The following is a 57,671-nucleotide window of genomic DNA, read 5'->3' as shown; positions in this document are numbered from 1 at the left end:
TGCTTTTAGATGAGACTGTGAGTTTGTCTTTTTCTGAGTTTAAGGCATTCTACGCAGCTCGAAGGGCTGCGCTAAAAATTAGGTTGCAAGATAGGGTCTTTATGACTGATGTATTAAGCCTAGAAAGTATTGATGATGATCTTGATGAAGAAGTCGTTGATGAGGAAGTAGCATGACATCTAGAATTTCTGTTGCGCTCAAGCGCCTGTTTGCTAAGCACAGAATTGTTTTTTGGTATGATGACAAGCAAGAGCTTCGTGCCGATTATGAATCCTTAGAGCTAGAAAATATTGAAAAAATTGAAATTGATAATAATGAATTTTCTATAAAACATAGACTGTTACGTGGTGCGCCGAAAACAAACTTTTTGTTGTACAAAGAGGGGAATCAACCTGAGCCGCTCAATAACTGGCTATATGACGTAGAGCTTGCAAATGTCACTTTTAGAACTGATCAAGTGGCTATTTGGCTAAGTGAGCTTGAGTTGCCGAGTGAGTTTTCCGAGTTGATAGAGAGCCATACGGCATTTTTCGAACCTCAAGGGAAAGAGCAAGACGCGCTTTCAGAAGCCGAATCAAGAAAGCAAACATTGAAGGGCTTACTTGAACCCGATGACACCCTTAGCCGTGCTAGGCTCAAAATGTTGGCGATTTCAGTCGGTTTGAAGCAAAAAGGTGATACTAGATTAGATGTCATTTTAGAGTTATTGATGGCTGATATGGCAGTTGGCAAACTATATTCGTTTATTGAACGTTGTAATCTTCAACAATTTTTATGGCAACAGGTAACTAATAGTTATGGTTATCAGACTGATAGTCCATCAGTTAAGGATTTTGTTCTTGAGTTATTTAAGTTTTGCTATTTAGCTGAACTTTCAACAGGGCTACAAGGAACGAGAATAGGTTCAGACGCTTCTCAAAAGCATAATATGACAAATAACGCTTTGGTGTTTTTCAAGCGTTGGAAGGATAGCCGGGCCCATCAGCGGACATTTGAATGGCTTTCTGAGCAGTGTTCCAACTTTATGGATATCGAGAGTGATTTACAACATAGATCGCTCAGGGAAGTTTTAGATTTAGATTATTTCAGTGTAATAGATAGAAAAGTTATTCATGAGCTTGTTCACGGGGTAGCCGAGCGAACTCTATCTCAAGGCGAGGTTGCCCTTTGGTGTCGCCAGCGACGACATGGGCATTGGTATAGCGAGTATAGACTGCTATACAGTGCGGTTGACGTTGCTAGCCAGTTTTTTGCGCTGTTGGATGTTGTTAAACTTGATATGCCAAGCGCGACTCAAGCCGTACACAGATATACGAGCCAGTGGTTTAAACTTGATCAGCTCTATCGCCAGTATGTTTACGCACTTAAGGTTTCGTCTCAGCACACCTTGCTTTGTATATTAACCGAGCAGATCGAAAACCTATATGTTAATAGCTTTGTACAGCCACTTACAAATGCATGGCAGCATCATGTTGATGCTATGGGCTCTTGGCAAGTGGCGGATGTGGCCCCTCAAAACAAGTTTTTCGAAAATTATGTAGTAGGTCAATATTTAGCAAAGAAGAAAAAAGTTTGCGTGATCATATCTGATGCCTTCCGCTATGAAGCTGGTGAAGAGATGGTTAGTAGGATAAGGCAGGAAGATCGCTATGAAGCGAGCCTTAACCATGCTTTATCCGCAATGCCAAGCTATACACAACTTGGAATGGCATCGCTACTACCTCAATCTAAAGATTACCCGCTACAGTTAGCTGACAATAAAACAGGTACTGTGTTGATGGGGGGGCTTTCTACACAAGGTAAAGATAGTAGAAATAAAATATTAAAAACTATTCACGGTGAAAGAGCGAGTGCAGTTCTAGCTAAAGACCTCATTGAAATGAATCAGGCTAATACAAGAGAATTAGTGAAAGCTAATGATGTTTTGTATGTTTATCATAATCGCATTGACCATACCGGTGACAAAATGCAGTCTGAAGGGGAAGCGTTTGAAGCTGCCGAGAAGACTTTTGATGATTTAACGAAGCTTGTTAAAAAGCTGACTAATGGTAATGCCAGTAATATTTTGATCACTGCGGATCATGGATTTATCTATCAAAATAGTACTCTAGATGAGAGTGACTATTTGGCCAAAGATATTGAAGGTGACATTTTATATAACGATAGACGATTTGTACTAGGTAAAGGCTTGTCATGCGGGAAGTCACTAAAAGTATTTAGTAGCAACGAACTGGGTGTAAGCGGTGATGTTCATGCTGTGGTACCAAAAGGTATACAGCGTTTGCGATTAAGTGGCTCAGGAAGTCGATTTGTGCATGGAGGAGCTTCACTCCAGGAAGTAATCGTTCCAGTTATTAGCATCAATAAGAAACGTTCGAGTGATACTAAAATGGTGGATGTTGATGTGCTTAGAAGTGGCTCTAGTGTTATTACCAGTGGTCAGATATCAGTTACGCTATATCAAGCAGAAGCCGTTACTGATAAGACTCATGCGAGAACATTACGTTTAGGCATCTATGCAGAATCAGGCACATTGATCTCAGATAGCCATACTGTTGAGCTAGACCTGACTTCTGAGCATCCACGTGAACGTGAGATGAAGTTACGCTTCTTACTCAACCAAGAAGCAGACTCTGCGAATAATGAAGAGGTTATATTAAAGCTAGTTGAGCCTGTGATTGGAACTAACCAGTTCCAAGATTACAAACAATTGCGCTATACCATTCGTCGATCTTTCACATCTGATTTTGATTTTTAATCTGATGAATATAGAAACGGAAAAAGCTGAAATGGACTTTGGCATACTTAACATATGGGTAAACAAATGAACGAACTCAATCAAAAAATTTGTAGTGAATTTGCTGGCCTTGTTGTAAGAAAGGATCTGGTTAAGACCGTAAAAGGCAATGCAATTGTTCCTTCATATGTTTTGGAATACTTACTTGGGCAGTATTGTGCAACTAGCGACGAAGCAAGTATTGAGTCCGGCATCCAAACAGTTAAGGAAATTTTAGCTAAACATTATGTTCACCGTAATGAAGCTGGGTTAATTCGTTCTACCATTCGTGAAAAGGGTCGTCATAAAGTCATTGATAAGGTAAGTGTCTCTTTAAATGACAAAAAAGATGTCTATGAAACAGAGTTCTCAAATCTTGGTATTAAAAAAGTTCTGATTGACTCTGGAACAGTAAAAAAGCATCCCAAGCTATTGGTCGGTGGTGTCTGGGTTATTGCAGACGTAGAGTATGATCATACTGAAGATAAAGATGCTAGCCCTTGGATTCTGAGCACCATCAAACCAATTCAAATGTCTCATTTGGATTATGACCGTTATATCGGCGCTCGTAGTAAGTTTAGTCTTGATGAGTGGATTGATGTACTGGTGCAGAGCATTGGCTTCAACCCAGAGTTTTTTGGTCGCAGAAGCAAACTGATGCAGTTAGTGCGCTTAATCCCTTTTTGTGAGCGTAATTTCAACTTAATAGAACTAGGCCCTAAAGGTACTGGTAAATCGCATATTTTCTCTGAGTTTTCGCCTCACGGTATTTTAATATCTGGTGGTGAAGTAACAGTTCCCAAACTATTCGTGAATAACTCTAGTGGGAAGTTAGGCTTAGTCGGTTACTGGGATACTGTTGCATTTGATGAATTTGCAGGAAAACAAAAGAAAGTAGATAAAGCTTTAGTCGATATCATGAAAAACTATATGGCGAACAAGTCTTTTTCTCGTGGTGTTGAAATGTTAGGTGCAGATGCGTCGATGGCATTTATTGGTAATACCGAACACAGCGTGCCCTATATGTTGAAGCACTCAGACCTATTCGACGCATTGCCTGAGAAATTCTATGATTCAGCCTTTTTAGATCGCCTTCATTTTTACATTCCGGGCTGGGAAATAGATATTATTCGTGGTGAAATGTTCTCAAGTAGCTATGGGTTTGTGGTTGATTACCTTGCTGAGGTGCTTCGTCATTTAAGGAACCAAGATTATTCCGATCACTATAGCGAATACTTTAAAATATCACCGCAGATATCGACTCGTGATAGGGATGCGATTCATAAAACCTTTTCAGGCTTAATGAAGATATTATTCCCGCAAGGGGGCGCTTCTGAAGAAGAAATTGAAGAGATCTTAAAGTTTTCGATGGAAGGTAGAAAGCGGGTAAAAGATCAGTTGTTTAGAATTGATAGCACTTATGCTGATGTTAACTTTGCTTACACTGATAAAGCAAACAAAGAGACACCTGTTCAAACTCTTGAAGAGCTGCAATACCCTAACTACTTCAACAAAACGGTAGGAGATGTAACAGATATAGGGATGCCAGAGCCTGAAGTTATCTCTTCACAAGAATCACCGAATAAAGCACAACCTAATACAGATGAGCCCTCAGCTACGGTTAATGATGAGGCAGCTTTAAAAGAGCAACATCTAACATTTTCAGAGAACCAACGAGGAGTTAGTTATGACTCCTTATTTGGGCCTTACTTGAAAGGTGCGAAGCTCATTACGATAACTGATCCCTATATTCGTATTTTCTATCAAGCAAAAAACTTGATGGAGTTGCTTGAGACTATCGTTAAGCAAAAAGCTGAGGAGGATGAGGTTGTTGTCAGTTTAGTTACTGTTGAGGATGAGTTTAAAGGCGAACAGCAACGAGAGCACTTTGATAAAATTCAAAGCTCTATGTTTGCAGTGGGTATCAAATTCGCGTACTCATTTGATACATCAGGTAGTCAACACGCTAGGCATATAATAACCGATACTGGTTGGAAGGTTTCCTTAGACCGTGGCTTAGACATTTTTCAGCAATATGATGTAAATGATGCTTTTAGCTTATCAACAAGATTACAGAAACACCGCTCTTGTAAGCAGTTTGAAGTTACGTTTATAAAAGTTGAATAGTAATGTTGCCTCCGAGTGATGAGTCGTTACAAAGCTATATCTTTAGGCGTGAATTTCTGAATGGTGGTACTAATTTTTCTTCACTTATTTCTAGGGATGGAATGTGGGTGACTCATGTAGAGTTAGACGACATTCAAAAAGATTACTTTGTTCATGATAAGGAAAAGCTATTGCTTTCAATGATCAAGAGTAATTATGCTGCGGTTGTGCAGTTAGATTTTTTTCATAACCCATTTTATTACCTTGAGCTGTTTAAGTATGTTTTTAAAAATCAAACTAATGCTAGCTCGATGCAGCAGTTTTCAAACTTTAAGCGTTGTTATAAAAAAGTCTCTTTTTGTAACCTCTGCATCGCTGAGAGTATTTTTTCATATGGCTTTGGGTGCTTTAAAGAAGAATGGAGTAATGGAGAGATGTGCAAAGTTCACAATGTGCCTATCTATTACCTACCTATGGCATCTGCTCGGAAAACTATTATTTCGATTAGTGAAATATTGCAAGGGAGAATTCCTAATACAGCGCTTCAATACCCAGCTAAGGATACTCTAAGGGGTAATAGTCTTCTGACGGGGATATTTCATAGGCCTATTTCACCTTGTTTGTTCCGACTTATACATCGAAAGCTATGCCATATTATTAAGGGTTACAATTCGAAGAGCCCCTTCTATGATGAAAAACTCGATAGATATATGTTTTCAGCATACAAGGAGCTATTTTATGCATCAAGAGCCTATAAAGAAGCTAATGCTTATGTAATCAATCGTATTATCAATAAGTTGTATAGGTTTAAGTACTTTCCTGTTATTGAGGCTCTTGATGAGTTATATGAGGAGTTGGAGGTATTTAATGGTGTTGAGCAAAGTGCTTCATGCTCCGAGTGGATGCTCGTTCCTAAAATAAGAAACTGCCTAACATGTACTCATTCGAATAAGGTGTGTGGCTTATCAGATAATATTGCGATGTTTTCTTCTATTTATCAATGTAGAGGCGATATAAAAAACTACTGTGATACAGCACAGGAAAACTCTACAGCATGGTATTTTGAGTCACCTAGCTTGATCTATTCAGGTGAGTACAGTGTTGTTGATGATTTTTGGAATTTAAAAGAGAGTTCATATAATTATGATCTGCATAGCCTTTAGGCATCTATCTTAGCTGCTGACAATGAGGACTGTTCTATAAATCTAATTTGCTTTTAATTGCTGACCAATCAGGAATGTCATCGCTTCCAAAGTGGAGAATTTCCCCTTTAAAAAATTCTTGCCCTTTCCCATGTGTGTAGTCGTCTATCAAGAAATCTCCTATTAACAGCTCTTTTCTTGGAGAAATAATTAACCTATTCACGTAGTCCATACCAAGGTATTGTTCCACCCAAGTTCGCTTTTCAGTATAGCAAAGAGGGTTCATTACTGATGGAGCTGTTAGGATAAACGGGTCGTAATTAATTGATTGCAAAAGAAGATTCATAACTTTTACTGCATTTGGTATTGGTAAAAGTTCATGAAAAAAGCCAGGTTCGCTTTGTGGGAACTTAATATGAGGCCTCAATCGTTTTGCAGATAGGTGAGCGCCAGAGTAATCACATAAAGTATCATCCATATCAATGTATATGACTTTCTTTGAAATATCGTCCAAGTTTACTTTCATTTTTAGTGTTTCAATGAGCTCTTTCTGCATATAGGAATAAATATCTTCGATGTCCAGATTGATTATTTTTGCTGTATATTTGTTTTGCGTGTAATGCTGGATGCGAAGTAGGTGTAGCGATTCCATCACATATATCCAGTCTGCTTGTTCAAGCATATCTTCAGTGCAGAGCTTTGATTTATGTTTGCTGCAATACTTCTTACTTAAACCTGCTGAGCCAATGCTGTGATAGGGATACTTTATTGAAAAGTAATGTTCGGCTGTTTTTGAACGGTTGATGTTTGAAGTACACAAAAATAATATATTCATATAATTAAAAACCTCGCGCGTAAATTGTTAGTGAGAGGCGGCTTCATTGTTAATGTTTACAATTTCTATAATACAACTTTCATTCGTAGCATTTTCTTCTAGTTTACGCCAAACAGATTTTGAAAATAAAGTTAGGGCCCCTTCTAAGCGAGGTTCTAAGACATAGGTGGATGTGTGCTGTGGCCAAACATAGTTTCCACATTCATCAATCGAGTAATCGATTTCATCAGAACCAGAGCTTAAACGCCATTTCTCCGGCTCGTGAAATGCACCGCACCAAGTCGCAAAAATCCTATAAGACTTTTCTTTTCTAGAGTTGGTTACTTTTACCGCAAGCCATCCACTATTCGGTTTGTGTGTTCGTTGCTTCATTTCAGCTACTCAATGTAACGACAAATAAGTTGCAAATTTAGTCTGTGAATGTTGATATGTCAAATTTGTTAACTGTTGATTTAAAGGGATAACTTGCGAATCGCAAGTGAGTGAATACTCTATTTTTGGATCGGAGAGAACAAGTAAAATGATGAACTATAACTGGCACATTTAAAAGGCTCTGGGAGGAAATAGCATAATCTATAATGCTGTAAAGATAGGTAAAGCACTAGAACAGAAGATATTTATATTAGTGCTATTTCAGGGACGGGGAACAGTTGATTAAATTAAGGTGAGTCATGGTGTATAGAACATTTAAAAAGCGGGTTTATTGTTTGAAGGTGAAACCGCTCTTTGTTGAAACGTATTATGGCATGTATCACGCGGGGCGTGTACAGCCGCTGTTTTGTCATTGTGCATTCCATGATGAATTAGTGTCTCAGGTGCTGAGCTTGAGGGAACGGTTGATTGAAGAGGGCTTTCATCAAATTACTCAATGCCTACCAGAGGCGCGTTGGTTTTATGAGTTAAGCCAACGCTATCATCACGAAGTGAAGAGCTTCATTAACGTGACTGAAAAGGCGGTGTTCCTTACAGGTTTTCTTCCGCCGTTTGATGAGCCTCACTTCCAAACAACTAAAATACTGATAGTGGAGTTGCTCTTAAATCCAGGCCAGTTCAAGCACGTTGATCCCGTGGTCGATGTTAGTCCGTCGGTAAAAAGTATCATTGCGGAAATAGAAGCTAAAGATGCTGAACTTGAGCGTCGGCTCGAACAATCTTATGCGCTTGATAGGCTTTCTAGATCAATTAGTGAATTAGATGAGGTGTCGGTGGTCATTAATGTTGATTTAGATACATATCTGGATTTACTCAGGAAAGAGGTCGACAGTTTCACCCTGGTTGTTGAACAACTAGAGCAAGAAATAGAGGCACTCAACATGAAGCTGCTTTACCAATGTTTGAAGGTACAAAGCGGAGACTGGGTGTCATCGGATGTGGCTACACGTGGTAAGAAGCTCCAGCTGGTGGTCGAGTCTGCAAGTTACTCTGATGGTTGGTTATCTATTCGCGGCAAGAACATCACTCAGAAGGGAGGAGTAGGAAAGCGAGTTGAAAGCTTCAGGTTAGAGGTATTGCAGCATGAATATTGAAAGCAAGCTGCAATACCTCAGAAAGGCGAGGAAGCTCAGAGCAATTCTTCCGTTTCACCGAAGGCAAGTTGGTGGCATCGACGTTTTAAAAGAACAGTATTCTGAGGTGCAAGTCTTTGTGAAAGCGCTGTTTAAGCAATTAAAAGCGCAGAAGTTCGATATTCAAGTGACTCATTGGGGCGAGATTTACCTTATTGAGCCAGTTAGTGTCATCCATATTCGTTTATCTATCAATTACAAAGTGAATGCCGATGATATTGAACAGATAAAGTTAGCGCTTAAGTCAAAAGATTACATAGCGGCAGAGGGGCTAGGTTTGGCTAGAGAGCAACTGTGCGTCTCTTTTTGTGCCTATCGACCTGGAACAAAGTGGCGGTACTACCCACTTGATTTAACCTCTCAGAAATATGATGAGCTAGTTGCTCATGTCATCGCCGCAATCAAGGTTAATGTGGCGCAGTTATCCACGACAGTTAGACATGAACTGAGCAAAGATATCCATCAAGTAAGATTGGACGATCTTATGGCCTTAATCTGTTACGGTGCTGCAAAGCTCGGGTCAGAATCTCAATTGGCTCACTTAAGTAATAATAAAGAGTTGAGATTTCCTATATGCTGCAAGCTCGTAGGCCATCAGTTGATATTTTTTGGTTATTATTGCAAACAACACGAGTTTTTCCTTTCTCCGTCGTCTATGAAAATCTTTAGGATGTTGCTTCCTGAGGTTGGTGAGAGTGAAGCTGAGTTTGTTTAATGGCTTGAATAATTAGAAATGTTGATGATATCGACATGTGGGTATGGTTATGTCGACATTTTGTGTTTTGTAATACTTGCCTGTGTAGCTATTTGTTCTAAGAGTTCTAATGCAAAACAGAGCTGGACGCGAATTGGATAACGTGGAGAGTTAGGCTTACACAAACTCACTGCACTAGATAATTTTATATTTAGTAAATTTAAACGACTATTGTTAATAGTGCAGAAGGTATTAATTTCATTAGCATAAGTATTTACTTCACTACTGACTCTACGCCATCGTGCTTGATATTGTATATTATTTAACTTTATCAATGAGAGGTCACTGTTAGTGTTCGGAGGCATGTTCCTTTAGATGTATTTTACTACTAGTGGGTATTGCTTCCTAAGTCTGGAGAGCTCTTTTTTACGCTCCATTTTAGTTAGTTCGGTCATAGATACATTTTAGTCAGCCTATTCAGGTCTGGTTAAAGTAGCACTTGATACTGAATCGCAACTTAACTGTCTGCCGTTCTATATTTTAAGTGATTCAGAGATTGAATTTTTTGTAATCGGCTTGAGGTCGATGCCTTAGTTTGTATACCTTGAGCACTTGTACTAATAGAGTTAACGTTTAGCCTGTTCCCTGTACTGTGAAATATGCTGGAAACCGCACCAGAGTATATTACTCGCCACTACGGGCAAACTTTATTGTCTCATTTCTTTCTTACGGGCCAACTCTATTGTCACTGCACAAACCCGTAAATATATTAGATTAGAAAGGCCTCCAATGTAAATTGGAGGCCTTTTTAGCTAGTGCATTAACACCAGTTTAGAAAGTATAGCCAATGTCTAGACTAAATGAGCGACCTGGCGCGGGGACTTTTCCTGCCGGCGATACATCTAATCCTCGGAAGAAGTACTCATTATCAAATAGGTTGTTGACTGATAAACCTAGCTTTAAACCACTATTATTTTGCTTAAAAAGCTCAGTACCAATATTGAAGTTAACCACGGTATATTCAGGTATTTCACCCGCGGTGCCAGAGATATTTTCGTCAACGCTATTGGCTAGATCTGCAAATGATTCGCTGTAGTAGAATGCCAACAATCCTAAATCTATATCCTTGATGCTATAGAGAGCACTGGCTGAAAGTTGATGCTTTGAAGCGAAAGGTAGTTGGTTGCCTGCATATTGCCCCTCGAGTTGTTCGGTATCCAAGTAGTTATATGCACCGGTTAATGTCAGGTCTGGCAAAGACATTGGCGAGTATGTGCCCTCTAGCTCAACACCTTGGTTTTGAGTTTTACCGATATTGACGAACATGCTGATATCTCTGCTGTACTCGGCTTTGTTTTTAAAGTCGATACGATAGACCGCTAAATTCAAGTTGCTGCGCTCAGTTGGAGTAAAGCGAACACCTGCCTCATAGTTCCACGATAACTCTGACTCCAATGTTTGCCCTTTTGGCCAAAGTTGAGAGATTTGTGGTGTGCGCAATGAACGCTGCGCATTAGCATAACCAAACCAACTATCAGTAAACTCATAGCCAACGGTGATACCCGGAAGCCATTCTTGCACATGGTTGTCTTGGCTATAGTCTTGGCCCACGTTAGTAAACGTCATGCGTACATCTTCAAAGCGGATCCCCGGTGTCACCGATAATCTATCGTCAAGGAAGCCTATTTTGTCGCTGATGTAATAGGCCATGGCATTGGTGTCCATCTGCCAGTCTCGGGGGCGAACAGCAACTTGAGTCGACTTGTCGATTTGATTCAACTGATAGCTAATGTCTTCGTTTACATAACGAACGCCAGCAATAATGTGCTGAGAAATATCGCCATCGAGCAGCAAGCTAGCCTTAGGTTCAATACCAAAAACTGCAAATTCACGCGGTGAGTTACGCAAATGCGTTGCTTCTTGGGTGGTATCAGCCCAATGTGAACCTAAGTTACCGTCAGTATCACTATTTTTGTTATAAAAATCCCACTGGAAGTTACGCTTACTTTTATTGCCAAATACGGTTAAATCTAGCTCACCGTAGTCAATGGTTTTAGAGTCATCAAGCACATGATTATAGTTAAGAGAGACTCGCTTAGTGTCGGCTTCAAATTCATCATTAGGCCGCAGCGATTGGCTACGATCCGCATCATAAGCCGCTGAGTTTAGCGCGCCGGGAAGCTCTGAGAAGGCATCGTAGTATTGCAGTGTGGCATCAAGGCTGTTCTGTTCATCGATATTCCACACTGTTTTTAGCATTACGTTGGTAACGTCAGTATCGGAGTGATCTCTAAAAGACTCGCCTTTGATAAAGTTGCCATCCAAGCGCATAGAGAAGTCATCATTAACGGCTCCACCGGTGCTGATATTGGTATCATACAAATTGCGGCTATCACCAAAAAATGTAATGCGTTCATTGAGGCTCGTTTCCCAATCGGTTGAGATAGGTTTTGAGACTAGGTTAATAACGCCACCGACATTATTAGGGCCATATTGAATAGAAGCGCCACCGCGAGCCACATCGATTCTATCAATCATAAATAGGGTTGCAGGGAACAGCGATTGACCTGTATGACCGTAGGGAGCGAGCGTCATTGGAATGCCATCGAGTAAGATCTGTGCATAGCCGCTACGGCTGCTATCTAAGCCACGCACTGAAATATTGGGTAGCACACCAGTGCCACTTTCATCTTTAACTTTTAGTCCTGGTACTTGCTGTAATGCAGTATCAATTGATCTCACCGCTGTGCGTTCTAATTGCTCAGAAGTAATAATAGAGCGGTTACCGGTATACGTTTTTAGATCCGCGACTTCAGAGTCACCAAGTAAACTACCCGTGACGATAATGATTTCTGGTTTTTGCTCTGTTTTAGGTGTTTCAGCAAAGACTGCTGAGCAGTAAAAACTGCTTGAAATCGCCACTGCAATCGTGCTCAAGTTGAATATTTTGTTGCGGTTTAACATATGTGTCCCTACGATTTATTTGGTATTTTTAAGTGCTTCGAGCTGTTGTTTAAAATGTTTAAAAATCATTCCCCGATCTTCGCCTAGCAAAAATGCCTGAGTGCCTTTTTGATGCCTGCTAACTTGCTGTTCAGGTGTTCTTGGAATTGCGCAGAAAGCGATATTATTGTCACGGCAAATTTGCGCCATTTTATGAATTTGTGCTTGAACGGTGGGGTGATTCACTTGAGTGCCATAGCCCAGCGATAGGCTCAGATCTAATGCGCCCTCCAGAATCATATCGACATGATCTAAAGCTACGATTTCAGGTAGTGATGCCATACCGGCTGCGTCTTCGATCATAAGGCAGACTAAGGTTTCATCGTTGGCCTGGTCGATATAGTTTTGTAACGCTAGCGTACCGAAACCCGTATTACGGCCACCCGTGATCCCACGTGTGCCAATGGGTGGGTATTTACTGGCTTTAATGGCATTTTTAGCCATCTCTAGGCTCGACACTCGTGATACCACAATGCCCGCTGCGCCAGCATCTAAGACTTTAGCGATAGTTAGTGGATCATCATCAGGAACTCTCACCAAAAGAGTCAGTCCAGAGCAGTCTGCTGCACGAATGCAATGTGCCAGTGTCTCATCCGAAATAAGTACGTGTTCGGTATCGATAACCGCAAAATCAAAACCCGCATAAGCAAACATTTCACAAATAACAGGAGAGGGGACTGAGTTTAAGATCCCATAGATAATATCTTGTTTCGCAAGCTTTGATTTCAGCGCATTGGAGAATGGCATTGTACTCCCCCTTAAACACAAATGAGGACGCTAATTGTTCTCATTTGGCGGTGGGGGTCAAGTTATTTGTTTATATGAACTAGATTTTTGATTTTTTATTATGATTCTTTACATTTTATATCTATGTAAATCAGTATTTTGCATGGTTATTTGTCTGGGTGTAAGTTATTTCCATCAAAACATTAAACTGTAGTGATAATTATTTACACTTGTTGTTTTAAGTGTTTCTATGTCGCGGTTATTGATTGAGCTATTTATTAGGAAAGGAAGGGATCGCTGAAACGCGGCTAACAATGGGCGGTAAGCCAAGCCCTTTTGGTATTGATGCCTGCGAGCTTGATACGGCTATTGCCATGATTAGAGATATACCCACACTAGCGGGTAAGCCGCAGGTGGATCTGATGGGCTTTCACTTTCATCTTATGTCTCATCAACTTGATGTTGAACGTTATCTTTCGTTAATGAAGTTGTGCTTTTCGATTGGTTTATCTTAGTGGGTGAGCCATCATTGAGGGGGATGGTATTTGGTCTAGTCTGGTGTCGACTATGCTTTAATCCCCGTTATTGCCCAGCTAAGTGACTTTAGCGCTACACTCTGTGATATATATCGGTGAGTTAGAGCGCTAATGCAGCGAATATTGAAAGGAGGAGTATAATAACGGGCGCGATCACTTACACCAATACTTGGCGTGTATTCGCAATGTAGTGATGGACCTGAGCCTCTGTTTCAGTATCAAGCATCTCTTCTGGTTTACGACCATTCGGGCAGGGCATATTCGATGTTGTGCCAAACACTCTGCAGATCAACGGTCGTTGCTTGTAAACTTTGCAACCTTTAGGGCCCAAATGTACGCAGTTCCACTCTTCTAATGCGGCGTCATGTTCAGCATCTGTTTTCACTGGCAGACACGACATCTCTTCCGAAGACGTCGTTACCGGTCCACAACAATCGTGACAACCTGGCACACATTCGAACGTTGGAATGCGCTCACGCAGACGGGTGACAATCTCTAGATTATTATTCATTCATGCCTAACTGTTGTGCATTTCTCCCTTATTATAGTCGTATACCTAAGTCACTAAAAGGTTAAGTTTGCAGCGCGTCATAGCGCCCTCTAATAAGTGCTGCATCAAGTCTTAATGGTTTAGGTGAGTTTCGCTATTTGTTAAGGCTGGCTAACTTGGCTTAGCCAATACTTGAACTGGCTGGGGAGTTGCCCTGTCCAGCGTTTAAATGAACGTCTAAAGTTATTGCCGTCGGCAAATTGTAGTTGCTTGGCAACGGTTAAATTATTCTCACCAGAAATTGCGAGTAGGAAGATAGCTTGTTGCATATTGGCCTGATCTTGCAGTTGTTGAAAACGAATGTCATACGCTTTGAGTCGGCGCTTTAACGTGGCTGGGCTGAGGCTTAATTGTTCCGCTATCTGTGGCAGTGTGTATGATCGAGTTTTTCGCCTTATGAGCAATAAACGGATGGCTGCGGGAAGTCCTATTCGATAATGGGCTGCTTGCTTCTGCTGTTTAACTTGTTGGCGGGCGAGTTTAAGCCCTTGTGAGTTTGCCAGTTCGAATGGATGTTGGTGTATGTCTGGGTCGTAGCTAATCACGCAGATAGGTTGATTAAATGACAAGTCTTCACCCAAATATTTGTAGTATTGATCTAATAACTTAGGCGCTGTATAAGGCAGTGAAAAGTGGCCTTGCCATGTGTTATGGCTCAGCTTTTTATAGGTTGATACTAAACTTGAAAGCGTCAATTCAATAAAAAAACGCTGCTGCCGCTGAGCACCAATATCCAATTGCAGTAGCAGGTGTTGTAAGTTTTCAGTGCGCCAATGCCACCCTTGCAGCCATGGTTGACTAGCCCAATGATATTGATGCCAAAAGTTCTGCATTTGCGCTAGGCCATCGCAGCAAAAAAGCCCATTGGTGAGTGAACCGCTTTGCACCGGTAGCCATTGCTGCCCGAGTAAAAATGCCAAGTCATCGCCTGGCCATAGGGCGAGTGCATTGTCGATTAAGCTCATGAGTTGCAAGGGGCTAATCTTGTGGTCGATGAGTTGTAAATCTTGCCTGAAAATACCTGTTCCTTTGAGCAAGCGGTTTACATCGAGCTGTCGATATTCAAATATCGCCACGATACTGGTGATCAGCAGTTGGCTATCAATACATTTGTCTTGAGCGTAGGCAATGGACTGCATCTAGACCGCCTTAGGCCAAGATCTTGCTTGTTTGACGCGTTCCATCTCTCTATTTATCTGACTGATCAAGTTCTCTGCATCGGCAGCGGCTGACTCTGTGTGTGGATCATAGTGAACATAGGCACTACTGGCTTGGCAACCAAACCGAGCGATTGCTAGTTGCAGCTCTGCTGCCATCGCTTGTGAGAAGGATGCTGAACAGTGAGGTAGTAAAATAATGAAACGGTCGCCAGCAAATCGGCAGACGAGGTCTTGGGAGCGCAGTTGGCAAGTGAGCATTTGGGCAATATTGGCGAGTAACTTATCACCTTGGTGGAAGCCGTCGCGTTGATTAATCTCAGAAAAATTGTCGATATCAATCATGATCAAGCTTATTGCGTTATTGCGGTTGAGTACTATTTGGTGACGTATTGCGCGGGCATCATAGATCTTAGTCACCCTATCTACGAGTTTGTGCTGACGAAAAAACTGCTCTCGAGTGCGTAGCTGCTCATTAATGGTGATCTGTTCTTCGCGCCACAGCCATAAGCCACCCGTTAGTGTAAGCAAGCCGATAGGGGTTGGTAGCTTTTCAAGAAAGGCGAACCAAAAGGGCAGACTGTGGTTAATAAAAAACTCATCGAGCAGATCCATATAACAGCCCAAGCTATAACCTAGTAAACCGAAGATTAGCAGTTGAGTGACTTTGCCTCCCGGACGAGCTTGCAACACTAGTGCAAGCCAACTTAACCCAAGCAGCAGCAAAGCACCCTCTGTCGCGACATCAAGCCAATCAATACTACCGCTAACTTTGGTATCGGCCTGTAACAGACAGAGGCTGAGCAATATGCCGCTAAGCAAGAGGATGCCTAGAGTAAACTTTGAGGTAACAAATTTATGCATGCTGTGTATGTTCGTGAGCTGAGTATTGCGTTTAACGTACTGCTATTTCATGACGACTTTATGATCCTTTTAGTCGTCAAATTGGCTCAATGGATGTTCAGCACTGGGGGAACTTTTTTAATATGGCGACTACTCGTAGGCAACTGTAGATGTACTAGTTTGAATGTATTTCATTTAGATACAGCGGTTTAAGTACAATGTTCTTGTTTTATTACTTGCCTCCTACTCGAGGTTCGCGACTGTAATTAGCAGTCAAATAAGCTCAGTTGCCGGTAAAGTAGTTCAAAAATCCTCCTTTTTGCCCTATTCAAATATCGACGTCACGCAATTGTCATCAGTCTATTTTAGATTTGCCTGCAAATAACCCATATAACGCAAACTAAAATAGGAATTTAACCACATGAAGCAGCTCGGTTCGCTATCACCGCTCTACCTTGCACTTTTTGCCGCCAGCTTAGCTTTTCCATCAACCTCATGGGCTGGAAAAGTCGAAGGTGCGATTACAGATGAAGCGACAAAAATGCCACTGGAGGGAGCGCTCATCAGTATTGAAGAGCTAAACCTCAAGCAGGAGTCGAGTCGTGATGGTCGCTTTTTTTTCCAAGAGGTACCCAAGGGACAATACACTTTAGTCGTGGAGTATTTGGGAGGAACCACTTACCGGTCGCAGATCCAAGTGGGTGAAGTTAGCCTGATCAATAAGCAAATTGAGCTGAAAGGTCAGGGGGTAGAGCATATTCAAGTTGTTGGTCAACGAGGTGCATTGAGTAAGTCTTTAAACCGCCAGCGAGCGGCTGACAACTTAGTCAGCGTATTGAGTGCGGATGCGCTGGGTAACTTTCCCGACACCAATATTAGCGAGGCTTTACAGCGAGTTCCTGGCGTCTCTATTGAGCGCGATCAGGGTGAAGGCCGCTTTGTTCGCATCCGCGGAATGGCACCAGATTATAATGCGGTATCGATGAATGGCACGCGCTTACCATCACCAGACAGTGACCGCCGCGCGGTGGCGCTGGATGTGGTGCCATCTGACTTGTTGCAATCTGTTGAGGTAACTAAAACCCTAACGCCTGATATGGACGCCGACTCTCTCGGTGGTGCCATTGAAGTGAAAAGCCTATCGGCTTTTGACCGTGACGATACCTACTTTAATGTGAGTGCTGAAGGCAGTTTTGATGAGATGACCGAAAGTGTTAATCCTAAACTTGCGGGCAGTTATAGCGACATTTTTCAAGAAAACCTCGGCGTTGCCATTGCTGCGAGTTGGTATAACCGCGACTTTGGCTCTGATAATGTTGAAACCGGTGGCAACTGGAGCTTTGATGACCCAGCAGTGTTAGAAGAGGTTGAGCAGCGAGATTATCAAATCAATCGCGAGCGAGTTGGGCTTGGCGCTAACCTTGATTTCAGACCCAATGATGACAATGACCTGTTTTTACGCACGTTGTATAGTGGCTTTGTCGATACCGAAACCCGTAATGCTAACGAGATAAAATGGGATGATGGCACCTTACCGGACAGTCCTAATACTGCAGAAGCGACCCGTTCGTTGAAATCACGAGAAGAAGATCAGTCGATCATTTCAATCGTGCTTGGGGGTGAGTCTAGGTTCGACACATGGACACTTAACTACCAGACGAGTTGGAGCCGAGCACAAGCGGATAAGCCACGTTATATAGGGGGAGCTGACTTTGAAGGCGAATTCGATGATGTTGCTTACCAAGATCCCACAGTTCCAATAATCTCAGCATCTGAAGGGTTCTACAGCGCTGATGAGTACCAGTTAGATAAAGTCGAAATAGCAGAATCCAACACCGTCGATACCATCACATCAACTAAGTTTGATTTAAGTAAAACATGGCGGGTGGCAGAAAGGCCGGTAGCGCTAAAGTTTGGTGCAAAGTACAGTGCTCGTGCTAAAGAAAACCGTGAAGATATTTGGATCTATGAGGATTTCGACGAGCAAGGTATTAGCGATGAACAGTTGGCTATGAGTCAGTTTTCAGCTGCAGAACCTAATTATAATCTCGGTCGATTTGGGCCCTCTATTGCTGCTGATCCCATTTGGGATTTGGTTAATAGCATGAATGATACCGTTGCAAAAGATGAGATTGAATCGCGGATTAATGACTTTAATATCGACGAAGATATTACCGCTGCTTACCTTATGGGCCATATTGATATCGATAGTCTCCGCCTACTAGCGGGTGTGCGCTTTGAACACACAGCTGTGCAGTCGCAAGGCTCTGGCTTTGATGAAAGTAAAGATGATTTCTTTGCCAATAACACCGACCGTGATTATCAGCATTGGCTACCTGGCTTCCACCTTAACTATAAGTGGAGTGATAAAACGGTAGTGCGTGCATCATGGACTAACACGATTGTACGTCCCACATTTGGTCAATTGGCACCCGGTTACTTAATTGAGCAAGATGACGATGAGTTAGAAGCGAGCTTTGGTAACCCGGATCTAGAAGCATTAGAAGCCATGAACTGGGATTTCAGTATTGAGTACTACATGGGCGGCCTCGGGGTTATCTCTGCTGGTGGCTTTTACAAAGATATTACCAATTTTATCTATGAAGCAGATTTAGCTGGCTATGGTAAATACCAAAATTTTGACAAAGCAGAGACCTTTGTTAATGGTGACGAAGCGGATATTTTAGGGCTAGAGCTGGCTTATGTGCAGGAGTTTGGGTTTATGCCTGAAGGCTGGCGCGGCCTTATCTTTACCAGCAATCTAACCTTGAGTGATTCAACTGCGCATATCAGTTGGCAAGATGATGGTGAACAGGGACGCGACATTCCATTGCCTAGTCAGTCAGAACTTACCGCAAACGCGTCTTTTGGGTATGAAAATCCCTATGTGAGTGTGCGCCTTTCTGCAGCCTATAAGTCTGAATATTTGGTTGAGGTCACAGAGTTGGATGATGCCGATTTTGATATCTACCAAGATGCACATACCCAATGGGACTTTGTTGCCAAAAGCTTTATCACAGAAGAGATCACTGTCTATTTTAAAGCGATAAACATTACCGATGAACCTTTCTATGCCTATACCCGAGAGAGCCGTTATAACGCCCAATACGAAGAGTATGGCCGTACATTCCAGCTAGGTATCCAGTTCATCAACTTTTAAGGTTAGAGGTTCACATGATTAACACCAAAAACATAATAACGACAGTAGCAGCCACTCTTTTTAGTTGTCAGCTCGGAACCGCGATGGCCAATCCCGTAGCGCAGCAAGTCAGAACGGCTTTACAGGGACCTATCGGGGCAAGTGAGATGGCGATGTGGGATCAGCGAGCACTATTTGCCAGTGAGCGCCTAGGGTTAGTAATTGAAGATAAGCAGCTATTAAAAGTCATTGTACCGGGTCAGTTTGAATATTTGGCAGTGCATAAAGATATCGCACTCACTTACGACACTGAGATAGATCAAGTGCAAGGGATTAATTTGAGCCTAAGCAATACTCAACGTTTGTCACTGCTGCCAAAACGCTCATTTCAAGTCGAGTGGCTATGCTTGCAACCACGCCAAGCGGATAAGAATCTCTATGCGTGGTTAGGGGATGATGCAGGGCATGTGGAGCAGTGGTTACTGTCGTCTGATGGACAATGGCAACCACAATTAGTACGTAATTTGTCAGTATCGATGGGCGCATTGAAATGCGCCGTCGATGATAATGAGCAGTTATATGTACTCGATAATCATCAAGGTTTATGGCGTTATCCGGCAGCGCCGCATGTTGCGGCAGAATCTGCGCTTGCTATCTCTATGCCCGATAACGACTTATCTGGTTTAGTCATTAACGCTGGCCAGATAATGATGATGGATGAAAGCGGGCATATTTTTGATGCTAAGGGCGATAAAGTCGCAGCGCCTTTCAAAGGGCTGCAAACACTCGAAAGTCTGTACGTGACTGACAAGCAGCTTTGGGCTTATTCGGACGACGACGCTCAGTTCTATCAAGCGCCATGGCAGCCACCGACTAAAGTCGTGCTGGCCTCAAACGAGCTGATAAAAGAGATCCCAACTGCAGTAGAAAGTGATATTTCTGATAGAGCGGGCGATACCATGGACGACCCCGCGATATGGATTCACCCAACCACACCAGAAAAAAGCCGTGTACTGGGGACTAATAAACGTTGGGGGTTGTTGAGCTTTTCTATGCAAGGTGAGCAACAGCAGGCCATTGGTGCGGGGCGGGTCAACAATATCGACATTAGGCAAAGGGTGTTATTGGGCGGCGAGTACCGCGATATCGCCGTTGCCAGCAATCGTGATCGCAATAGCTTGAGTATCTTTAATGTCGATGAGCATGGTGTGCTTACGCAGCTACCGGAACAAGCGACCACGCTGAGCGATATTTATGGCCTGTGTTTGTATCAACCCAGTGAAGATGAGCTATATGTTTTTGCCAATGAGAAGTCAGGGTTAGTCAGTCAAATCGAACTAAAATGGCAAGATAATCATCTTAAAGCGACGCAAGTACGACAGTTCAGTGTCCCCAGCCAACCGGAGGGTTGTGTCGCCGATGATGCTAACAAACAGTTATTCCTCGGTGAAGAAAATGCGGGTATATGGGCCTATAATCTTGATGATAAGTCAGCAAACTTAAGCGGCAAGATGATCATTAAAGTGGGCGGGCCGTTGGTGGCCGATATCGAGGGAATATCACTTTATCAAGCTGACAGTGAAACGGGCTATTTAGTGGTATCTAGCCAAGGCAATGATAGCTATTTGCTGTACAACAGCACCGCACCTTATGCCTATGTTGATCGCTTTCGAATTGGCATTAATGCAAGTAAGGGTTATGACGGCAGCGCCGAAACTGATGGACTCGATGTGACCTCAAGTGCGGTTGGGAGTGGGGTTTGGTCACAAGGCATGATGGTGGTGCAAGATGGCCGTAATCGAATGCCGGACCAGAATCAAAATTTTAAGTGGGTGCCTTGGAGTGAGATTAGCCAAAAATTGCAGTTAGGAGCTAAGGACTAAGCAAGTCCAATGATTAGCTAGCATCGCTTCATCCATAACGTCAAAACGGAAATACTGCATTGAAGATTGATTCAGTATTTTTTTTAATTTTCATGTTCTCTGTATTTAAAAGCCTTAATCTCGACTAACGATACGGTACAAACTTGATGAGTATATTCGACTTTTACTTGCAGATTAGTGCTTTGAAGCATACGTTAATACCTTGATAATTTGAGCTTTAGCAAGTGCAATGCAATAAGGACGGTTAATGTGCGCATACTCATTTTTATATTCGTATTCTTTACTCTCACAGCTTGTGATAGTGGCGCAAAACATGTCGCATTGGGGAGCTTAGAGCGAGAACGGATCGCCCATACCGCGACCATTAATGAAGTTGTTGTCAGCCTTCCTGTCGCACAAGGGAGTATGGTTAGCAAAGGCGAAGTGCTAGTTCAATTAGATGATACCTTTCAACAATCACAAGTGTTAAAGGCGCTAGCTGATGTTGATCAAGCGGTTGCTAACTACGATAAATTACGAAAAGGCGCCCGTGAAGAGGAGATAGCCGCTGCCAGCGCGAATGTTGCAGGCGCAAAGGCTACGCTACTCGAAAGTGAAGCCAATTACCGCCGTATGCAGACCATGGTAAAAAACAACTTAGCCAGCAAGGCAAATCTTGACCGCGCCCTTGCGAGTCGCGATTCTGGTATCGCTAATCTAGAAAATACCCAAGAGCAATTACGAGAATTAACCTCCGGCACCAGAGAAGAAGACATTCGGTTTGCCAAGGCTAACCTCGACGCCGCCAACGCGGTGTTAGCAGGAGAGAAAAAGCAGTTAGCAGATTTAACGATTCGCGCGACACGAGACGGCATTTTAGATAATTTACCGTGGAATTTGGGTGAGCGTGTGACGCAAGGTAGCCCCCTCGCCATATTACTTGCGGGCAAAGCACCTTTTGCCAGGGTTTATATACCTGAGCCTTACCGGGTGAAAGTGAAGATTAACGATAATATGCTGGTGCATGTTGATGGAGTCGATAAGCCTATCATGGGGCACGTTCGCTGGATCTCAAATGAACCGGCATTTACGCCCTATTACGCGCTAAACCAAGAGGAACGAGCGAGGCTAATGTACCTTGCTGAGGTACAGCTACCCGATAGTGCCGCCTCTTTACCCAGCGGAGTGCCAGCACAAGTGGAGCTGCCATGAGTGACACTGTGATTCGGGCAACGCAGTTATGTCGTCACTTTGGTAGCTTAAAGGCAATTCAAAACCTTAATTTTGAGGTTGAAAGAGGGCAGATATATGGCTTTTTAGGCCCGAATGGATGTGGGAAAACTACTGCAATTCGCATGCTGACGGGACTCTTGTTACCCACTTCTGGAGAGGTTGAGGTACTCGGGCTAACACTGCCTAGAGATGCTGAAAAGTTGCGTTTGAAAATGGGTTATATGACGCAGAAATTCTCTTTGTACGATGATTTAACCGTAAAAGAGAATCTGCAATTCATTGCCAAAATATATGGTTTATCTCGCCATGATCAGCGTTCTCGAATTAATGAGTTGCTAAGTACCTATGGGCTCGACCAACGCGCGGGTCAGTTAGCAGGCAGCATGAGCGGTGGCCAGAAGCAGCGCTTAGGGCTTGCAGCTGCAACCATACATAAACCTGAATTACTATTTCTAGATGAGCCAACATCAGCCGTTGACCCTGAAAATCGACGAGACTTCTGGGAAAAGCTATTCGATTTAAGTGATCAAGGCACCAGTATTATTGTCTCGACCCATTATATGGATGAAGCGGAACGATGCCACAAATTGGCAATATTGGAAACGGGGATAAAGCGTGCTGACGGCTCTCCTGATGAACTTATGCGTGACATGGGGGCACATGTCGTTGAGGTTGAATCCAATAACTTGCGTCAACTTAAACAGCAACTCACCGCGTTACCAGAGGTGATCACCGCTGCGCAATTAGGTTCACGTTTACGGGTGTTGGTGAGCGACCGTTGCATTGATCCTATCGCATTTTTGGCACAGCATGAATCACTGGATAAACAGCAGTTACATATCGTGAGGCCAAGCCTGGAAGATGTGTTTGTTACCTGTACTGGTAAGGGGAGACAATGAAAGCACTGTATCGGATCCAAGCCATTGTCAGTAAAGAGTTAATCCAGCTAAAGCGCGATAGAATGACCTTTGGCATGGTGATAATGATCCCGCTTATTCAATTAATGCTATTTGGTTTTGCTATCAATACCAATATTCGAGATATACCCGTTGGTGTCATCGATCAAAGCCAAACAGCATTGAGTCGAGTGTTGGTACAGACTGTGCGGGCGACTCAAGTGGTGAAGTTTACCCAACATTTCTACGATATTGAATCTGCTAATGCCGCCATCGCTAGGGGAGAAGTGAGAGCCGTGTTAGTGATCCCCAAAGATGTGGCTCAGCGGTTGGTACGCCATCAGGCTGTTGGCTTAGGGAGTCCACCCTCGACTGATGAGGAGACAAGTCGCCCTGTTGCACAATGGATTGTAGATGGCTCAGATACGATGATCGCAGCGGCAATTAAAGGGTTACGCAATATGCCGTTAACTGAATTGTTGCGCTTGCCGAGTAATCGCTCAACGCCGACGTTTGAGGTGGCGCTGTTTTATAACCCAGAGCAGCGCACCGTGGTTAATATTGTTCCGGGTTTGGTCGGCGTAATCCTAACCATGACCATGATAATGTTTACCTCTGCGGCAATCGTGCGCGAACGAGAACGGGGCAACTTAGAGATGCTCATTACCACTCCCATTCGTTCAATGGAGTTAATGCTAGGCAAAATCATCCCTTATATGTTTATCGGAATGCTGCAAGTTACGATTATTTTAGGGATAGGTTACAGCCTGTTTAATGTGCCTATCAATGGTAGCTTAGCGCAGCTTTTTGGCGCTACACTCTTGTTTATTATGGCAAGTTTAACATTGGGGTTAGTCATTTCTACGATAGCAAAGAACCAGCTTCAATCAATGCAGATGACCATATTTGTATTATTACCTTCTATTTTGTTATCTGGCTTTATGTTCCCTTACGAAGGCATGCCAATTGAGGCGCAGTATATTGCTGAGGCATTACCAGCAACGCATTTTATGCGCTTAGTACGTGGGGTAATATTACGAGATGTGGACATTATTGACATGTCTTATGATGTGAGTTGGTTAGCTATCTTTACGGTTATAGGGCTAATTATCGCTTCACTTCGATTTAAAAAGAATCTGGAGTAGTTTCATTACTCGTTAATATATATTGATGAGTATGACATAAACATTAAGTGTTTTTTCCATCTAGGTATGCGGATAATATTTTAAGGATGACTTAATCTATGAAGGGTATGCTGCAGCGTAATTGTTTAAATAAGCAGCTATGTTAATACCGCTTCAATCGTTAATAATTGAAGCGGTATAGGATTAATTATAACCAAGGATATAACTCGGTGTTTCATCCTCCAGTTCTTCAGTGTATGACTGACTTTCCAGCAGTGTTGACTCCTCATTAGCTGTTTTTGACTGTTCAAATTCACCCTGTTTATATTTATTAATGACATATTTTTCCATTACAACTTCCTTTAATTTAACTAGCGCTCCCTTTATATATAGTTTAAATATTTGGCATTGAAAGCTTACTTGCTAATTAATTTAAGATTTACTAATTTAAAATACTCATACTGGGTAAGCTTACCGTTCTGCCGAAGGTATATTTAGACTGAAATAACCTAGAAATGCAGCAATGAGCAGGTTGAAGTAGAACGGGTATATACCCTATGGATTTATATGAAAGTTCTTTTTGTTTTAGTCTTTATTTTATTATTAAATGCCTGTTCCGGCGCACCTAGTCGCGACATAAGCAGCACAAACAATTCAAAAGTAACGGTAACGTTAGATAATGCTACCGCAGTAAAAATCCAATTAATGCAATTGTATAGCGAATGGAAAGGCACGCCTTATCGTTTCGGTGGTATGAGTAAACGTGGCATTGATTGCTCTGGGTTTGTGGCGCTAGGATTTCAAGATAAATTTGGCATAACCTTGCCCCGAACCACTGATGAACAAAGGGGCATCGGCCAAAGTGTGAGTAAAAGTCAACTTAGAGAGGGCGATTTAGTTTTTTTTAAAACGGGCTGGAGCACTCGCCATGTTGGTATCTACATTGGTAACCATCAGTTCTTACATGCTTCGACGAGCCAAGGTGTGATGATCTCTAGTTTGAACAATAGCTATTGGAAGCAAAAGTACTGGTTAGCAAGAAGACTCTAGGCTTGGTATTTTTTAGTTGGTTTACCGCATATATTGGATATTTATCAAATCTAGCTAGTTAACTTTATGCTACTTTATACGGCATCAACAGTTTTGACATTCGATGGCTGTTAGCCGCGAGTGATCTCGGAATAGATTAAAGTGAAAGGATAAAACAATGAGCAAAGCAAAAATTGGTATTGTTACGGTAAGTGACCGTGCTAGCGCTGGTGTCTACGAAGATCTTTCTGGTAAGGCGATTATTGAAGTGCTAAACGAATACCTTACATCAGATTGGGAGCCTGTTTATAAGGTGATCCCAGACGAAACTGATGTGATTGAAGCCACGCTAATTGATATGGCAGATGTGCAGAACTGCAGTTTGATTGTCACCACTGGCGGCACGGGTCCAGCAAAGCGCGACGTGACGCCTGAAGCGACAGAAGCGGTATGTGATCGCATGATGCCTGGCTTTGGTGAGTTGATGCGTGCCGAATCTTTAAAGTTCGTTGCTACGGCCATTTTGTCTCGTCAAACTGCGGGCCTTCGTGGTGACTCATTGATTGTTAACTTGCCAGGCAAGCCAAAATCAATTCGTGAGTGTTTGGATGCAGTATTCCCTGCTATTCCATACTGTATTGATTTGATGGATGGTCCGTTTTTAGAGTGTGACGAAGCGGTTATTAAGCCTTTTAGACCTAAAGCAAAGTAGTACCTACTCGCTTTATTGAATGCAAAGGCCCGAGTATGACTCGGGCTTTTTTGTGTCTGGAACACTTATGCCAAAACCCATGGATGGGTAGTTTTGGTATTTGTTTTTAAAATCTGTTGCTTCAACACTTTTTATACTTGTTTTTTGTCACGCTTAGCATACTTATCGACGGCTTTACCGGTCGTTGCCCACACCATCACGCCACCCCATGCAATCATTGAAAACCCAGCAGGAATACAAGCGATTAAGATGAGCTTGAAATGCTTACGGTTAAAAATTAGCGCCAACATAGCGGGTAGAAACCACAGCACTAATACCACGACCGCTAGCATGGCCATAAAAAAATAATTGTCACTGGCTAAAATATTATCTATAAATTCCATTTTATCTCTCCTGATAATGAGCCTCTTAAATGATGATGTTTAAGAGGCATCCTTTTATCTGAGGCTACAAACCAAAGACAATCTTTTCGCTTTTAAGTGATTTTTGCATACCAAATGCTAATAGTGCTGAGATGGCGAGGGTGATCAATGATGCAGTCGCTAACTGCATTCCCGGTAATTCACGACCTTTAATGAACTCAATTAACGCTTGCAGTTGGCCCGATACTGGTAGCCATTGTAGGGTGTCTGGCGCGATATCATAGCTGGCTGCCATCGCGAGCATCATAGGTAACATCAATACAATGGTGAGGTACGACTGAGCTTCTTTAAAGCTCTTAGCCATAAACGACACAAACAGCTGTAAGCAGGCTGCCATTATTGCCACCGGTAAACCGACGAGCATCATCATGCCGATAAAGCTGCTATTAACGCTGACGCTAAACCCAAGCTCTTGCCAAGGCACAAAGCTGTAGGCAAATTTAGACACGATTAAGGTTAATAGCAGACCAATCATTCCAAATAGGGTGACGGTGATGATTTTAGAGATCACAATTTGCCCGGTGGACACCGGATGACTCAGCAGTAGCGCGAGCGAATTACGTTCGCGCTCGCCGGCACTGGTATCAATAGCGAGATTCATTCCTGAGATAAACACGGCGTAGATCATCGTCATAGTGGCTAAGCCTAAAATCATGCCTGCTTTTGAATCTGGGGTGGCTTGGTCTTCCACATTGAGCTTGATAGGTTGCATGACTCTTGGGTCGATGCCGCGGGCAATTAAACGTAAGCTACCCATTTCAGAACTGTACTGCTGTAGGCTCTTTTCAAGACGGCGAATCGACTTTTGCAGTTTTTCATTTGAGGCGTCGGCAATCAAGGTGACGTCGGCGCTGATCCCTTTGGCCATATTGCTAGCGTAATCATCGCTAATCACCAGCAAAATATCCTTATTTTTGTCTGCATCTCCTTGGGTAATACCTTTGCTTGAAAGGTATTTAATCAGATCCGGTGCACCTTGAGGATTGTTAATCTTGATATTCAGATCTTCAGGGCTGGTGAGTTGTCCTATCAACATAAAAAACATACCGCACATCAACAGTGGCGCACCGACGGCGTAGTAGAGCCCGGCCATCACTGAGCGTTTATCGCGAGCGGCATCAATAAGTTCTTTGCGAACCATGGTGATTATTTTATTACTCATTTCCACATCCTTTTGTTACCGTCTTTTGTAGAGGCATTGAGTGTCAAATCCATCATGCTGCAATCCCTTCATCGGTACCGATAAGCTGAATAAAGGCATCCTCGAGTGAGCTTTTGCCCGTTTGTTGGCAGAGTGCATCTGGGCTGCCAACCGCAACCACTCTACCTTCGGCCATCACAATCACTTGATCGCAAAGCGCGGCAACCTCTTGCATTACATGGCTCGAAAACAGTACACAGTGACCTTGGTTTTTAAGATCGCGCAATATGTCACGTAATACCCGTGTGCTCATAACATCGAGGCCACGCGTCGGTTCATCGAGCACGATATTGGTTGGCTGGTGGACAATGGCTTGCGCCAGCGCGGTTTTCATTCTCTGGCCTTGGGAAAAGCCCTTACATTGTCTGTCGGCAATATCGGCTAGGTGTAGCTTTTCAATTACACTGCTGGTGGCGAGTTTTGCATCACTGCGTGAGAGGCCATTGAGCTCGGCGAAGTAACTGATGTATTCACGTGGCGTTAAACGTTCGTAAAGCCCAAAAGGGTCGGGAAATAGTCCTAATTGTTGCTTTGCAGCAACCGGGGATTTTGCAATGTTAATCCCGTCTATTTCAGCAAAACCGTTATCGGGCTTAAGTAAACCAAATACGGTACGTAAACAGGTTGTTTTGCCTGCGCCATTAGGGCCTAGCAGTCCGGTAATTTGACCATCGAGTGCTGAAAAACTTAAATTATCCAGCGCCTGCACATCTCCGATGCGTTTTGATAAATTTGTTACTTGTATCATGAGTGCTTCCTTACTGATTCAGGGCTGTTTCTGCTTGTTTGGTGTCTGTATCGCTGGGTATGGCTTCAACGGTACTGGCATTGAGGTAGAAATTACGGCTAATATCTTTGTTTAAGCATTCACCATCAATATCCGCTACAGCCCCCTTTTCTACTAGCTCGGCAATCAGGTTGTTACCACAAGACTGGTAAGCAACACCGTGAGTGGCATAAGGCGCAACAAAGTGTTTGGCATTGGTGAGTTTTTCCATCGCCATCTCGCCCCAACTGGGTGGGGTGGCTGGATCGAGTTTGCCAGATAAAATCAGCGTTGGAATATCACTGGCAATGGCTTGGCTAAAGCTGCTATCAACCGCAGGCATATTCCACACAGCACACGATTTCTCAAATGTTTTTAGCATCTCTCGGCCGAAGTAATGCTGAGAAATGTTGGCGCGTAGCTGGGGTGTTAAGCGTTGCCAGTCTTCGGCACAGACTACAGATGCGTGCATTCCCATAGCGATCCCCGCGCCGTCCATCGACATGGCATAAAGTCCGGTAATGGGTTGAAAATCACCTTGCGACGCTTGGTGAATAGCATGGGGGATCAGTGCGCGAACACTCGGCGAGTACAGTGCCATACGCAGCGCACCGTTGAATTTACTGCGGGTCATTGTGAGTTGAGTGGCTTCACCCGTTCTTGGATCGGCAATCATGCTGATTTTTGGTGCTTGTGCCAGTTCAGAGTCCATTTTATCGAGTTCAGCTGCCAGCTGAGGAAACTGGTTGTGGCACAGGGTGTTATTGCTACAATCTTGAATTAACAGATCAAAAGCACGGGCGATAGCATCGCCAATGGCTAATACGCTTTGCTGCATTGGTACCACACCATCTAAGGTGACGGTGGCTATATGTTCAGGGTAGTGACGCATATACAGCTGCGCCATGCGTGTGCCGTAGGATACGCCGTATAAGTGCAATTTTTGGTAGCCTAGGTGTTGCCTTACAGCTTCAAAGTCTCTAAGTGCTGATAAACTATCGTATTGGGTGACATCGGCATCAAGTTCATCTAAACACTTTTGAGATTCTTCACGGGCATCAAAGTCACTTTCGTTAATGGCAAGCGGGCTTGCAAAACCATCACCAACACATTGCAGCGGGTTTGATTGGCCGGTACCACGCTGGTCGATCAAAATGACATCGTGGGTTTGACGTACCTTAGTCAACATCTGGTCGAAGCCTTTAGCATTCTCAATCGCCGATTGACCTGGGCCGCCCGCAATGGCCAGTAGTGCTTCACTTTTACCGCTGCTCTTAATCGCTGGCATGACGACGTAGTACACCTGAATGTGCTTACCTTCAGGTTGGTCATGATCCTCAGGCACACTGATTGAACCACAGTTCATTTGTTCTGACAGGCCATCAACATAGCAACTGTTATCTGTGGTATTTACCGCCTTGGGTACACTGAGTGTCAGTGGCTGTGCGTGCACTGTAGGCAACAGTATTGCAGCCCAAATAACCACCGCTAGAGCGACTTTTTTACGGCGCGTGAGAGTGGGACACACTCTTGCTCGTAGTGGTGAATACATTCCGTGATGCATGATGCTGATTCCTTTTTGCAATTTAGCGGATCGATACCCGCTCGACTTCAAGATGCTTGATTTCAGAGGAAATTGAAAGTGGTTTAAGCGAGGCTTAGAGCGCAGTGCAATAGCGGGTCTATTGCCAAGGTCTTTAACGTAGTTTAAATCACTTTTAAGCCCACTCAACGGGAGCGCCTGAGCGGATCCACTTGTTTATAAGGGAACAACCATTATTACCACAATGCGCCTTGAATTGACTGGTGATTGGCTATTTTTACTGAGGTAATGATACGTTATTGCCTCACTAAAAGTGGGTGGTTCTTTTTGAAATGGAAAAGGAATGACTGGTGCAGACTTTTTGTACAGTCGCATACACATTTGTTATTTGATTGTTTCTGTTTTTGATTGAGCGGCTTAGCTAAAAATAAATCTTGTTAATAGACCGCTGTTCATCACCTTAAGCAGGCTTTTTTTGTGTTTGACTTAACATAAATAGAGCAAAAGCTCTTAGTTTTTCGGAGAACTTCGAGTAAACTGAGTATAAAGCGGAACACTTGTAAGCTAAAAGGTAGTTATTTTATGTCACTCGAATCATTTCACGTTATACGTCTCATACAGCAACAGAGTCATGCGCTTGGCGATGCGATAGCACTCGAAGGATTTGAAATGGCGGCGCCTTGGCACCAAGTTAGCTGGGGCGACTTTGATGTTATCACCTCTAAAATAGCACGGGTGTTAATCCAATTTGGTATTCAGTCACAAGACCGCGCAGTGATCCTTTCGCAAAATTGTCCGCAGTGGACATGTGCTGATTTAGGATTATTAAAGGCTAAAGCGGTAGTTGTGCCTATCTACCCGACCAGTACTTTGGAACAAGCTGCTTACATCATTAACGATGCACAAGCTAAGCTTATTTTTGCTGGTGACGCAGAGCAATATGCCATGGCATGTGACTTAATTACGCAGTGTGATTCGGTGTCACGTATTGTGGTATTTGATAAAAGCGTGCCACTGACCGATCTACATAACCACTTCTATTTAGATGATCTCTTGCAAGGTGAAGTTGATAACGCGGCTGATGCTGAACTTGATAAGCGGCTCGCTGATACCAATCTTGATGATTTGCTAACGCTTATCTATACCTCGGGCACCACGGGTGAACCTAAAGGGGTGATGCTAGATCACCGTAATATAGCGTCGACAGTACGTCAGCACGATAACAAAATGAATTTTGAAACGGGTGATACTTCACTGGCATTTTTACCGCTAAGCCATGTGTTTGAACGTGGCTGGACCTTTTACGTGCTTTCTCGCGGTGGCCACAATGTTTATTTGCAGAATCCAATGGCGGCAAAAGAGGCTATTACTGCAGTGCGTCCGCATACTTTGTGTGTGGTGCCGCGCTTCCTTGAAAAAGTGTATAGCGCCGTACAAGATAAAGTCAGTAAAGCCCCTAACACACGCCAGAAGATGTTTGCTTGGGCAATGTCGGTGGGAGAGCGCCAATTTGAAGTTGGCCAAGGTCGTGCTAAAGGCTCTTTTGCATTGAGTTTACAGTGGCGCTTAGCCAACAAGCTGGTTTATAGCAAGTTGCAGCAAGTGCTGGGCGGGCGTCTGAAATTTATGCCTGTTGGTGGTGCAGCCCTAGATACTAAGGTCGCCAGCTTTTTCCACAGTATCAACGTGCCTGTGTTATGTGGTTATGGCATGACGGAAACCACCGCGACGGTAACCTGTAATACTCTAAGTAATCGTGTCACGGGTTCTAATGGTCAGGTATTGCCAGAGACCGAAATTAAGCTGGGTAAAGATAACGAAATTCTAGTGCGCAGCGATACCGTGATGCGCGGTTACTATAATCGCCCACAGGAAACGGCTGATACCTTTGAAGATGGCTGGCTTAAAACGGGTGATGCTGGCCATATTGATGCGCAAGGTAACCTGTTTATTACCGACCGCATTAAAGAGCTAATGAAAACCTCTAACGGTAAGTACATTGCACCGCAGCGAGTCGAAGGTAAAGTGGGATGCTGCCCGTTCATCGAGCAAGTTGCGATTGTTGCTGATGCGCGTAACTATGTGACCGCCTTGATTGTACCTGCTTTTGAGTCACTTGAAGTGTGGGCAAAAGAGAAGGGATTACATTACGAGTCGCCACTGGAGCTGCTACGCCACTCACATGTGGTGGAACATTTTGAAGAGCGGCTAAAGACTCTGCAGACAGAACTCGCAGGGTTTGAGAAGATTAAAAAATTCACCTTACTGCCAGATGCTTTTTCAATGGAAGCGGGGCTAATCACGCCCACCATGAAGTTACGCCGTAAGATGATTTACCAGAAATACTCAACAGAAATTAACGCGATGTACGGCCGTTAAGCTGGCATTGGCGCTCATTTACTAACGAAAAAGGATGCTAAGGCATCCTTTTTTGTATCTGTTTAATCCGTTATTAACGGGCTACGGGACAAGTGTTTACCCTTGTTGCCGCATTGGTACCGATATAAAAATACTGGTTTTACCGTATTGGCTGTTTTATCGGTAGAATGGCAGCTGTTGCCTATTAATAATAAATATAAGGAAGGGATAGAGTGGAACAAAGCGAATTTAGCCTCACCATACAGCCACGCTTTTGCGAAACGGATGCCTTAGGCCATATCAACAACACGGTGTTCCCAGTGTGGTTTGAAGCGGCACGTGAGCCGATATTCAAGATATTCAATCCGACTCAAGACTTGTCGAAGTGGAACCTGATCATTGCGGGTTTTACGGTGAATTTTAATGCTCCGACCTACTTCGCTAGCGATGTTACAGTGAAAACCTGGGTGAACCGCATTGGCAATAGCAGTTTTGAGTTAACGCAAAGCTGCTGGCAAAACGGTAACAAAACAGTCGAAGCGAAAACATCGGTAGTACATTACGATTATACAGCAGAAAAAAGCGTGGCTTTAAGTGATAGTCTCCGTGAGCAATTAGCTAAGCTAACCGGCGGCTAAACTTATGCTATTTGAGCTGCTCTATGTTGAGGTTAAAAACTTCTGTACATACCAGCAGCTCGCTTCAACCTGTAAACCTTGTGATTTGGCCCAGCTAAGGCCATGGCGCACTAATTTTTCCGCTAGACCTTTGCCTCGTAGTTCATTTGGCACAAAGGTACTGCTGAAGTTGCACCGTCCAGAGCCGGATATTACGTTAGGGTCGTTAACCACTTCATAGCACAGCACAGCTTGAGTATTATTGACGTTGACAACAAATCGATTTTCATCAACTAAGTGAATAACGTGTTCACTCATCGTTTATTCCTCTTGTTCGAGCATACAGGCAAGGCTGATGTCATCAACGACTACAATAGCAGCGTTATGCTTGTTGGTAGGTCTTTAGTGCATCAAGCAGTTGTGGTGTAAGCGTGGCCTTTTGGCCCGTTTTAAAATTAAACATGACGACTTGAGATGCACCAATGGTGGTGATGGCTTGCTGGCCCTGGCTAAAAACATGATAGTGCATCATGAATCGGTCATCTTTAATATCGCTTATGCTAACGCCGACAATCAAGGTATCTGGAAAGGTCACTGGACGCTTATAGCGTGCTTGGTTTTCGCTGATGACTGGGCCGATAGAGGTTTTTTGTAGATCTTCGAGCAAGTTTATTTGGTTAAAAAAATCGATTCTTGCGGTCTCGAAGTAACGAAAGTAAACCACATTGTTGACGTGTTGCAAGGCATCCATTTCGCCCCAAGCGACGTTAATTGCGGTATTGATTGGGTATTGCTGGAGAAACTTATCCATAATGATCTCTTTTCGTTAGCCTAGCTTGATTGTTATTCAAACACTTGTTTGATTAATAGTCAGCATAACAGCATGCCTCAGTGACAACAAGGACTAGAAAAGCGAATTTTAGCCACAAAAAAAGGCATTCAATGAATGCCTTTTCGAGTCATCGATATCGTGTTAGATATCAAGCTCTGCAAAGCTGCTAACCTGCTTAAAGTCACCGGTGCGCTGGCTATCGTCACGTACCATTTGTGCTACGTTCAAGCCTGCTTCACTGGCGGCTTTTAACTCTTCTAGCACGTCAGAAACAAATAGGATCTGCTTCGGGCTAAGGCTGATAGTGTTAAGGATATTGCAATAAGCCTGTTTAAAGCGTTTGTTGCCGGTGCGGGTATCGAAATGACCATTGAATTTATCGGTTAAGTCGCCTGCATCGCTATTACCAAACAGCAGTTTTTGCGCATCAACAGAACCTGATGAGAAGCTATAAACGCGTAAGCCTTTTTGCTTGTAGCCATCAAGTGCTTCGATAAAGTCTGGAAAGATATGACCTTTAAATTCACCGTTAGCGTAACCTTGTTTCCAGATAAGGCCTTGAATAGTTTTTAGTGGCGTCGCTTTGCGATCTTCGCTAATCCACTGCAACAAAATTTCAGTCACACGAGCAAGATCTGCATCCGGCTCAAGCGCAATGTCTTGCACATCACAAATGCAGTTCTCAACTAACACATTATGTTGGTTTTCTTCAAGAAAAGCGGGTAAGGCCTTAGCTGAATAAGGAAAAAGGATATCCTCAATAAAGTTAAGATCGGTAGTTGTACCGGCTGTATCTACGACAATGGCTCTGATACCCATGATGTTTGGTTACTCCGCAATGTGCTATTAACTGTAGTTGAGCTTTGTTTATTGTTCAGATCCTAAGCTGAAATGGTCTGCTTGGCTAGTTTATTCGGGCCTCTTGTTGTAGTTAATTTTCAGTTTTATGTACAGTTTTATTAAATGGTGGTGTATCTGTGACGTTACTACAAAGTGGCAATTCGTCACTTTGCCTGAAGTTATCGGCAACATAGTGATGCATGGTTATGTAAGTGATTGCTTTTAATGTTCTTTAGCTGTTTGGTGTTCAATTGGGGAGATGGGAGCTTTAATGCCCACGCTTAAATACTGACTAGGAGTGTTTGATCAAAAAATGTCATGTTTTAGTTTCCAACGCCTAAGGATAGAGATGGCGTGAAGACTGTAAATGATGCGACTTTGCCTGTCTCCTCGTTATGGGGGTCATTGTTCAGCAATATGCAAAAATGTTCGGTTCCTACTTAGTCGCCAATTTTCTTGAGCGGTATGCATGACGGGGTGAGCCATAGAGGAACTATGCCATACTCAACTGCTGAATTTTAGGGAGTTAGCGATTAAGGTTCAAGCCATAGCGCCGCAGAATAACGACCATCATTTTTAATGGAATATTAATCATGCTCTAGAGATATTTTTTCTGTTTACTACTGACTTTCTTTAAGTAGTTACGGGTTTCTTGGCGGTGGTGTCGATGGGTTAAGAACCAATAAAATTCACTGACCGTCATCTTGTTAATCCGTGCCAGCGCTTTAGTACGATTGCCTCGTGAATCTAAACTCTTCCAGAGATTACCGGCACCACCGTTATAGCTAGATATCACCGCATATTCGCGCTTCTTAGGATGGTGAATACCTGATAGGTAGCGGCTTGATAATATCTTTAAATAAGCGGTACCGACTTCAATATTTTTTTCAGGATCGTATAAGTAAGCTGAAGAAGGGGTGTGCTTATAGCCCTTCACTAAGGAGAAGTAATCGCGGCCAGCAGTATTGGCTTTGATTTGCATTAATCCTAATGCGTTGGAACGCGATCTTGCTAATGGGTTAAACGCGCTTTCAGTTTCAATAATGGCCATTATCAGGTCAGTATTGATACCATGTTTTTGGCCTGAGTTACGGGCAAAGTTAATGTATTTACCGCTGGCAATTTTGCTGTGATTTTTAACCATGTAGATAGCGACGCGAAAGCGCGAGTTAATTTTTTGGCTGTTATTGACTAAGTAATCAGCGTAACGCGAGGCACGCCACTCGAACTCAATCGGTTTACTCTCTTGGTCTCTTATCTGCCCCCAAAAAAACGGCTTCTTTTTATTGCTGATTAAGCCAAAGTCTTGCGCGGTTTGTGCATCAATCACTTTAGGGTCTATTTGGGTCAATAACACCTGCACCACAGCTTGTTTAAGCTGCGCTTTACTACGAGTCTCAACCAGAATTAAGCCGCGTTTAAAGTCGACATAGGTTGAGGCCTGTTCACTTTCATTGAATACTAATACTGATGGCAGCACTGGCCGCGAGTTTACATCTTGCCCTTGGTATTCTCGTAATAATGCAGCGACATCGGTATCATATTTTGTTAGATCCAGCGTATTAGCATGGGCACAATAGAAGGGGATTAACAGTAGTAGGAATAGATATTTAGACATTTATCAGCGTGTTATAGTTTCAGTGATTAGATTATACATGGGGAATGAGCGCAACCTAGTCATTTTTTAGTAGCCTTATTATCAATCTCAGTCTTTATAACGATGACCTAGTGATAATGTTACTGGGCGTTATGCCTGTATTTTTTTTGAACATACAAATAAAAGCGGATGGGCTTTCGTAACCCAGTTGAAAAGCAATTTCGGTGACCGATTTTCCTCGGTAAAGTCGATGTATCGCTGCCTGAACTTTTAATCTTTGGCGCCAAGACGTATAACTTATTCCGGTTTCCTTCTTGAAGTTGCGAGAAAGCGTTCGAGCCGAAGCGCCAACCAGCTTGCCCCATTCCTCTAAGCTCTTAATATCCTCAGGTGTTTCATTGAGCTGTTGTGCAATATACAGCAGCTTTACCGAAGTGGGAGACGGTAAGCTGGTTTCAACGGCGGGAGCAAGGGTCATGAAGTCACGGATCAATCTTAAATGTCTGCCAGCAGGGCTTTGCCATTCGTAATTCGCAGGTATGTTGAGCGCTTCAATAATGAGCATTTTTAGTAAGGGTGAAATACTGATTACTTGAGAAAAATTTGGTAGTTTTGGGGTTTGTTGTTGCTCAAAATAACCGCTGCTAAGTTCGCAATCGGTTAACACCAACACTTCATGATCGACATGGGAAGGGAGCCAGACACCTTGTTCTGCAGGGCAAATGTATTTTGCTGTGGCTGTTGTTACAAGGATCACTCCGCGATGGGCGTATAAGAGCTGCCCCCAAGCATGTTGATGCAACTCAATGGCAGCGCCTTTTTTGAGGCTCCTTTTGACTAAAACAATCGGTCTAGCCATTGGTTTAAAGGATTCATCTGATGGGCTGAGTTTCATATTGTCCTTTAGTCGATATATGTCGTCTTATATTCGATAATAGGACGTTGCTGTATCAATGTAACATCTCTTGTCATCTTATTGTGGAAGGGGGTTATATATGACTTGGATCGATCTATTGCTGTTGTCTGTTTTAGGGGGAAGTGTTGGTATTATTGCAGGCTTACTTGGCGTTGGGGGAGGAGGCATTTTAGTTCCCGTTTTGGCGAGTCTGTTTCTATCCAGAGGTGTGCAACCAGATGTGGCTGTACATCTGTCCTTAGGGACTGCGATGGCTTCTATTATTGCAACGACCTTTTCAAGTGCACGCGCGCACCATCAAAAACAAAATGTTGACTGGAAAGTCGTTAAGAATATGGTGCCGTTTATTTTATTAGGCAGCGTGTTGGCGGCATTACTGATATCAGTCCTGAATACGCTACTACTTTCATTATTCTTTACTGCATTTATGGGTTATCTATCACTGAGTATGTTGTTAAATCGACAGCCACCAAAAGCGATAGAGCAGCAAGGAGGGCTTAGCAATCTAGTATCGGTTGTCATTGGCGCCGTGTCGACGTTAACCGCGATAGGAGGGGGCTCGTTAATTGTTCCCTATTTGGTGAAGCAAGGCATTAATATCAGAAAGGCCGTCGCTAGTTCAGCAGCCATTGGGGTATCAATCGCTATTGTTGGCACTAGTGGTTATGTCATTAATGGGATGACATCTTACGGGGGGACCTCTACAGCATTACCTTGGGCGTTAGGATTCATCCATCTCCCCTCGGTGGTCATTATATCGATAAGCGGTTTTTTAGCCGCTCCTTTGGGGGTGAAACTATCGGGTAGGATCCCTCAACAGCTGCTCAAGAAGCTATTCGGTCTACTGTTGTTTGTGATCAGCTTAAAGATGCTATTCAACATATTGGCAGTAGTCTAAAGGGAACTCTTCAAAAAATGCTTATTTAGGCTGGGTAGCGTAAATTCTAGACTCGTTTAGTCCATGGGAAAGTGAATATCCCATGGACTAAATATTCGACTCTCGATTAACAAAGAGTTCCAGTCAATTGGATTGGCATGATCCAGTAGCGACAGGGGTTGTGTTTACACACGACGGCAAGAGCTTGTAAAAGCGCATCTTGCTGGGCGGTGGGATGCATAATCTCAAACTTACAAAATTCCCGATATCCCTCCACCTGTTCCTTGATATTAAAGTGGCTGTGCTCGCGGCTAAAGCCACAGATATTGCCCAGACTAAAGCCTGATAAGAAATCTAACTCAATCAGGGTATCGACAATATCGTCTTTAATATCGTTTTGTGCGATCAGCACTAATAGCTGTTCTGTGTTCATCGACGTTTCTCCAGCCAGTAATAGAGGATTGGCAATAGGTAAAGTGTAGTGATGGTCGAGGTGAGTAAGCCACCAATGACCACGATGGCTAACGGTTTTTGGATCTCAGCTCCTGGCCCAGAGGCAAATACCAGTGGCATCAAACCAAACATGGCCGTCGTTGCCGTCATCAAGATGGGGCGCAAACGTCGCGCGGCACCCTGTTCGACCCGAACCAATAGATCGCTAAAGAGATGCTTTGTCTGCTCGTAGTAGCTAACCATCACCACGCCATTGAGGACGGCCACACCGAGCAGGGCAATAAAGCCAACCGATGCCGGCACTGACAGATATTCGCCCGACAGATAAAGGCTGACGATACCGCCCATCATCGCAAACGGGACGTTGGCAAGGATCAGTCCGGCCTTGGCGAGCGAGCCAAAGGTGGTGAATAGGATTAGGGTGATCAGCGCGATAGCAATGGGGATCACTAATAGCAAATTGTTGGTGGCACGCTGCTGGTTTTCAAACTCACCACCGAAGCTCACGCTATAGCCGCTGGGGAGTTGGATTTGCTGGGCAATTTTAGTATTAAGCTCTTCAACAAAACTGACTATGTCGCGTTCTTGTACGTTAGTGGTGATCACCGAGAAGCGGTCACCTTGCTCGCGCTCAATCAAAATCGGCCCCTCTTTGTAGCTTAACTTAGCGACATCAGTCAGGCGTTTTAATGAGTGATCGGGCATCACTAGCAGCTGATGTTGTAACTCATTGATGCTACTTAAACTGCTTTGATTATTGGCAATCAATACCGGGGTGCGTTTCTTGCCCTGTAATATTTCGGTTACCATCACCCCTTCGAGTTGACTCTTGAGGTAGCGAGCAAACTCCATGGTGCTCATGCCAAAGCCACGAGCCAGTTCGTTGTCTAGGGTGAGGTTGATAAAGGGGCTGCCCTCTATCATCGACATTTTGACATCGATGCTGCCGCGGGTGGCACTCACCAACTGCTCTATTTGTGCGGTTAACTGGCCTAGGGTGTCGATATCGGTACCGAACACCTTAATCGCCACATCACCAATACTGCCGGTGAGCATTTCTGAGACCCGCATCTGAATTGGTTGAGTAAAGTTAAAGTTTACCCCTGGATAGTTGAGCAGTTCGTTGCGGATCGTCTCTATTAGTTGCCCTTTGTCATCGAAGCGCCATTCATCGCGTGGAACCAATTCTAAAAATACATCGGTTTCGTTTAGCCCCATAGGGTCTAGACCCATCTCATCGGCACCTGTTCGGGCGACCATCTGCTTTATCTCCGGGACTTTTGCGAGCAAGGTTTGCTGAATTTGTTTATCAATTGCGATAGACGCATCGAGTGAAATAGAGGGCGATTTTTCTAGTTGTAATATGATGTCGCCTTCATCCAAGGTGGGCATAAAAGTTTTGCCCACTAGACTAAAGAGCCCGAGGCTGACAATCAGCAGGCCAAAAGTGATCAGCATAAAGGGCTTTTTATGGTTAAAGGCCGTTTTTAAGCTGCCTAGATATGCAGCTTTAAGCTTTATGATGGCCTTAGGTTCTTGGGCCGCTTTTTCATTGACCAAATACGAGGCGATGACTGGGATGACTGTCAGCGATAGTATCAACGCCGACAGCATAGCAAATACAATAGTCACCGCCACAGGGGTAAATAGTTTCCCCTCCAGCCCCGTTAGTGTGAGCAGTGGCGAGAATACGATCATCACAATAATGGTGCCAGATACCACTGGAACCGCCACATCTTTAGTCGCGCGAAAAATAAGATGCAGGCGTGGTAAGCGCGGCTTGCTGGCGATCAGATTGACCATGTTTTCGACGACCACCACCGAGGAGTCGACTAGCATACCGATAGCGATCACTAAGCCGCCTAAGCTCATCAGATTGGCGGATAAATTGAACAGATCCATCATCAGAAAGGTCATTAGGGCGGCGAGTGGTAGAGAGAGCGACACCACTAAGGCGGCGCGCACATTGCCTAGAAACAGTGCCAGCAACACAATCACTAAAAGCACCGCCTGAAACAGGGCACTAGAGATGGTATTGATAGCCGTATTAATCAGGTTGGCGCGATCATAAAAGGTGTTGATCACACTGCCTTCTGGCAGTGTGGCGCTTATCTGTTCCAGCTTCTCTTTAATGTTGGTCACCACTTGGGCGGTGTTGGCATTCTTAAGGGCGATAATTAACGCTTCTGCAGTCTCTTCACCATCTTTAGTCACTGCACCATAACGGGTTAAATGACCAATTTGGATGTCGGCGAGATCGCTTAGGCGATACACCTTGGCATCATCGGCTTTAATCACCAACTGACCCAGTTCGTCGATATCATCGATCCGCCCCTCAGCGCGCACGATAATGGTATCAGTGCCTATGGTGAGCTTACCCGCACCTTCGTTATGGTTGTTGTCGATAATTGCCTGTTGCAACGCGGCAAAACTCACTCCCGCCGCCGCCATCGCCGCAGGATTGGGATTAATGTTAAAGCTCTTGGCATGGCCACCTAAAATATTGACGTCAGCCACGCCCGCAACGGTACGCAGCAATGGGCGGATCTCCCACTCTAGTAGCTGCCTGCGCTCCATCAACGACAGATTGGGGTTCTCCAGTGAAAACATAAAAATTTCACTCAGTGGCGTACTCATCGGTGCTACACCGCCAGAGACACTCTCTGGAAAACTATCCCACACGGCGGCGAGTCGCTCGCTCACTTGTTGTCTCGCCCAGTAGATATCGGTACCTTCGGTAAAGTCGAGGGTGATATCACTGATGGCATATTTAGTGGTTGAGCGTAAGATCGCCTGATTGGGTATTCCGAGCAGCTCGGTCTCAATCGGCACCGTTATCTGTGCTTCAATTTCTTCAGGTGTCATGCCTGGGGCTTTTAAAATTATCTTCACCTGAGTTGGTGATATATCGGGAAAAGCATCAAGCGGAATGACAAACCAGGCGCGAGCACCAGCTAGCATTAAGATCATCGCCACAATGAGCACAAATAGGCGCTGAGTGAGTGAAAAACGGATGACTGAGGTCAGCATATTATTCGCCTCCTAAGCCGAGTAATATGCCTTTAACAGCGGCAACCGACTGAGATAATACTTGGGTTTTACTTAAGTCTTGGTCGCTGGCGACGATGTATTGCCGAGGTGTGGAACCTAAAATATCAATATTGATCGCCGTTAGTGTCTCTGCCGTTTGGGTAAATACTTGGCTTTCTTGTTGCCAGCTAAACACACTGTTTTTCGGTAGCAGGTACACTGTTTTTTGATACTCGGGTATCACGGTGGCTTGCTGACCTAGCAGGAGGTTACATTCTTGCGGCACGGGCATTGACCATGCGCTAACAAAAGCGCCGTCAGCAATGGCTGATATTGACTCGATGGCGATATGACATTGGTCGATATTAATCGCCGATAACGAAGTTGACTGGCTCATCGGCACATTGACCTTGACGCGAATACTCTCGGCTGGCACCAGCGAAAACAGCTGTGAGTCGGCCATGTAGGGGGTGTTGAGTTGATTGAGCTTTACGATGCCCGCCACTGGTGAGCTTACCACTAGGGATTCTGTTATCTCATCAGTGCTTAGCACCATCTCCATGAAGTGTTGCATATGCTCGTACTCGAGATGACTGCTGAAATAGTCTTGACTGATCTCTCGCCACTTTTCGGTGCTGATACTGCCATTTCTTAACAGAGGTTTATTGCGTTCATAGCGTTTTTTTGCCAGCAGATATAAGCTGTTTGCTGCATCGACCTGAGCCAGGAAATGGAACACCTCTGGCCCGGTTAATCTCACAATTGCTTGCCCTTTAGTGACGATTTGTCCCTGACCGACCAAGAAGGTGACCTGCTGGATATTCTCTGGCGTGCTAACCCAATAATCGTTGCCCGGTAATCGGTCAACCAGTGCTGGAAGTGCGCTACCTTCATAGCTAGCGACCTTTTGTGGCTGTACATAGCTGAGTTCTAAGTTGCCTAATGTCTTGAGGGCGATAGATTCTGCCTGGGCCAAGCTGGTGGATAGGCAGGCTGATAAACATAAAAGGCTGGCGCCGTACTTGGCCATCATAATGAAATTCCTAAGGCTTGCAGTTGCTGGGAGTGAAGTTGTTGTTGGGTGACTTGGTTAAGCACTAAGCGTGACTCGGTATCGAGCGCATCCATATAACGACGCAGCCATATCTCGTAACTGATTTGGTTCTGCTCTTTTACTTTGGCAAGTTCTTCGGTGATGGTACGACTCAAAGAGAGACCACGCTTTAACAGCACCTGTTGATCGAGTAATTTTTGCTGCTGTTTCGCCAGTTTTTCTGTTTGTGTTGTTAACTGCAGATAGATTCGATCACGATTGAGGTTTTGTTCACTATGAGCTTGCTGCCAAGTTGATAATTCACTTTGAGAGAGCGCTGAACTAAAGCCAAGTGGCACTGTGATGCCTAGCCCTAGTTGCTGATCATCAAGTTGATCATCTTTGGTGTTTTTAGCGGTTAGTGACAGTGTCCAAGGATCGCGCTCCCCCGCTTGTTGACTCTTTATTACCAACAGCTGTTGTTGCTGTTGCAGGGTTTGCAGTTGCCATAATGGGTGCTGTGCTAAAGCGGTGTTGAACGCTGTGAGTGTGGATGAGTGTGCATCAAAAATGGGACGTGAGCTTTCATCAATTTTTGTTGGCATCTCATGTCGGCCTGTTAGCTGACTAAAGAGAGAGAGCGCCTCAGCTTGTTGCTGCTTAAGGTTAATTTGTTCGAGTTCGATATCGACCAACTCCCTTTCTAGCAGCAACTGGTTCGCGAGTGGTAACTCGCCTACATCGGTTAAAATTTTCTGCTGAGTATGCAGTTTTTCGAGTAACTTTATTTTGCGATCAAGTTGCATGAGCTTCATCGATGCGATGCGATGATCCCAGATACTTTGTCTTAGCAGGCCTGAAATATAGAGGCCCTGCAAAGCAATTTGTTGCCCCTGAATTGATTGAGTTAGCTGCTTTAGTTGCTTATCACTGCTGCGTAACCCTAGGGATTTAAGCGGCAAATTGAGCGATACTTCTTGTTCGTAACTGTTTCCATTATCTAAGCTACCGAGGTAACTCAGGCCGATACTCGGTAGGCCACTGAGCCATGATGAACTGCTTAGTTCAAGTGCGTATTCATCATTGAGTTGAGTGCCATTGTGTTGCGAGGAGTTCAATCTGGCTTGGCTTATTTCTAGCAGCGGTGGCAGTTCGCTATTGGATGCCCCATGGCTTAAGAAACTACTGCTACTTAATGCGGTCAACAGACATATCTTGATACAAGACTTAACGACAGACATAAGTGATTTCTATGCTATTAAAGTGTGCCGTTAGTTTAGAGATTGATAGGCTAATGTCTTGAGTGAGGTGTATCATAAAAGCGCTTATGGTACATATGTCCCATAAAGTAATTGCCTGATTTTAATTATTTTTGTTCAAATATTCGTTTACTGAATAGATGTTGGTTTTTGGTTATAGGAGTGGTTTTTTCCATGAAAAAGGATGTTGTTATTATTGTTTTGTTGGTGTTGATCATGCTGTTTAAGCTGATTGATATCATGGCGGACTTGCAACTAAATATCCCTGCATGGCATATCATGCAAGAAAGCATATTGGTGTTGCTTACTGTTATAGGGACTGTCTATTTGAGCTATGACTTGATACGTCGGTCTCGGCAGGTTAAATCTTTAGCGCTTCGACTCGCTCAAGCAGATAAGCAGATCGATAATATGTCGAGCCAGATGCGCTCTGCCCGTAAGGATTATAGTCAAGCTGTTATTAGTCAGTTCGACACTTGGGGATTTACCAAAAGTGAGCAACAGGTGGCGTATCTGCTGTTAAAAGGCTTAAGCTTTAAAGAGATCGCTGAGGTGCGGCAAACCAAAGAGAAAACGGTACGCCAACAAGCTTCATCTGTCTATGGCAAGGCGGAAGTCGATGGTCGACATACCTTCTGCGCCTGGTTTATGGAAGACTTTATTCAAGAGCATAATGAGGATTTAGCGGCGAGTGCAGCTAACCAAGCAGCCTAGTGTGTTCGGATGACTAACCTTCTAAATTCCTTTCACGTTTTCCAGACTTCATTTTGCTCAAACTAACCCTTTCCACTTAAGGGAGCAGAGCAAGGAGGAGGGCTTGTCTTTATCAATATGGCATTCCCCCAATAAAAAAAGCTGCCGGGCTTATCAATTACAATGAGTTGCTCACTTCATCATGGGTAATTGATAAACCATAGTTAGGCCGGTGGATATTAGTAAGTTACATAACTTCTGGCGTTGTCTAACTGACTCAAAATTGTTTTAAGTAAGCTGTCTTTATCTTGTAGCTCGGGGTCCATCGACTTGAACTGTGCCAACATCGGAGCAGGAAGGTTGTCGTACAAGATTAAATAGGCTCTATCTAACTTCAACATAGGTAGTGATTTGGCAAGTGATTCGTTAGAGGTAGAGAACTGTTCGGTACTTTTAGTCCATTGGGTAGCGAGCTTAGGTAAAAGGGGGTTCTCACTTAATGCTTGCAGATAAGCGGTTGCATTTTGTTTGCTGAGAAATTGCTGTTGCTTTGTATCGTAAATATAGAGTGCTGGAAATTTGTGTTTTTGTTTTTCGGATACAGAATCTAACATCATTAATTTGTCGTGCTGACCAAGAGTAATTAGTTGGGATGTGTTAGCACTGACATTTATCGACATAAAGATAAGAAGTGATAAAAATATAATACGCATAAGTAGTCTCTAATTTAAGTAAAGTAGGGGGTAAAATGCCCGCTAGAGTTTTATTTAGCCAAGAGAGTCTTCGCACTCTAAAGTACCACTTACAACGGTACAACAAATTTGCCCCCCACCACCGCCCTCTCCAATGCTGGTACATTTTGCCATGACGTTATAAGAGCTAAGTGTGAGCACAGAGAAAACTAAAAGTGATTTATACATTTTTCATCCTTGATTGATTTGATAGTAATGTGGAGTACATCCGTATATCCACCAGTTCAATGTTGGCTATTTTATGTCTCTATGTCAACAGCTTGTAGCGTTATTGTTTTAATCCTTGATTGCTTGTATTGTAGCGGAGAGCTATAAAATTAAATGGAATTTGATTATGTTTGAAATCCCTAAGGATAGGAGCCGCCTAAATAAAATCAGTTGGTTTTTGTTTGCTGCTGGTGGAATAGCATCCATCTTTATTCTTATTACTTTAGCCAGTCGTCAAGCTTTCTCTTCTGATAACGTCAATAGTGATTTTCCCATCGCGAGTGTCATCAATTCTCCTCTAAATGTTACCGTCTCTGGTTATGGAAAGTTTGTTCCAAAAACTCAGCGTGGCATCAATGCGCTTAGTGGAGGGCATATTGTTGAGGTGTTTAAAAAGCCCGGGAATTTAGTTGATAAAGGTGAAATTATATTAAGCCTTAATAACCCTAAGTTATTGCGCTTGCTGGAAACCAGTGAGTTGGCCTTATTAGAAGAGCTGGCAAACCAGCAAAGAGTAAAGGCTGAATCAGCACAGGCGTTGGAAGATCAACGAGGTAAAATTCGTCTTGCTAAGGTGCGGCTAGCCTTGGCTGATGCGGAGTTAGTTGCCCATAAAAAGCTAAAAGAGAATCAAGTTATTTCGACGCTCGACTTACATAAGGCACAGGTGGCATGGGAGCAAGAAGATGCCATGTTGCAAATGGAGTTGAGTCGCTTTCAGACGCTAAAGAAAACGCGAAAAGCGACGGATGATTCTACTCGGTATCGCATGGAAAAAGCCGTTAAACAACAAGAGTTATTGGCATCAGAGGTCGAGCAGCTAAATGTTCGTGCGAGCATGGCTGGCATGTTAACTGAGTTAGCTGATGAACTCGAGATTGGCCGCCATGTTGAAGAGGGGAGAGCTGTCGGTATGATTGCAGATCTTTCTTCCTATTATGCGCGTATTAATATTACGGCAGCTGATGCAGAGTACGTTAGCCCTGGTTTGCTAACCCAAGTTCAGTTCAAGGGCGTTGAAATAATCGGTGAGGTCTCTCGCGTCGACCCAACGGTTAACAATGGCAGTGTTGAATTGGACATAAGTTTCAGCGCAAATCTACCTGCGGCTGTAAGGCCAAATATCGATGTGACGGCTAAGATTAACATTGCTGAACATCGAAATACCCTCGTCGTCGCCAGACCCGTTGGAGTCGTTCGGGCCCACCGCGAATACCCCCTATTTGTTCTCGATAAGAGCAGTTCTCAATTTCAGCGTCGTAATGTCACTATCGGTGATATTGCAGGAGATAAGATGCAGATATTAGGCGGAATCTTTCAAGGGGATAAGATTTTGCTCAAGGTCCCTAAACACCTCGTTAACTCCTCTGAAATTATGCTGGCTGATCTCTATGAATAACTGTGTCATGAAACTTACAGGCTTGAATAAGTCTTTTACTAATGCTGCGGGAAATAATCATGTTCTAAAGCATATAGATTTTGCTGTGTACAGCGGAGATATGGTTGCTATTTTAGGGCAGTCGGGTAGCGGAAAATCAACCTTACTATCAATAATGGGGCTATTAGATAAAGCTGATTCAGGGAGCTACCTTCTTTGCAACCAAGACGTGAGTAGCTTCTCGGCTTATCAATTCAGCCAGCTTCGAAATAGCCATATAGGCTGGGTGTTTCAAAACTTTAACTTGATTGCCGACATGACGGTAGTTGAGAACCTATCAGTCCCTCTACGTTTTAATAAGTCTGTTAATCGCGTTGACTATGAAGCAATGATTGATGATGTATTACAAAAGGTCGGTCTAGGTGATAAAAAGTCCTTTTACCCCGCTGAGCTTTCTGGTGGGCAGCAGCAACGAGTCGCCATAGCTAGAGCGCTAATCTGTCACCCTGACATTATTTTATGCGATGAGCCAACGGGAAATTTAGATTCGACTAATTCAAATAACGTGATGGAATTACTGAGTGCTTTGCACCAAGAGGGCAAAACGGTACTGATCATCACTCATGATCCAGACGTCGCAGCTTATTGCCAAAAAGCTTATAAAATCCATGATGGTGTAATAGCTGCTGTTTCGCCTCTGGAGTTTAAACATGCTGTTTGATGTCGTTTATGGCTGGCGTCAGTGGCGAGGTCAGCGTGGAATCTGGGGTTTATTAATTGTAAGTCTGTGCCTGTTTTGTAGCTTAATCGCCTTTGTAATCAACCTATTTTGGCTTCTGAGTAGCGATCGACCTCAATGGGTCGGCAATCAACAGCCCATCGTCACAGTTGCAAACAAAGATCTGAGTGGCAACTTGCAAGCAACTTCAGGCTACGATATCGATTTAATGGCAACAATCGCTGGAGTCGATAGTGTCGCTAGTATTGCGATTCAACCGAGTCTGGTGACGATAGGACTAAAAGAGCTACCCAAATTAACCATTGGCTTTTATTCACAAAGTGCAATTGAGCTGCTGGGGTTGTCTGCGCCTTTTTCGATGCAAAATTTTGAGGCGAAAAAAGGCATCGTATCGAAACAATTTTGGCAACAGCATTTTGAGACTCGCGCTTCGTTAAACGAAAGTCGTTTATATTATCGAGATAGCGCTTTTCTTATTGCTGGAATAGCGCCGACGACCATGGGTAGATTAGGGGATTTTCATGTAGACATTTGGTTACCAGACTCCTATTTACAGCTGGGTGTTCCCGATATGTTTGCTGACAATCCGGATCTCTTTCTAAAGACAGAAAGTAATCGCTATGGTTTTGCACTGTTGACGCAAAAAGTAGACGTTGAGCAGCTTCAAGATGCATATATCAATTTAAGGCAGCAAACGCCTAGACCTGAAGGGGGATTTACCGATAAACATTATCGGCCTTGGATAATTAATGGCGTAGAGCTAAATCCTAATGGTCGCGATATTTTGCAAAGACAGGCATGGATACTGCTACTGCTGTTGGCTGGTTTTGGATTTATTATTTTTAGCGGAATTGTCTCCGCCTATACACAGCAGGGTATAGCACGCCGTTCTGAAATGAGTTTAAAGCTAGCATTAGGGGGGGGGAAGCGCGGGATAATGAGTCAGTTAATGAGGGAGAGCATACCCGCTTTGGTTTTGGTTGGAGTATTAAGCCCACTACTGGGAATTGTTATTACTCACTACGTTGGCACTATCGGTGTTTATCTGGATTATTTTAGTGATGGGTTTAACTTTAATATTTGGCTGTGGCTGGTTGCCGTTTTTTGTTCCCTCGCATTATTCATTTGCTGTGCATTGATGCCGCTAAGTGGCTCAATGACAGAGATCTTCTCTCGCGGGAAACAGGGGCATTTAAGCAAGGTTCAGCAACTATCTAGTCGGCTAGCATTGGTGTTGCAACTTGCCGTTATTGTTGGTGTTATGGTGGTTTCTTTGAGCTTGATGTATCAGGAAATACACAAGTATTCGTCAGTGGTTATCGCTGACGACATTGACAGCTACAAGCCAAAAGTTGACGGACGATTAAGTATAATGCTGACCTCAGCGCAGCTTGATGGTGAATGGGTCGTTGGTGGGGAATCGATAGCACTATCATCGCAGCCTTTTACCCAGCTAGGTGCACAATCACTGAAATACCAGTCAGAGACTGCTATGGGAATCGAAAAACCCATCAATGGTCTATATGTTTCTAAGAACTTCTTTAGTTTGTTAGGTATTTCACTCTTATCCTGGGGGGAAGTGACTGAAAATGCAGTCATGATAAATCAAACAATGGCATCACAACTAGCAACCGAATTAGGTTTAAATGATTGGAGAGCAACTAAAGGGTTAGCGTTAAAGCTTTCAGGTTTTTACTATGAAAAGCATGTTCGTGTTGCTGGCATTGTGAGTGATGCACCTCATTTTGGGATCGCCAAAAAATCTAAACCTCTGGTGTATTTAAGCCTTAAAGATCAAAACCCACTTTTAGCTAGCCGAATAGCCCCTGTATTTTACAGTAAAGGGGCTGATAAAGAGGTGACCTCATCTCACCTAAATGATTGGGCTTCATTACAGTCACCTAAGCTGAGTTACGCTAAAGGATTGAGTTTAGTTCAACAAATTGAAGATACGGATTCAGCCGGAAAACTGCTGTTTTTAACCTCGAGTGGGATGGCGTCACTCATCATTTTATTAGTGATATTTACGCTTTATAACAAGTTTTGTTATGCCGTAAAAAGTGAGCAGATTAAGTGGGCGGTGATGTTAGCTGTGGGAGGGCAAAAAGAGACTCTTATGGCAAAAATGGTATGGGTGAATTTGCAATTAACGTTGCTGGCGATGGTAATGACTTTTAGCGTGTTTCTTGGGTTAGAAAGCTACAGCCAGTCGTTAATCGGCGTGTCTCTATTTCAGCCTCTCGTATGGGGCGCTTGTATCACCTTGACACTACTGTTCATTATTTCAGTGACTTTGTGGTCGGCAAAAGGCTTACTGAGGCAAAATATCAGCGTATTACTTAGGGGGTGAGGTTCGACTTCACTTCGGTCATTTGTAAGAAGTTGAGCAAGGAGGATTGATCTTCTGATGTGAAAGGCGTCTTTAGTATTTCAATCACACATACTCAATGCTTTAATGGTTGCTGATATTTGTCGTCTTTATAGGATGTATGGTTATGATCGTAAGGAAAGTCATTAAATATCTACCCGCACTATTATTTGGCATATTGTTGGCGGGAATGAGTCTAATTGCGTTTGATTTCGCTGCCAGTTATATGTTGGGATTCTTATTATCTAATACTGATATGCACAGCAATAGTTCAGAGTTTTTGTGGCTATTAATACATGATGTTGGTCTGAGTTTACTGCTTGCAGCAGGTATTTATTTTAGCTATCGGAAAATTCTGCCGCAGTTTCCGAATGATATTTTTGCGGTATTGCTAATACAGGGGCCATTGGCTTTTATCAGTCTTTATCTGCTATCACCGTCGTTTGATTTTAGCTCTTTATACAGCAGTGTATCGTCTGTTTTAGGAGTGACTTCTGCAGTAGCAGTACTGCTGGTTTACTGGATGAGTAAGGCATTTTGGAAGGACTCTAAAGTGTCTGTTTGATGTGACTTTTGCTTTGTCCACACAGGCTGCGCCTGAGCAACGTCGTGGGACTCCATCCCACACCCGGGCAAGGAGGACTGCTCGTCTAGATGTGAATGGGTTCACGAATGTCGCGGTGGTATGGATGTCAAAGAGCTGCCTTATCCTCCTTGCATCCATCATGACGCCCGACGAAGTTACATGCGTTGAATACAGGCCTCATACTCCACCAAAAATCGCCTAACGGCTCAGATGAGATATCCATGTCCCCCTAGCTTGGACCATCATCTGATAGGCGGGATGCCTGAATGTCTTGAAGTGCATGGATGCACGGGAAAGACCATGATGGCTCTATGGCATTTGTATCTGCGTATTTCGGCTGCTTCGATGGGGAATTGGTGTTTTTTGTGACTTCATGAGGCAGAGATTGAGCTCTATGTTTCTATATTAAGAACTCAGTGGCAAAATGATTGTGCTTTTCTAATCCAGTGTAGATATGGCAGAGGCCTTTGAAAAAATGGCCAATTCTGTTCCCGACAGAATTTGGCATTTCCTCCGTCCATGGAGGTCAGATGTTTTCGTTGAGCTTACAGGGACCCTCTCTTTTATAAAGAGTCGCGGCGAGCCTCTGCTGTATCTGCACATACGCTGACCGCAGGTCATTAGTTGCATCTGATGCAGGAAGTGACCCATAAAGGTCATTAGATACTGAAATAGAAACAGTTAAGCTACTGTGCTTAAAAGGCTGAGGCCACCCAAGCCAAATGTTGACACCTAAACGATGAGGTTGCCTCATCGCTCAGGCATCCCACCTTACTGATGCACTAAACGACCATTCTTAACCACATCAATACAAGAGCTAACACCGTAGGTGTAGGCTAACTCTGCTGGAGTACTGATATTCCACAAGCAAAAATCGGCGTTCATGCCAGCTTCTAACACACCAACTTCAGCTTCAATACCCAGTGCTTTAGCAGCGTTGCGCGTCATACCCGCTAAGGCTTCTTCGGGCGTTAAACGCATTAAGGTACAGGCCATGTTGAGCATCAGTAGGCTTGAGCACATTGGTGATGAACCAGGGTTGTAATCGCTGGCAACCACCATGGGCACCTTGTATTGGCGCAGTAGCTCAATGGGAGGCATCTGAGTTTCGCGCAAGAAATAAAATGCGCCGGGTAGTAGTGTGGCACAGGTGCCACTTTCGCTGAGAGCTTTTACGCCAGCTTCATCTAAATACTCGATGTGATCGACTGATTTGGCGCCGAGCTTGGCCGCCATGGCTGAGCCGCCTAGATTTGATAACTGCTCAGCGTGTAGCTTGATATCAAGTCCGGCATTTTTAGCGGCGGTGAGTACTCGTTCGGTTTGCTCTAGGTTGAAGGCGATATTTTCGCAAAATACATCGACAGCATCGGCAAGATTTTCTTCAATCACTCGTGGCAACATCTCGTTGATCACTAAGTCAACATAGGCATTGCTGTCATTTTTGTATTCTGGCGGAATAGCGTGAGCGCCTAAGAAGGTGGTTTTTACATCGACATGGTGATGCTTTCCTAGCTCGCGGGCAACGCGCAGTATTTTAAGCTCGGTTTCAATGTCTAAACCGTAACCCGATTTTATCTCTACTGTAGTGACGCCCTCTTTTGCTAAGGCATTTAGACGCTGGCGACCTAGTTCAAACAGTTCAGCTTCGTCGGCTTCGCGGCAGGCTTTAACAGTCGAAATAATGCCACCACCGCTGCGGGCGATCTCTTCGTAGCTAGCACCTTGAAGGCGCAGTTCAAATTCGTTGGCACGGTTACCCGCAAACACTAAGTGAGTGTGTGCATCAATTAATCCAGGGGTTAACCAGCCGCCTTTACCTTTGTAAGTGGGCGTGGCCAACACATCAAATTTAGGCAGGTCTGCGCGCTTGCCTACCCAGGCTATTTTGCCGTCTTGCACCGCGAGAGCGGCATCTTTAATAGCACCGTAAGGCTCTGCAATATTGGGTGACATAGTAGCAATATTGATATCAATCCAGACTTGATCCCACGACATGATGCTCTCTCTTTTTGTAGTTTTTGCAGAGGTTGAATACTAACACTAAGGGCTGCCACTAAAAATAATTTGTGAGCTAGCTTGTGTTTACTTGTATATACAAGCTAGGATTGTAGCCGAGTTTTCGACCATTAGAAATAGCCGCTGGACTGATATGTAATCGGTCATCAAAAACGGTATAAGACAGGATAACCGATGGCAACGCCAAAGTTTGCAGAGATTAAACAATACATTCGCGGTCAAATTGAGTCAGGGAGATGGGCTGAGAACAGCCGGGTTCCGTCTGAAAATCAATTAGCTGAATTGTTTAATTGCAGCCGCATGACGGCGCGCCGTGGCGTAACTGAATTAACTGAATCTGGCGTATTAGAACGCTCACAAGGGCTTGGTACTTTTGTGGCTGGGCTTAAATCGCAGTCATCGATGATGGCGATCCGTAACATTGCTGATGAAATTAAAGACCGTGGCCATGGTTACACTGTTCAACAAGTGCAGCTTACTGAAACGACAGCAACGGGCGCGATAGCGATTGCGCTGGGGCTGGAAGAGGGCGGCGCGGTGTTTTTGTCGGTGTTGGTGCATTGCGAGCAAGACACGCCACTGCAATTAGAGGAGCGTTTTGTGAATCCTAAGCTGGTGCCTGAGTACTTGGCGCAAGACTTTAGTCAACAAACCCCGCATGAATACTTATCGATGGTGGCACCGCTGACAGAAGCTAAGCACACCATTGAAGCCAAGTTGGCGGACGCTACCCAGTTGGCGCTATTACACATTGACGCGACAGAGCCTTGCTTACAGATCACTCGTCGCACTTGGTCGCGCCAAGGTGTAGTCAGTTTTGCCCGCTTGGTGCATCCCGGTAGCAGATTTAGATTAGGCGGCCACCTGACATTTAGTTAGCACCCATTTGGTCATAACCACTTTAGTACGAATGAATTAGCGAGAAAAATGACGTTGTCGCAGGTTAAGTCAGCCATGGCAATATCAGCATAAAAAAACAATAAGACAGTAATTAAAAAATAGATAAAAACAAATACAACAAACAAATTGAACGAGGTAGACCCCATGGATAAGAGACACGATCCAAGTCGTCGCATCATTGCGCCGCATGGAACTAAATTGAGCTGTAAAAGCTGGATGACAGAAGCGCCGATGCGCATGCTGATGAACAATTTACATCCAGATGTTGCTGAGCGCCCTGAAGACTTAGTGGTTTACGGCGGCATTGGCCGTGCAGCCCGCGACTGGGAATGTTACGACAAGATCATTGAAGTATTACAGCGTCTTGAAGAAGATGAAACCTTGATGGTGCAATCAGGTAAGCCCGTTGGCGTATTCAAAACCCACAGCAACGCACCACGCGTGATCATCGCTAACTCTAACCTAGTGCCACATTGGGCCAACTGGGAACACTTTAACGAACTGGATAAGAAAGGTTTGGCTATGTACGGCCAGATGACAGCGGGTTCTTGGATCTATATTGGTTCGCAAGGCATTGTGCAAGGCACTTACGAAACGTTTGTGGCAATGGCTAAGCAACACTTTGGCGGTTCATCTGCTGGTAAGTGGATCTTAACCGGTGGTCTTGGTGGTATGGGCGGCGCGCAGCCACTTGCTGGCACCATGGCGGGCTACTCAGTGCTGACCTGTGAAGTCGATGAAACCCGTATTGATTTCCGTCTTCGTACTAAATATGTCGACAAAAAAGCCACTTCACTCGATGAAGCTTTGGCGATGATTGAAGACGCTAACACCAGCGGTAAGCCGGTATCAGTCGGTCTACTCGGTAATGCGGCCGATATTTTTGCCGAGCTAGTTGAGCGTGGTATCACGCCTGATGTGGTGACTGATCAAACGTCAGCACATGATCCGCTCAACGGTTATTTGCCACAAGGCTGGACGCTTGAACAAGCGATAGAAATGCGTAAAACCGATGAAGCTGCCGTGGTTAAAGCGGCTAAGCAATCGATGGCCGTTCAAGTTAGGGCCATGTTAGCGCTACAAGCGGCTGGCGCAGCAACTACCGACTACGGTAACAATATTCGTCAAATGGCATTTGAAGAGGGGGTTGAGAATGCATTCGACTTCCCTGGCTTTGTGCCTGCTTATGTACGACCACTATTTTGTGAAGGCATTGGCCCATTCCGTTGGGTGGCACTTTCTGGTGACCCTGAAGATATCTATAAGACAGACGCCAAAGTTAAAGAGCTTATTCCTGATAACCCACAGCTACACAATTGGTTAGATATGGCGCGCGAGCGTATCGCTTTCCAAGGTCTGCCAGCACGTATTTGTTGGGTCGGCCTTAAAGACCGTGCTCGTTTGGCATTAGCCTTTAACGAAATGGTTAAAAATGGCGAGCTGTCAGCGCCAATCGTTATCGGTCGTGATCACTTAGATTCAGGCTCAGTTGCGAGTCCTAACCGTGAAACAGAATCCATGCTTGATGGTTCTGACGCGGTATCAGATTGGCCACTGATGAACGCACTGCTTAATACTGCTAGTGGCGCCACTTGGGTGTCATTGCACCACGGTGGTGGTGTCGGTATGGGCTTTAGCCAACATTCTGGTGTGGTGATTGTTGCTGATGGCAGCGATGACGCAGCCGTACGCCTAGGCCGCGTTCTTTGGAATGACCCTGCAACAGGTGTGATGCGTCATGCTGATGCTGGATATGAACTCGCTAAAAATTGTGCAAAAGAGCAGAACTTAGATCTGCCGATGCTAGATACAGCCAAGACAGAAGGTAAGTAGAATATGAGCCATTTAGTATTAACGCCGGGTACCCTAACCCTGCCACAAATTCGTCAAATCAGCCGTGGCAAAGTGACCTTAGAACTCGCGTCAAGCGCAATAGCTGACATCAACATCAGCGCTGGTTTGGTACAACAGGTCTTAGATGAAGGCCGTACCGTTTACGGTATCAATACAGGTTTTGGTTTGCTGGCTAACACTAATATTGCCGCCGAAGACCTGCAACTGCTACAGCGCTCGATTGTACTTTCCCATGCGGCAGGTACAGGAAAGCTCATGAGTGATGCGACTGTGCGCTTGATGATGGTATTGAAGATTAACTCACTGAGCCGTGGCTTCTCCGGTATTCGTTTAGAGGTGATCAACTTCCTGATCAAGCTGGTTAACGCTGAAGTATATCCGTGCGTACCTGAAAAAGGCTCTGTTGGTGCGTCGGGTGATTTAGCGCCATTATCTCACATGAGCTTACCTCTGCTTGGTGAAGGTCAGATGCGCTACCAAGGTAAACTTATCTCTGCCATTGAAGCGTTGGGAATCGCCGGGCTAGAGCCAATTGAACTTGCAGCCAAAGAGGGCTTAGCGCTACTCAATGGTACACAAGCTTCAACCGCTTTAGCGCTGGAAGGTCTGTTTAACGCTGAAGATCTGTTTGCTGCCAGCTCAGTGATTGGTGCTATGAGTGTTGAAGCCGCAATGGGCAGTCGTAGTCCGTTTGATGCGCGTATTCATGCTGCTCGTGGCCAGAAAGGCCAGATTGATTCAGCGGCTGTATTCCGTCACTTATTAGCAGATGAATCTGAAATTAGTGTTGATCATCTTAACTGTGAAAAAGTGCAAGATCCTTATTCGCTGCGTTGTCAGCCACAGGTATTGGGTGCATGTTTAACGCAAATTCGCCACGCAGCTGAGGTGTTAGGCACCGAAGCTAACGGTGTAACTGATAACCCATTAGTGTTCCAAGATACCGGTGACATTATCTCAGGCGGTAACTTTCACGCTGAGCCAGTAGCGATGGCAGCCGATAACTTGGCGATTGCAATTGCGGAATTGGGTTCAATTGCTGAACGTCGTATCGCGCTGCTTATCGATCCTAATTTGTCTAAGTTGCCGCCTTTCTTAGTTGAAAATGGCGGGGTAAACTCAGGCTTTATGATTGCGCAGGTAACTGCTGCAGCACTGGCTTCAGAGAACAAGACCTACGCTCACCCAGCCTCAGTCGATAGCTTGCCAACATCTGCTAACCAAGAAGACCATGTGTCTATGGCCACCTTTGCGGCGCGTCGTTTACGTTATATGTCTGAAAATACCCGCGGTGTGTTAGCGATTGAGCTATTGGCATCGGCGCAAGGTTTAGACTTCCGTCGTCCATTACAGCCAAGTGCAGCAGTGGCAAAGGCGAAAGCTGAGATCCGTGAGTTGGTTTCTTATTACGATAAGGACCGTTTCTTCGGCCCCGATATCGAAGCATCAACAAACCTACTGCTGACTGCTAGCTTTAACGCTTACTTGCCAGCAGATATTCTGCCAAGCCTGTAACTGTTTTATCGGCTCGTTAGCCTTAAAATAGCTATAAAGGGACTATCGATTGATAGTCCCTTTTTTTGTATCTACAGACTCGTGCTGAGATGGATCTTTGCCGATGAGTTGCATTGCATCCTTTAGTCTTAAGGCTTATGTCTGTGTTGCTGAAAATCACAATTAGTAATAGCGTAAGGGCAGTAATTGAATGCGTCAGGAGACGGTATGACAAGTCAGTCTTTTCAAGACCAGTACCCAGAAGATCTCAGTCATTGTTATGGCTGTGGTAAAAACAATCCTCATGGTCACCAACTCAAAAGCTATTGGGATGACGATGAAACCATCGCGCACTTTATGCCAAAGCCATTTCACACGGCAATACCGGGTTTTGTTTATGGTGGGCTGATAGCGTCCTTAATCGATTGCCACGGCACAGGCAGTGCCAGCGCCGCGGGTCAACGGGCATTTGGAAGTCGCGATCAAGAGCCGCCTCGGTTTGTCACCGCAGCACTGAATATTGACTATCTCGCACCGACGCCAATGGGTGTGGAGCTAGAGTTGCGTGGTGTTATTCGCGAGATAAAACCGAGAAAAGTGGTGTTAGATATCACACTATCCGCTAACGGAATAGTTTGTGCCGAAGGGCATATGGTGGCAGTGAAGATGCCAGAGAGCATGATGAGTTAAACCGCTTTAGACCTTGATAGTACTTTGGACTGACCAAGTGTGCTCCACTAGCAGGGTTTTACCACTAAAGATCTGACCTACAAGTACATCGTGTGGGTTTATTTTTCCAACGCCTTTTGGCGTGCCTGTCATCAGAATATCGCCATCTTCTAGCGATAAGAAGGTTTTAACCTCGTTTAACAGTGACTCTGGTTTGTGTAACATCAGATCATAATCAGCTGTTTGCACGACTTTGGCATTGATGGTTAGCTGCATCTTTAATTGTGACATCGGTTCAGTGATGGCAACGAATTGACTGAATAATGCTGATTGATCAAAT

General features: G+C 44.1%; 51 protein-coding genes (2 of these 51 cut by a window edge). 26 read left to right on the top strand and 25 right to left on the bottom strand.

Features of this window, described 5'->3' with window-relative positions; translation table 11 throughout:
- The 4 genes from CXF86_RS11710 to CXF86_RS11695 all read left to right on the top strand — a co-directional run.
- On the top strand, positions 1 to 176 hold the final stretch of the coding sequence (locus CXF86_RS11710) for a DUF262 domain-containing protein (RefSeq protein WP_102039064.1). It extends 1,699 nt beyond the left edge of the window; only the last 176 of its 1,875 coding nucleotides appear in the window; its start codon lies beyond the left edge, outside the window; the stop codon is at positions 174 to 176.
- Positions 173 to 2,758, top strand: coding sequence for a BREX-1 system phosphatase PglZ type A (gene pglZ / locus CXF86_RS11705; RefSeq protein WP_102039063.1), 2,586 nt, complete (start codon positions 173 to 175; stop codon positions 2,756 to 2,758). Before CXF86_RS11710 ends, pglZ begins: the two co-directional genes overlap by 4 nt.
- Before the next feature lie 66 nt (positions 2,759 to 2,824).
- Positions 2,825 to 4,903: a BREX system Lon protease-like protein BrxL gene (gene brxL / locus CXF86_RS11700; RefSeq protein ID WP_102039082.1), complete on the top strand. Its 2,079-nt coding sequence runs from the start codon at positions 2,825 to 2,827 to the stop codon at positions 4,901 to 4,903.
- Between the two features lie 107 nt (positions 4,904 to 5,010).
- Entirely contained in the window at positions 5,011 to 6,045 is a 1,035-nt protein-coding gene (locus tag CXF86_RS11695) for a hypothetical protein (protein ID WP_145992385.1), read from the top strand.
- 34 nt (positions 6,046 to 6,079) lie between these two features.
- Here CXF86_RS11695 and CXF86_RS22930 read toward each other — a convergent pair whose 3' ends face one another.
- Positions 6,080 to 6,859 (bottom strand): 5' nucleotidase, NT5C type, encoded by a 780-nt coding sequence (locus CXF86_RS22930; RefSeq protein ID WP_219622733.1) that lies wholly within the window; start codon positions 6,857 to 6,859, stop codon positions 6,080 to 6,082.
- 27 nt (positions 6,860 to 6,886) lie between these two features.
- Complete coding sequence (locus tag CXF86_RS11685; RefSeq protein WP_102039061.1) at positions 6,887 to 7,231, bottom strand: hypothetical protein; 345 nt, start codon at positions 7,229 to 7,231, stop codon at positions 6,887 to 6,889.
- Between the two features lie 335 nt (positions 7,232 to 7,566).
- On the opposite strand from CXF86_RS11685, the gene CXF86_RS11680 reads away from it, so the two are divergent.
- Positions 7,567 to 8,385, top strand: a complete 819-nt coding sequence (locus CXF86_RS11680; RefSeq protein ID WP_145992384.1) for a hypothetical protein — start codon at positions 7,567 to 7,569, stop codon at positions 8,383 to 8,385.
- A complete protein-coding gene (locus CXF86_RS11675; protein ID WP_102039059.1) occupies positions 8,375 to 9,139 on the top strand; it encodes a hypothetical protein in 765 nt (254 codons plus the stop codon). Before CXF86_RS11680 ends, CXF86_RS11675 begins: the two co-directional genes overlap by 11 nt.
- 810 nt (positions 9,140 to 9,949) lie before the next feature.
- Here the strand turns inward: CXF86_RS11675 and CXF86_RS11670 are convergent.
- Both CXF86_RS11670 and CXF86_RS11665 read right to left on the bottom strand, forming a co-directional pair.
- Complete coding sequence (locus tag CXF86_RS11670; RefSeq protein WP_101092000.1) at positions 9,950 to 12,082, bottom strand: TonB-dependent receptor family protein; 2,133 nt, start codon at positions 12,080 to 12,082, stop codon at positions 9,950 to 9,952.
- A 15-nt stretch (positions 12,083 to 12,097) separates the two neighbouring features.
- Positions 12,098 to 12,868: an HpcH/HpaI aldolase family protein gene (locus CXF86_RS11665; protein WP_102039058.1), complete on the bottom strand. Its 771-nt coding sequence runs from the start codon at positions 12,866 to 12,868 to the stop codon at positions 12,098 to 12,100.
- 245 nt (positions 12,869 to 13,113) lie between these two features.
- Here CXF86_RS11665 and CXF86_RS11660 point away from each other — a divergent pair, with 245 nt between their 5' ends.
- Complete coding sequence (locus CXF86_RS11660) at positions 13,114 to 13,362, top strand: hypothetical protein (RefSeq protein ID WP_145992383.1); 249 nt, start codon at positions 13,114 to 13,116, stop codon at positions 13,360 to 13,362.
- A gap of 178 nt (positions 13,363 to 13,540) precedes the next feature.
- On the opposite strand, the gene CXF86_RS11655 is transcribed toward CXF86_RS11660, so the two are convergent.
- The 3 genes from CXF86_RS11655 to CXF86_RS11645 all read right to left on the bottom strand — a co-directional run bounded on the left by CXF86_RS11655 (position 13,541) and on the right by CXF86_RS11645 (position 15,954).
- Positions 13,541 to 13,894 carry a YkgJ family cysteine cluster protein gene (locus CXF86_RS11655; RefSeq protein WP_101091997.1) on the bottom strand — a complete coding sequence of 118 codons (354 nt, stop codon included), beginning with the start codon at positions 13,892 to 13,894 and terminating at the stop codon, positions 13,541 to 13,543.
- 140 nt (positions 13,895 to 14,034) lie between these two features.
- Entirely contained in the window at positions 14,035 to 15,072 is a 1,038-nt protein-coding gene (locus CXF86_RS11650) for an AraC family transcriptional regulator (RefSeq protein WP_101091996.1), read from the bottom strand.
- Positions 15,073 to 15,954, bottom strand: coding sequence for a diguanylate cyclase domain-containing protein (locus tag CXF86_RS11645; RefSeq protein ID WP_101091995.1), 882 nt, complete (start codon positions 15,952 to 15,954; stop codon positions 15,073 to 15,075). It lies immediately after the preceding gene.
- A gap of 400 nt (positions 15,955 to 16,354) precedes the next feature.
- On the opposite strand from CXF86_RS11645, the gene CXF86_RS11640 reads away from it, so the two are divergent.
- The 5 genes from CXF86_RS11640 to CXF86_RS11620 all read left to right on the top strand — a co-directional run bounded on the left by CXF86_RS11640 (position 16,355) and on the right by CXF86_RS11620 (position 24,208).
- The gene (locus CXF86_RS11640) at positions 16,355 to 19,093 is read left to right on the top strand and encodes a TonB-dependent receptor (RefSeq protein ID WP_102039057.1); all 2,739 of its coding nucleotides are present in this window, start codon (positions 16,355 to 16,357) and stop codon (positions 19,091 to 19,093) included.
- Between the two features lie 14 nt (positions 19,094 to 19,107).
- Entirely contained in the window at positions 19,108 to 20,955 is a 1,848-nt protein-coding gene (locus tag CXF86_RS11635; RefSeq protein ID WP_102039056.1) for a phytase, read from the top strand.
- Positions 20,956 to 21,204: 249 nt separating this feature from the next.
- Positions 21,205 to 22,146 carry an HlyD family secretion protein gene (locus CXF86_RS11630; protein WP_102039055.1) on the top strand — a complete coding sequence of 314 codons (942 nt, stop codon included), beginning with the start codon at positions 21,205 to 21,207 and terminating at the stop codon, positions 22,144 to 22,146.
- Positions 22,143 to 23,066, top strand: coding sequence for an ABC transporter ATP-binding protein (locus tag CXF86_RS11625; RefSeq protein ID WP_102039054.1), 924 nt, complete (start codon positions 22,143 to 22,145; stop codon positions 23,064 to 23,066). Before CXF86_RS11630 ends, CXF86_RS11625 begins: the two co-directional genes overlap by 4 nt.
- Positions 23,063 to 24,208, top strand: coding sequence for an ABC transporter permease (locus CXF86_RS11620; protein WP_102039053.1), 1,146 nt, complete (start codon positions 23,063 to 23,065; stop codon positions 24,206 to 24,208). The genes CXF86_RS11625 and CXF86_RS11620 overlap by 4 nt, the downstream gene beginning before the upstream one ends.
- Positions 24,209 to 24,391: 183 nt before the next feature.
- Here the strand turns inward: CXF86_RS11620 and CXF86_RS22735 are convergent, their stop codons facing one another.
- Positions 24,392 to 24,538 (bottom strand): hypothetical protein, encoded by a 147-nt coding sequence (locus CXF86_RS22735; RefSeq protein ID WP_157822927.1) that lies wholly within the window; start codon positions 24,536 to 24,538, stop codon positions 24,392 to 24,394.
- A gap of 216 nt (positions 24,539 to 24,754) precedes the next feature.
- Between CXF86_RS22735 and CXF86_RS11615 the strand changes: the two genes are divergently transcribed.
- A complete protein-coding gene (locus CXF86_RS11615) occupies positions 24,755 to 25,237 on the top strand; it encodes an NlpC/P60 family protein (protein ID WP_102039052.1) in 483 nt (160 codons plus the stop codon).
- 157 nt (positions 25,238 to 25,394) lie between these two features.
- The gene (gene mog, locus CXF86_RS11610; RefSeq protein ID WP_101091988.1) at positions 25,395 to 25,928 is read left to right on the top strand and encodes a molybdopterin adenylyltransferase; all 534 of its coding nucleotides are present in this window, start codon (positions 25,395 to 25,397) and stop codon (positions 25,926 to 25,928) included.
- A 131-nt stretch (positions 25,929 to 26,059) separates the two neighbouring features.
- On the opposite strand, the gene CXF86_RS11605 is transcribed toward mog, so the two are convergent.
- The 4 genes from CXF86_RS11605 to CXF86_RS11590 form a co-directional block, all read right to left on the bottom strand.
- On the bottom strand, positions 26,060 to 26,311 hold the full coding sequence (locus CXF86_RS11605) for a superinfection immunity protein (protein WP_101091987.1): 252 nt from the start codon (positions 26,309 to 26,311) through the stop codon (positions 26,060 to 26,062).
- Positions 26,312 to 26,375: 64 nt separating this feature from the next.
- Positions 26,376 to 27,512, bottom strand: coding sequence for an ABC transporter permease (locus tag CXF86_RS11600; RefSeq protein WP_102039051.1), 1,137 nt, complete (start codon positions 27,510 to 27,512; stop codon positions 26,376 to 26,378).
- Between the two features lie 52 nt (positions 27,513 to 27,564).
- Entirely contained in the window at positions 27,565 to 28,299 is a 735-nt protein-coding gene (locus CXF86_RS11595) for an ABC transporter ATP-binding protein (RefSeq protein WP_101091985.1), read from the bottom strand.
- Between the two features lie 10 nt (positions 28,300 to 28,309).
- Positions 28,310 to 29,881, bottom strand: coding sequence for an alpha/beta hydrolase (locus tag CXF86_RS11590; RefSeq protein WP_102039080.1), 1,572 nt, complete (start codon positions 29,879 to 29,881; stop codon positions 28,310 to 28,312).
- A 561-nt stretch (positions 29,882 to 30,442) separates the two neighbouring features.
- Between CXF86_RS11590 and CXF86_RS11585 the strand changes: the two genes are divergently transcribed.
- Positions 30,443 to 32,239: an AMP-dependent synthetase/ligase gene (locus tag CXF86_RS11585; protein ID WP_101091984.1), complete on the top strand. Its 1,797-nt coding sequence runs from the start codon at positions 30,443 to 30,445 to the stop codon at positions 32,237 to 32,239.
- Between the two features lie 212 nt (positions 32,240 to 32,451).
- A complete protein-coding gene (locus tag CXF86_RS11580) occupies positions 32,452 to 32,856 on the top strand; it encodes an acyl-CoA thioesterase (RefSeq protein ID WP_101091983.1) in 405 nt (134 codons plus the stop codon).
- A gap of 21 nt (positions 32,857 to 32,877) precedes the next feature.
- Here CXF86_RS11580 and CXF86_RS11575 read toward each other — a convergent pair whose 3' ends face one another.
- The 5 genes from CXF86_RS11575 to CXF86_RS11555 all read right to left on the bottom strand — a co-directional run bounded on the left by CXF86_RS11575 (position 32,878) and on the right by CXF86_RS11555 (position 36,999).
- Positions 32,878 to 33,153: a GNAT family N-acetyltransferase gene (locus tag CXF86_RS11575; RefSeq protein ID WP_102039050.1), complete on the bottom strand. Its 276-nt coding sequence runs from the start codon at positions 33,151 to 33,153 to the stop codon at positions 32,878 to 32,880.
- Positions 33,154 to 33,217: 64 nt separating this feature from the next.
- Positions 33,218 to 33,646 (bottom strand): acyl-CoA thioesterase, encoded by a 429-nt coding sequence (locus tag CXF86_RS11570; protein ID WP_102039049.1) that lies wholly within the window; start codon positions 33,644 to 33,646, stop codon positions 33,218 to 33,220.
- 162 nt (positions 33,647 to 33,808) lie between these two features.
- Positions 33,809 to 34,486, bottom strand: coding sequence for an acireductone synthase (gene mtnC, locus CXF86_RS11565; protein ID WP_101091980.1), 678 nt, complete (start codon positions 34,484 to 34,486; stop codon positions 33,809 to 33,811).
- Between the two features lie 619 nt (positions 34,487 to 35,105).
- Positions 35,106 to 36,125 carry a murein transglycosylase domain-containing protein gene (locus CXF86_RS11560; protein ID WP_102039048.1) on the bottom strand — a complete coding sequence of 340 codons (1,020 nt, stop codon included), beginning with the start codon at positions 36,123 to 36,125 and terminating at the stop codon, positions 35,106 to 35,108.
- A gap of 94 nt (positions 36,126 to 36,219) precedes the next feature.
- On the bottom strand, positions 36,220 to 36,999 hold the full coding sequence (locus CXF86_RS11555; RefSeq protein WP_102039047.1) for a helix-turn-helix domain-containing protein: 780 nt from the start codon (positions 36,997 to 36,999) through the stop codon (positions 36,220 to 36,222).
- A gap of 100 nt (positions 37,000 to 37,099) precedes the next feature.
- Between CXF86_RS11555 and CXF86_RS11550 the strand changes: the two genes are divergently transcribed.
- On the top strand, positions 37,100 to 37,918 hold the full coding sequence (locus CXF86_RS11550) for a sulfite exporter TauE/SafE family protein (protein WP_102039046.1): 819 nt from the start codon (positions 37,100 to 37,102) through the stop codon (positions 37,916 to 37,918).
- A gap of 106 nt (positions 37,919 to 38,024) precedes the next feature.
- On the opposite strand, the gene CXF86_RS11545 is transcribed toward CXF86_RS11550, so the two are convergent.
- From CXF86_RS11545 to CXF86_RS11530, 4 genes are read right to left on the bottom strand one after another with little or no spacing between them, the layout of a single operon-like run.
- Positions 38,025 to 38,330, bottom strand: a complete 306-nt coding sequence (locus CXF86_RS11545) for a DUF3240 family protein (protein ID WP_102039045.1) — start codon at positions 38,328 to 38,330, stop codon at positions 38,025 to 38,027.
- Complete coding sequence (locus CXF86_RS11540) at positions 38,327 to 41,380, bottom strand: efflux RND transporter permease subunit (RefSeq protein ID WP_102039044.1); 3,054 nt, start codon at positions 41,378 to 41,380, stop codon at positions 38,327 to 38,329. The genes CXF86_RS11545 and CXF86_RS11540 overlap by 4 nt, the downstream gene beginning before the upstream one ends.
- A gap of 1 nt (position 41,381) precedes the next feature.
- Entirely contained in the window at positions 41,382 to 42,413 is a 1,032-nt protein-coding gene (locus tag CXF86_RS11535; RefSeq protein WP_102039043.1) for an efflux RND transporter periplasmic adaptor subunit, read from the bottom strand.
- The gene (locus CXF86_RS11530) at positions 42,410 to 43,654 is read right to left on the bottom strand and encodes a TolC family protein (protein WP_102039042.1); all 1,245 of its coding nucleotides are present in this window, start codon (positions 43,652 to 43,654) and stop codon (positions 42,410 to 42,412) included. The genes CXF86_RS11535 and CXF86_RS11530 overlap by 4 nt, the downstream gene beginning before the upstream one ends.
- Positions 43,655 to 43,846: 192 nt before the next feature.
- Here CXF86_RS11530 and CXF86_RS11525 point away from each other — a divergent pair, with 192 nt between their 5' ends.
- A complete protein-coding gene (locus CXF86_RS11525; protein WP_101091972.1) occupies positions 43,847 to 44,386 on the top strand; it encodes a helix-turn-helix transcriptional regulator in 540 nt (179 codons plus the stop codon).
- A gap of 218 nt (positions 44,387 to 44,604) precedes the next feature.
- On the opposite strand, the gene CXF86_RS11520 is transcribed toward CXF86_RS11525, so the two are convergent.
- Complete coding sequence (locus tag CXF86_RS11520) at positions 44,605 to 45,078, bottom strand: hypothetical protein (protein ID WP_102039041.1); 474 nt, start codon at positions 45,076 to 45,078, stop codon at positions 44,605 to 44,607.
- Between the two features lie 54 nt (positions 45,079 to 45,132).
- Positions 45,133 to 45,285 carry a hypothetical protein gene (locus CXF86_RS22730; RefSeq protein ID WP_180961055.1) on the bottom strand — a complete coding sequence of 51 codons (153 nt, stop codon included), beginning with the start codon at positions 45,283 to 45,285 and terminating at the stop codon, positions 45,133 to 45,135.
- A 166-nt stretch (positions 45,286 to 45,451) separates the two neighbouring features.
- Here CXF86_RS22730 and CXF86_RS11515 point away from each other — a divergent pair, with 166 nt between their 5' ends.
- The 4 genes from CXF86_RS11515 to CXF86_RS11500 all read left to right on the top strand — a co-directional run bounded on the left by CXF86_RS11515 (position 45,452) and on the right by CXF86_RS11500 (position 50,374).
- The gene (locus CXF86_RS11515) at positions 45,452 to 46,723 is read left to right on the top strand and encodes an efflux RND transporter periplasmic adaptor subunit (protein WP_102039040.1); all 1,272 of its coding nucleotides are present in this window, start codon (positions 45,452 to 45,454) and stop codon (positions 46,721 to 46,723) included.
- The gene (locus tag CXF86_RS11510) at positions 46,716 to 47,423 is read left to right on the top strand and encodes an ABC transporter ATP-binding protein (protein ID WP_257985329.1); all 708 of its coding nucleotides are present in this window, start codon (positions 46,716 to 46,718) and stop codon (positions 47,421 to 47,423) included. The genes CXF86_RS11515 and CXF86_RS11510 overlap by 8 nt, the downstream gene beginning before the upstream one ends.
- A complete protein-coding gene (locus CXF86_RS11505) occupies positions 47,413 to 49,791 on the top strand; it encodes an FtsX-like permease family protein (protein ID WP_102039038.1) in 2,379 nt (792 codons plus the stop codon). The genes CXF86_RS11510 and CXF86_RS11505 overlap by 11 nt, the downstream gene beginning before the upstream one ends.
- Positions 49,792 to 49,936: 145 nt before the next feature.
- Complete coding sequence (locus tag CXF86_RS11500) at positions 49,937 to 50,374, top strand: hypothetical protein (RefSeq protein ID WP_101091971.1); 438 nt, start codon at positions 49,937 to 49,939, stop codon at positions 50,372 to 50,374.
- Between the two features lie 792 nt (positions 50,375 to 51,166).
- On the opposite strand, the gene hutI is transcribed toward CXF86_RS11500, so the two are convergent.
- The gene (gene hutI / locus CXF86_RS11495; protein WP_101091970.1) at positions 51,167 to 52,393 is read right to left on the bottom strand and encodes an imidazolonepropionase; all 1,227 of its coding nucleotides are present in this window, start codon (positions 52,391 to 52,393) and stop codon (positions 51,167 to 51,169) included.
- 195 nt (positions 52,394 to 52,588) lie between these two features.
- Here hutI and hutC point away from each other — a divergent pair, with 195 nt between their 5' ends.
- The 4 genes from hutC (at position 52,589) to CXF86_RS11475 (ending at position 57,352) form a co-directional block, all read left to right on the top strand.
- On the top strand, positions 52,589 to 53,293 hold the full coding sequence (gene hutC / locus CXF86_RS11490) for a histidine utilization repressor (RefSeq protein WP_102039037.1): 705 nt from the start codon (positions 52,589 to 52,591) through the stop codon (positions 53,291 to 53,293).
- Between the two features lie 165 nt (positions 53,294 to 53,458).
- Positions 53,459 to 55,147 (top strand): urocanate hydratase, encoded by a 1,689-nt coding sequence (hutU, locus tag CXF86_RS11485; RefSeq protein WP_101091968.1) that lies wholly within the window; start codon positions 53,459 to 53,461, stop codon positions 55,145 to 55,147.
- Between the two features lie 3 nt (positions 55,148 to 55,150).
- Positions 55,151 to 56,683, top strand: a complete 1,533-nt coding sequence (gene hutH, locus CXF86_RS11480) for a histidine ammonia-lyase (RefSeq protein ID WP_102039036.1) — start codon at positions 55,151 to 55,153, stop codon at positions 56,681 to 56,683.
- A gap of 207 nt (positions 56,684 to 56,890) precedes the next feature.
- Positions 56,891 to 57,352: a PaaI family thioesterase gene (locus tag CXF86_RS11475; protein ID WP_101091966.1), complete on the top strand. Its 462-nt coding sequence runs from the start codon at positions 56,891 to 56,893 to the stop codon at positions 57,350 to 57,352.
- A 6-nt stretch (positions 57,353 to 57,358) separates the two neighbouring features.
- Here the strand turns inward: CXF86_RS11475 and CXF86_RS11470 are convergent, their stop codons facing one another.
- Positions 57,359 to 57,671: the 3' end of a fumarylacetoacetate hydrolase family protein gene (locus tag CXF86_RS11470; protein WP_102039035.1), read on the bottom strand. 317 nt of this gene lie beyond the right edge of the window; the window shows 313 of its 630 coding nt (coding positions 318-630); its start codon lies off the right edge, out of view — the gene reads right to left on this strand; the stop codon is at positions 57,359 to 57,361.

This window comes from Shewanella sp. GutCb, from assembly GCF_002836135.1.
Taxonomy (GTDB): Bacteria; Pseudomonadota; Gammaproteobacteria; order Enterobacterales; family Shewanellaceae; genus Shewanella.
This window is presented reverse-complemented; position numbering and strand designations above follow the sequence as displayed.

Excerpts from the sequence above, each read along its gene's own strand:
- CXF86_RS11515 (WP_102039040.1), top strand. The coding sequence starts at position 45,452 with ATGTTTGAAATCCCTAAGGATAGGAGCCGCCTAAATAAAATCAGTTGG.
- CXF86_RS11525 (WP_101091972.1), top strand. The coding sequence starts at position 43,847 with ATGAAAAAGGATGTTGTTATTATTGTTTTGTTGGTGTTGATCATGCTG.
- CXF86_RS11585 (WP_101091984.1), top strand. The coding sequence starts at position 30,443 with ATGTCACTCGAATCATTTCACGTTATACGTCTCATACAGCAACAGAGT.
- mog (WP_101091988.1), top strand. The coding sequence starts at position 25,395 with ATGAGCAAAGCAAAAATTGGTATTGTTACGGTAAGTGACCGTGCTAGC.
- CXF86_RS22735 (WP_157822927.1), bottom strand. The coding sequence starts at position 24,538 with ATGGAAAAATATGTCATTAATAAATATAAACAGGGTGAATTTGAACAG.
- CXF86_RS11685 (WP_102039061.1), bottom strand. The coding sequence starts at position 7,231 with ATGAAGCAACGAACACACAAACCGAATAGTGGATGGCTTGCGGTAAAA.
- hutC (WP_102039037.1), top strand. The coding sequence starts at position 52,589 with ATGGCAACGCCAAAGTTTGCAGAGATTAAACAATACATTCGCGGTCAA.
- CXF86_RS11555 (WP_102039047.1), bottom strand. The coding sequence starts at position 36,999 with ATGAAACTCAGCCCATCAGATGAATCCTTTAAACCAATGGCTAGACCG.
- CXF86_RS11510 (WP_257985329.1), top strand. The coding sequence starts at position 46,716 with ATGAATAACTGTGTCATGAAACTTACAGGCTTGAATAAGTCTTTTACT.
- CXF86_RS11540 (WP_102039044.1), bottom strand. The coding sequence starts at position 41,380 with ATGCTGACCTCAGTCATCCGTTTTTCACTCACTCAGCGCCTATTTGTG.
- CXF86_RS22730 (WP_180961055.1), bottom strand. The coding sequence starts at position 45,285 with ATGTATAAATCACTTTTAGTTTTCTCTGTGCTCACACTTAGCTCTTAT.
- CXF86_RS11590 (WP_102039080.1), bottom strand. The coding sequence starts at position 29,881 with ATGCATCACGGAATGTATTCACCACTACGAGCAAGAGTGTGTCCCACT.
- CXF86_RS11640 (WP_102039057.1), top strand. The coding sequence starts at position 16,355 with ATGAAGCAGCTCGGTTCGCTATCACCGCTCTACCTTGCACTTTTTGCC.
- CXF86_RS11570 (WP_102039049.1), bottom strand. The coding sequence starts at position 33,646 with ATGGATAAGTTTCTCCAGCAATACCCAATCAATACCGCAATTAACGTC.
- CXF86_RS11650 (WP_101091996.1), bottom strand. The coding sequence starts at position 15,072 with ATGCAGTCCATTGCCTACGCTCAAGACAAATGTATTGATAGCCAACTG.
- CXF86_RS11500 (WP_101091971.1), top strand. The coding sequence starts at position 49,937 with ATGATCGTAAGGAAAGTCATTAAATATCTACCCGCACTATTATTTGGC.
- CXF86_RS11635 (WP_102039056.1), top strand. The coding sequence starts at position 19,108 with ATGATTAACACCAAAAACATAATAACGACAGTAGCAGCCACTCTTTTT.
- CXF86_RS11615 (WP_102039052.1), top strand. The coding sequence starts at position 24,755 with ATGAAAGTTCTTTTTGTTTTAGTCTTTATTTTATTATTAAATGCCTGT.
- CXF86_RS11620 (WP_102039053.1), top strand. The coding sequence starts at position 23,063 with ATGAAAGCACTGTATCGGATCCAAGCCATTGTCAGTAAAGAGTTAATC.
- mtnC (WP_101091980.1), bottom strand. The coding sequence starts at position 34,486 with ATGGGTATCAGAGCCATTGTCGTAGATACAGCCGGTACAACTACCGAT.
- CXF86_RS11575 (WP_102039050.1), bottom strand. The coding sequence starts at position 33,153 with ATGAGTGAACACGTTATTCACTTAGTTGATGAAAATCGATTTGTTGTC.
- CXF86_RS11520 (WP_102039041.1), bottom strand. The coding sequence starts at position 45,078 with ATGCGTATTATATTTTTATCACTTCTTATCTTTATGTCGATAAATGTC.
- brxL (WP_102039082.1), top strand. The coding sequence starts at position 2,825 with ATGAACGAACTCAATCAAAAAATTTGTAGTGAATTTGCTGGCCTTGTT.
- CXF86_RS11545 (WP_102039045.1), bottom strand. The coding sequence starts at position 38,330 with ATGAACACAGAACAGCTATTAGTGCTGATCGCACAAAACGATATTAAA.
- hutU (WP_101091968.1), top strand. The coding sequence starts at position 53,459 with ATGGATAAGAGACACGATCCAAGTCGTCGCATCATTGCGCCGCATGGA.
- CXF86_RS22930 (WP_219622733.1), bottom strand. The coding sequence starts at position 6,859 with ATGAATATATTATTTTTGTGTACTTCAAACATCAACCGTTCAAAAACA.
- CXF86_RS11560 (WP_102039048.1), bottom strand. The coding sequence starts at position 36,125 with ATGTCTAAATATCTATTCCTACTACTGTTAATCCCCTTCTATTGTGCC.
- CXF86_RS11475 (WP_101091966.1), top strand. The coding sequence starts at position 56,891 with ATGACAAGTCAGTCTTTTCAAGACCAGTACCCAGAAGATCTCAGTCAT.
- CXF86_RS11595 (WP_101091985.1), bottom strand. The coding sequence starts at position 28,299 with ATGATACAAGTAACAAATTTATCAAAACGCATCGGAGATGTGCAGGCG.
- CXF86_RS11550 (WP_102039046.1), top strand. The coding sequence starts at position 37,100 with ATGACTTGGATCGATCTATTGCTGTTGTCTGTTTTAGGGGGAAGTGTT.
- CXF86_RS11530 (WP_102039042.1), bottom strand. The coding sequence starts at position 43,654 with ATGTCTGTCGTTAAGTCTTGTATCAAGATATGTCTGTTGACCGCATTA.
- CXF86_RS11670 (WP_101092000.1), bottom strand. The coding sequence starts at position 12,082 with ATGTTAAACCGCAACAAAATATTCAACTTGAGCACGATTGCAGTGGCG.
- CXF86_RS11535 (WP_102039043.1), bottom strand. The coding sequence starts at position 42,413 with ATGATGGCCAAGTACGGCGCCAGCCTTTTATGTTTATCAGCCTGCCTA.
- CXF86_RS11605 (WP_101091987.1), bottom strand. The coding sequence starts at position 26,311 with ATGGAATTTATAGATAATATTTTAGCCAGTGACAATTATTTTTTTATG.
- hutH (WP_102039036.1), top strand. The coding sequence starts at position 55,151 with ATGAGCCATTTAGTATTAACGCCGGGTACCCTAACCCTGCCACAAATT.
- CXF86_RS11675 (WP_102039059.1), top strand. The coding sequence starts at position 8,375 with ATGAATATTGAAAGCAAGCTGCAATACCTCAGAAAGGCGAGGAAGCTC.
- pglZ (WP_102039063.1), top strand. The coding sequence starts at position 173 with ATGACATCTAGAATTTCTGTTGCGCTCAAGCGCCTGTTTGCTAAGCAC.
- CXF86_RS11600 (WP_102039051.1), bottom strand. The coding sequence starts at position 27,512 with ATGAGTAATAAAATAATCACCATGGTTCGCAAAGAACTTATTGATGCC.
- CXF86_RS11665 (WP_102039058.1), bottom strand. The coding sequence starts at position 12,868 with ATGCCATTCTCCAATGCGCTGAAATCAAAGCTTGCGAAACAAGATATT.
- hutI (WP_101091970.1), bottom strand. The coding sequence starts at position 52,393 with ATGTCGTGGGATCAAGTCTGGATTGATATCAATATTGCTACTATGTCA.
- CXF86_RS11655 (WP_101091997.1), bottom strand. The coding sequence starts at position 13,894 with ATGAATAATAATCTAGAGATTGTCACCCGTCTGCGTGAGCGCATTCCA.
- CXF86_RS11505 (WP_102039038.1), top strand. The coding sequence starts at position 47,413 with ATGCTGTTTGATGTCGTTTATGGCTGGCGTCAGTGGCGAGGTCAGCGT.
- CXF86_RS11645 (WP_101091995.1), bottom strand. The coding sequence starts at position 15,954 with ATGCATAAATTTGTTACCTCAAAGTTTACTCTAGGCATCCTCTTGCTT.
- CXF86_RS11625 (WP_102039054.1), top strand. The coding sequence starts at position 22,143 with ATGAGTGACACTGTGATTCGGGCAACGCAGTTATGTCGTCACTTTGGT.